Annotated in this window: 47 protein-coding genes (1 of these 47 running past the window's edge); 25 read left to right on the top strand and 22 right to left on the bottom strand. The window is 59.7% G+C overall.

The genetic code is table 11. The features are described from left to right. Nucleotides 1-905, bottom strand: a 905-nt coding sequence (gene entS, locus K2184_RS24065) for an enterobactin transporter EntS (protein WP_439237788.1), incomplete at its 3' end; no start/stop codon positions are given. Between the two features lie 112 nt (nt 906-1,017). On the opposite strand from entS, the gene fepD reads away from it, so the two are divergent. The 3 genes from fepD to fepC are packed head-to-tail and all read left to right on the top strand — an operon-like array spanning nt 1,018 to nt 3,805. Continuing rightward, entirely contained in the window at nt 1,018-2,025 is a 1,008-nt protein-coding gene (fepD, locus tag K2184_RS24060; RefSeq protein WP_004111269.1) for a Fe(3+)-siderophore ABC transporter permease, read from the top strand. Continuing rightward, nucleotides 2,022-3,014, top strand: coding sequence for an iron-enterobactin ABC transporter permease (fepG, locus tag K2184_RS24055; RefSeq protein ID WP_163525220.1), 993 nt, complete (start codon nt 2,022-2,024; stop codon nt 3,012-3,014). The genes fepD and fepG overlap by 4 nt, the downstream gene beginning before the upstream one ends. Continuing rightward, nucleotides 3,011-3,805, top strand: coding sequence for an iron-enterobactin ABC transporter ATP-binding protein (gene fepC, locus K2184_RS24050; RefSeq protein ID WP_004111265.1), 795 nt, complete (start codon nt 3,011-3,013; stop codon nt 3,803-3,805). The genes fepG and fepC overlap by 4 nt, the downstream gene beginning before the upstream one ends. A 98-nt stretch (nt 3,806-3,903) precedes the next feature. On the opposite strand, the gene entF is transcribed toward fepC, so the two are convergent. The 3 genes from entF to fes are packed head-to-tail and all read right to left on the bottom strand — an operon-like array spanning nt 3,904 to nt 9,226. After that, nucleotides 3,904-7,785 (bottom strand): enterobactin non-ribosomal peptide synthetase EntF, encoded by a 3,882-nt coding sequence (entF, locus tag K2184_RS24045; RefSeq protein ID WP_163525222.1) that lies wholly within the window; start codon nt 7,783-7,785, stop codon nt 3,904-3,906. A 10-nt stretch (nt 7,786-7,795) separates the two neighbouring features. Continuing rightward, the gene (locus tag K2184_RS24040) at nt 7,796-7,999 is read right to left on the bottom strand and encodes an MbtH family protein (protein WP_004100064.1); all 204 of its coding nucleotides are present in this window, start codon (nt 7,997-7,999) and stop codon (nt 7,796-7,798) included. Between the two features lie 27 nt (nt 8,000-8,026). After that, nucleotides 8,027-9,226: an enterochelin esterase gene (gene fes, locus K2184_RS24035; RefSeq protein WP_023329424.1), complete on the bottom strand. Its 1,200-nt coding sequence runs from the start codon at nt 9,224-9,226 to the stop codon at nt 8,027-8,029. A gap of 318 nt (nt 9,227-9,544) precedes the next feature. On the opposite strand from fes, the gene K2184_RS24030 reads away from it, so the two are divergent. Continuing rightward, complete coding sequence (locus K2184_RS24030; RefSeq protein ID WP_004100062.1) at nt 9,545-11,794, top strand: TonB-dependent siderophore receptor; 2,250 nt, start codon at nt 9,545-9,547, stop codon at nt 11,792-11,794. Between the two features lie 67 nt (nt 11,795-11,861). Continuing rightward, nucleotides 11,862-12,485 (top strand): enterobactin synthase subunit EntD, encoded by a 624-nt coding sequence (gene entD, locus K2184_RS24025; protein ID WP_017146386.1) that lies wholly within the window; start codon nt 11,862-11,864, stop codon nt 12,483-12,485. 53 nt (nt 12,486-12,538) lie between these two features. Here entD and K2184_RS24020 read toward each other — a convergent pair whose 3' ends face one another. Next, on the bottom strand, nt 12,539-13,474 hold the full coding sequence (locus K2184_RS24020; protein WP_004100059.1) for a transketolase family protein: 936 nt from the start codon (nt 13,472-13,474) through the stop codon (nt 12,539-12,541). Further along, nucleotides 13,467-14,297: a transketolase gene (locus K2184_RS24015; RefSeq protein WP_017146387.1), complete on the bottom strand. Its 831-nt coding sequence runs from the start codon at nt 14,295-14,297 to the stop codon at nt 13,467-13,469. Before K2184_RS24015 ends, K2184_RS24020 begins: the two co-directional genes overlap by 8 nt. A 364-nt stretch (nt 14,298-14,661) precedes the next feature. On the opposite strand from K2184_RS24015, the gene K2184_RS24010 reads away from it, so the two are divergent. The 9 genes from K2184_RS24010 (at nt 14,662) to yqaB (ending at nt 24,328) form a co-directional block, all read left to right on the top strand. Continuing rightward, the gene (locus K2184_RS24010; RefSeq protein ID WP_004100053.1) at nt 14,662-15,612 is read left to right on the top strand and encodes a sugar-binding transcriptional regulator; all 951 of its coding nucleotides are present in this window, start codon (nt 14,662-14,664) and stop codon (nt 15,610-15,612) included. A 364-nt stretch (nt 15,613-15,976) separates the two neighbouring features. After that, nucleotides 15,977-17,497, top strand: a complete 1,521-nt coding sequence (locus K2184_RS24005) for an FGGY family carbohydrate kinase (protein ID WP_004100052.1) — start codon at nt 15,977-15,979, stop codon at nt 17,495-17,497. A gap of 133 nt (nt 17,498-17,630) precedes the next feature. Continuing rightward, nucleotides 17,631-18,566, top strand: a complete 936-nt coding sequence (locus K2184_RS24000; protein ID WP_004100051.1) for a D-ribose ABC transporter substrate-binding protein — start codon at nt 17,631-17,633, stop codon at nt 18,564-18,566. 43 nt (nt 18,567-18,609) lie between these two features. After that, on the top strand, nt 18,610-19,230 hold the full coding sequence (locus tag K2184_RS23995) for a DUF2291 family protein (protein ID WP_017146389.1): 621 nt from the start codon (nt 18,610-18,612) through the stop codon (nt 19,228-19,230). 1 nt (nt 19,231) lies between these two features. Then, complete coding sequence (locus K2184_RS23990) at nt 19,232-20,776, top strand: sugar ABC transporter ATP-binding protein (RefSeq protein WP_196557060.1); 1,545 nt, start codon at nt 19,232-19,234, stop codon at nt 20,774-20,776. Nucleotides 20,777-20,793: 17 nt separating this feature from the next. Further along, nucleotides 20,794-21,849, top strand: coding sequence for an ABC transporter permease (locus K2184_RS23985; protein ID WP_004100048.1), 1,056 nt, complete (start codon nt 20,794-20,796; stop codon nt 21,847-21,849). 60 nt (nt 21,850-21,909) lie between these two features. After that, nucleotides 21,910-22,707 (top strand): SDR family oxidoreductase, encoded by a 798-nt coding sequence (locus tag K2184_RS23980; protein ID WP_004100047.1) that lies wholly within the window; start codon nt 21,910-21,912, stop codon nt 22,705-22,707. Nucleotides 22,708-22,886: 179 nt separating this feature from the next. Then, nucleotides 22,887-23,672 (top strand): SDR family oxidoreductase, encoded by a 786-nt coding sequence (locus K2184_RS23975; protein WP_004111223.1) that lies wholly within the window; start codon nt 22,887-22,889, stop codon nt 23,670-23,672. 74 nt (nt 23,673-23,746) lie between these two features. Continuing rightward, nucleotides 23,747-24,328, top strand: a complete 582-nt coding sequence (yqaB, locus tag K2184_RS23970; protein WP_024273891.1) for a fructose-1-phosphate/6-phosphogluconate phosphatase — start codon at nt 23,747-23,749, stop codon at nt 24,326-24,328. A gap of 145 nt (nt 24,329-24,473) precedes the next feature. Here the strand turns inward: yqaB and K2184_RS23965 are convergent, their stop codons facing one another. Both K2184_RS23965 and K2184_RS23960 read right to left on the bottom strand, forming a co-directional pair. Then, nucleotides 24,474-24,626 (bottom strand): Hok/Gef family protein, encoded by a 153-nt coding sequence (locus K2184_RS23965; RefSeq protein WP_004100044.1) that lies wholly within the window; start codon nt 24,624-24,626, stop codon nt 24,474-24,476. A 222-nt stretch (nt 24,627-24,848) separates the two neighbouring features. Further along, complete coding sequence (locus tag K2184_RS23960) at nt 24,849-26,882, bottom strand: choline transporter (protein WP_004111219.1); 2,034 nt, start codon at nt 26,880-26,882, stop codon at nt 24,849-24,851. Between the two features lie 128 nt (nt 26,883-27,010). Between K2184_RS23960 and betI the strand changes: the two genes are divergently transcribed. Genes betI through betA form a run of 3 tightly spaced genes read left to right on the top strand, consistent with a single transcriptional unit; the run spans nt 27,011 to nt 30,766 of the window. Then, nucleotides 27,011-27,604, top strand: coding sequence for a transcriptional regulator BetI (betI, locus tag K2184_RS23955; protein ID WP_004111216.1), 594 nt, complete (start codon nt 27,011-27,013; stop codon nt 27,602-27,604). A gap of 10 nt (nt 27,605-27,614) precedes the next feature. Beyond that, the gene (gene betB, locus K2184_RS23950) at nt 27,615-29,087 is read left to right on the top strand and encodes a betaine-aldehyde dehydrogenase (RefSeq protein ID WP_023320530.1); all 1,473 of its coding nucleotides are present in this window, start codon (nt 27,615-27,617) and stop codon (nt 29,085-29,087) included. 14 nt (nt 29,088-29,101) lie between these two features. Continuing rightward, entirely contained in the window at nt 29,102-30,766 is a 1,665-nt protein-coding gene (betA, locus tag K2184_RS23945) for a choline dehydrogenase (RefSeq protein ID WP_064345007.1), read from the top strand. A gap of 133 nt (nt 30,767-30,899) precedes the next feature. Here betA and K2184_RS23940 read toward each other — a convergent pair whose 3' ends face one another. After that, the gene (locus K2184_RS23940; protein ID WP_023320529.1) at nt 30,900-31,595 is read right to left on the bottom strand and encodes a GNAT family N-acetyltransferase; all 696 of its coding nucleotides are present in this window, start codon (nt 31,593-31,595) and stop codon (nt 30,900-30,902) included. 211 nt (nt 31,596-31,806) lie between these two features. Between K2184_RS23940 and K2184_RS23935 the strand changes: the two genes are divergently transcribed. From K2184_RS23935 to K2184_RS23915, 5 genes are all read left to right on the top strand, one after another. After that, nucleotides 31,807-33,375 carry an ABC transporter substrate-binding protein gene (locus K2184_RS23935; RefSeq protein ID WP_004111210.1) on the top strand — a complete coding sequence of 523 codons (1,569 nt, stop codon included), beginning with the start codon at nt 31,807-31,809 and terminating at the stop codon, nt 33,373-33,375. Nucleotides 33,376-33,539: 164 nt separating this feature from the next. Beyond that, nucleotides 33,540-34,589, top strand: a complete 1,050-nt coding sequence (locus tag K2184_RS23930) for an ABC transporter permease (RefSeq protein WP_004100034.1) — start codon at nt 33,540-33,542, stop codon at nt 34,587-34,589. After that, nucleotides 34,589-35,422 carry an ABC transporter permease gene (locus tag K2184_RS23925; RefSeq protein WP_108704091.1) on the top strand — a complete coding sequence of 278 codons (834 nt, stop codon included), beginning with the start codon at nt 34,589-34,591 and terminating at the stop codon, nt 35,420-35,422. The genes K2184_RS23930 and K2184_RS23925 overlap by 1 nt, the downstream gene beginning before the upstream one ends. Continuing rightward, entirely contained in the window at nt 35,415-36,251 is an 837-nt protein-coding gene (locus tag K2184_RS23920; RefSeq protein WP_023329419.1) for an ABC transporter ATP-binding protein, read from the top strand. Before K2184_RS23925 ends, K2184_RS23920 begins: the two co-directional genes overlap by 8 nt. Next, entirely contained in the window at nt 36,238-36,942 is a 705-nt protein-coding gene (locus K2184_RS23915; RefSeq protein ID WP_004100030.1) for an ABC transporter ATP-binding protein, read from the top strand. Before K2184_RS23920 ends, K2184_RS23915 begins: the two co-directional genes overlap by 14 nt. Nucleotides 36,943-37,037: 95 nt before the next feature. On the opposite strand, the gene K2184_RS23910 is transcribed toward K2184_RS23915, so the two are convergent. Then, nucleotides 37,038-38,375, bottom strand: a complete 1,338-nt coding sequence (locus tag K2184_RS23910; protein ID WP_163525226.1) for an aspartate aminotransferase family protein — start codon at nt 38,373-38,375, stop codon at nt 37,038-37,040. Between the two features lie 182 nt (nt 38,376-38,557). On the opposite strand from K2184_RS23910, the gene K2184_RS23905 reads away from it, so the two are divergent. Then, nucleotides 38,558-39,322 (top strand): SDR family NAD(P)-dependent oxidoreductase, encoded by a 765-nt coding sequence (locus K2184_RS23905; RefSeq protein WP_163525228.1) that lies wholly within the window; start codon nt 38,558-38,560, stop codon nt 39,320-39,322. Between the two features lie 619 nt (nt 39,323-39,941). On the opposite strand, the gene K2184_RS23900 is transcribed toward K2184_RS23905, so the two are convergent. The 4 genes from K2184_RS23900 to K2184_RS23885 are packed head-to-tail and all read right to left on the bottom strand — an operon-like array spanning nt 39,942 to nt 42,918. Next, nucleotides 39,942-40,703 (bottom strand): amino acid ABC transporter ATP-binding protein, encoded by a 762-nt coding sequence (locus K2184_RS23900; protein WP_004111204.1) that lies wholly within the window; start codon nt 40,701-40,703, stop codon nt 39,942-39,944. Continuing rightward, nucleotides 40,696-41,361: an amino acid ABC transporter permease gene (locus tag K2184_RS23895; RefSeq protein WP_004100026.1), complete on the bottom strand. Its 666-nt coding sequence runs from the start codon at nt 41,359-41,361 to the stop codon at nt 40,696-40,698. Before K2184_RS23895 ends, K2184_RS23900 begins: the two co-directional genes overlap by 8 nt. Nucleotides 41,362-41,375: 14 nt before the next feature. Further along, complete coding sequence (locus K2184_RS23890; RefSeq protein ID WP_004100025.1) at nt 41,376-42,017, bottom strand: amino acid ABC transporter permease; 642 nt, start codon at nt 42,015-42,017, stop codon at nt 41,376-41,378. Between the two features lie 49 nt (nt 42,018-42,066). Beyond that, nucleotides 42,067-42,918, bottom strand: coding sequence for a transporter substrate-binding domain-containing protein (locus tag K2184_RS23885; RefSeq protein ID WP_004100024.1), 852 nt, complete (start codon nt 42,916-42,918; stop codon nt 42,067-42,069). A 234-nt stretch (nt 42,919-43,152) separates the two neighbouring features. Here K2184_RS23885 and K2184_RS23880 point away from each other — a divergent pair, with 234 nt between their 5' ends. Then, nucleotides 43,153-44,619 carry a PLP-dependent aminotransferase family protein gene (locus K2184_RS23880; protein WP_163524699.1) on the top strand — a complete coding sequence of 489 codons (1,467 nt, stop codon included), beginning with the start codon at nt 43,153-43,155 and terminating at the stop codon, nt 44,617-44,619. On the opposite strand, the gene K2184_RS23875 is transcribed toward K2184_RS23880, so the two are convergent. After that, entirely contained in the window at nt 44,616-45,950 is a 1,335-nt protein-coding gene (locus K2184_RS23875) for a PLP-dependent aminotransferase family protein (RefSeq protein ID WP_023329416.1), read from the bottom strand. The two genes, K2184_RS23880 and K2184_RS23875, sit on opposite strands and share 4 nt — an antisense overlap. Nucleotides 45,951-46,058: 108 nt before the next feature. On the opposite strand from K2184_RS23875, the gene K2184_RS23870 reads away from it, so the two are divergent. After that, a complete protein-coding gene (locus K2184_RS23870) occupies nt 46,059-46,949 on the top strand; it encodes a DMT family transporter (RefSeq protein WP_163524697.1) in 891 nt (296 codons plus the stop codon). 457 nt (nt 46,950-47,406) lie between these two features. On the opposite strand, the gene K2184_RS23865 is transcribed toward K2184_RS23870, so the two are convergent. The 7 genes in view from K2184_RS23865 to K2184_RS23835 are tightly spaced (at most 18 nt apart) and all read right to left on the bottom strand, a layout consistent with a single transcriptional unit that may run on beyond the window. Continuing rightward, nucleotides 47,407-48,675, bottom strand: coding sequence for a Zn-dependent hydrolase (locus K2184_RS23865; RefSeq protein WP_004100018.1), 1,269 nt, complete (start codon nt 48,673-48,675; stop codon nt 47,407-47,409). Next, nucleotides 48,665-49,849, bottom strand: coding sequence for an amidase (locus tag K2184_RS23860; RefSeq protein WP_163524695.1), 1,185 nt, complete (start codon nt 49,847-49,849; stop codon nt 48,665-48,667). The genes K2184_RS23865 and K2184_RS23860 overlap by 11 nt, the downstream gene beginning before the upstream one ends. Nucleotides 49,850-49,867: 18 nt before the next feature. Continuing rightward, the gene (locus K2184_RS23855; protein WP_023329413.1) at nt 49,868-50,878 is read right to left on the bottom strand and encodes an ABC transporter ATP-binding protein; all 1,011 of its coding nucleotides are present in this window, start codon (nt 50,876-50,878) and stop codon (nt 49,868-49,870) included. Further along, complete coding sequence (locus K2184_RS23850) at nt 50,868-51,911, bottom strand: ABC transporter ATP-binding protein (RefSeq protein ID WP_004111184.1); 1,044 nt, start codon at nt 51,909-51,911, stop codon at nt 50,868-50,870. Before K2184_RS23850 ends, K2184_RS23855 begins: the two co-directional genes overlap by 11 nt. A gap of 3 nt (nt 51,912-51,914) precedes the next feature. Next, nucleotides 51,915-52,808, bottom strand: coding sequence for an ABC transporter permease (locus K2184_RS23845; RefSeq protein WP_016809132.1), 894 nt, complete (start codon nt 52,806-52,808; stop codon nt 51,915-51,917). 2 nt (nt 52,809-52,810) lie between these two features. Then, nucleotides 52,811-53,764, bottom strand: coding sequence for an ABC transporter permease (locus tag K2184_RS23840; protein ID WP_004111182.1), 954 nt, complete (start codon nt 53,762-53,764; stop codon nt 52,811-52,813). Between the two features lie 18 nt (nt 53,765-53,782). Beyond that, nucleotides 53,783-54,979 carry the 3' portion of an ABC transporter substrate-binding protein gene (locus K2184_RS23835; RefSeq protein ID WP_004111180.1) on the bottom strand. The gene runs 468 nt beyond the window's last position, so 1,197 of the gene's 1,665 nt are visible here — the last part of the coding sequence; the start codon falls outside the window, past its right edge; its stop codon occupies nt 53,783-53,785.

Below are 54,979 nucleotides of genomic sequence, written 5' to 3'. Positions count from 1 at the left end.
ATCGCCACAAACGAGCCGACGGTGGTCGCCAGCATCAGCACGCCGGGCTTCGCCGTCTGCGCCAGCTGTCCGCTGGTCAACGCGCCGAACGCCGCTCCCAAAGGGATCGCCGCGTACAGCAGGCCAATCTGCGACGCCGACATCTGCCAGCTTCCGGCCAGCGCCGGATAGAGCACGCGCACCGCGCTGGCCATCGTCAGCAGTCCGCCAAGCAGCGCAATGCCGCCGATAAGCGGGCTGTTAAACAGAAACTTCAATCCCGCGTTCAGCGATTTTAGCGGGTGCTCGCGCGGCTGCGGCGGCGGCGCCAGCCGTGGCAAACGCAGCAGGGTCAGCGTCGTTATAAAAGTACCTGCCGCCGCCAGCCCGTAGTTCCAGGCCACGCCGCCGGTTGCCAGCAGCAGACCGCCGATCATCGGTGAAATGACCGATCCCAGCCGCACCGTCAACATAGTGATCGCCCCGGCCTGCATCAGATTTTCCCGGCCAACCAGCGCTGGGGTCGCCGCCAGCAGCGCGGTCACGCCGATTGAGGCAAACAGGCCGTCCCAGATGCCCAGCAGATAGATTGCGATGAGCGACGGTTCCGGCAGCATAGCGTTGAGGCACAGGCCGACGAAGCCGATGCCGCAGGTGCCGCGCGCCAGCAGGATCAGTCGCTTACGCTCATAGCGGTCGGCAAGCACGCCGCCGATCATCAGACCGACAAACATCGAACCGCCGGTTAAGGTGACCGACAGCCCCACTTGCCAGGTCGAATGGGTCATCATCTGGATCTGTACCGGGATCGCCACGCCCAGCAGGCCAAGCGACAGAATTGAGATAAACCGGGCGATAAAGACGGCGCGAAAGGCCGGGTGGGTTTTCAGCAAGCTGAGATTCAGCAGCCAGGATTGTCGGTTCATGACAGCGCCTTGTTATTATTTTCCATACCATTTTTATGGGTGCACATGCTAACATAACTGGATAGAATCGATAACGATAATTACTATCATTATCATGTCAGGGATGTAAGCCATGTCGTCTTCAACGACCGCGGCGCGCGCCTTTGCCGTGCCGGGTCTTTTAATCGTCTTAATCATTGCGGTTGCGCTCAGCCTGCTGATCGGCGCCAAACCCCTACCGTTTAGCGTCGTCATCGATGCTTTCGCCGGCACCTGCCAGAGCGCCGATTGCACCATCGTCCTTGATGCCCGACTGCCGCGAACCCTTGCCGGGCTGCTGGCCGGCGCCGCGCTGGGCCTGGCCGGAGCGCTGATGCAAACGCTGACCCGTAACCCGCTGGCGGATCCGGGGATCCTCGGCGTCAACTCCGGCGCCAGCTTCGCTATCGTGCTGGGTGCGGCGCTGTTTGGTATCTCCTCACCGCAGGAGCAGCTGCTGATGGCCTTTTGCGGCGCGTTCGGCGCCTCGCTGCTGGTCGCCTTTACCGGCAGCCAGGGCGGCGGCCAGCTGAGCCCGGTTCGCCTGACCCTCGCGGGGGTCGCCCTGGCGGCGGTGCTGGAAGGCCTTTCCAGCGGTATCGCCCTGCTCAACCCCGACGTCTACGATCAGCTGCGCTTCTGGCAGGCGGGTTCGCTGGACGTGCGCACCCTGCAAACCCTTAAAATTGTCCTGATCCCGGTACTCATTGCCGGCCTGGTGACGCTATTGCTGAGCAGGGCCTTAAACAGCCTGAGCCTCGGTAACGATACGGCCACCGCGCTCGGCAGCCGGGTGGCACGTACCCAGCTTATCGGCCTGCTGGCGATTACCGTCCTGTGCGGCAGCGCCACAGCGGTGGTCGGGCCCATCGCCTTTATTGGCCTGATGATGCCGCATATGGCCCGCTGGCTGGTGGGCGCGGATCATCGCTGGTCGCTGCCGGTCACCCTGCTGGCCACCCCTGCCCTGCTGCTGTTTGCCGACGTGCTGGGCCGTCTGCTGGTCCCCGGTGAGCTGCGGGTTTCGGTAGTCAGCGCCTTTATCGGCGCGCCGGTGCTGATCTGGCTGGTCCGCCGCCAGCCGCGCGGAGGTGGAATGTGATGGCCCCGTCCCGCCGCCTGATGTTTAGCTGCCTGCTGCTGCTGATCGCCAGCGCCCTGGTCTCCCTGTGGGGGCTCGGCACCGGCCTGGTACCGTTAAGCGTTGAACAAGTTATCTCCGCGCTGCTCGGCGATGCGCCGCGCAATATCACCCTGGTGGTGACCGAGTGGCGCCTGCCCCGCGTGCTGATGGCGCTGCTGATCGGCGCCGCCCTCGGCGTCAGCGGCGCGATTTTCCAGTCGCTCACCCGCAACCCCTTGGGTAGTCCGGACGTGATGGGTTTTAACACCGGGGCGTGGAGCGGCGTGCTGGTCGCCATGGTCATGTTCGGCCAGAACCTGGCGGCCATCGCCGCGGCAGCCATGGCTGGCGGGATCCTCACCGCGCTGGTGGTCTGGATACTGGCGTGGCGCAACGGGATTGAAACCTTTCGCCTGATTATTATCGGCATCGGCGTCCGCGCCATGCTGGTAGCATTCAATACCTGGCTACTGCTGCGCGCTTCGCTGGAAACCGCCCTCTCCGCCGGGCTGTGGTATGCCGGCTCGCTTAACGGACTGACCTGGGGAAAAACCTGGCCCTCCGCGCCGCTGATTTTCTTGATGCTGGTTTGCGGGGCGCTGCTGGCGCGGCGCATGCGGCTGCTGGAGATGGGTGACGATACCGCCTGTGCGCTGGGCGTGCGGGTTGAGCGTTCGCGCCTGCTGATGATGCTGGTCGGGGTGGTACTGACCGCCGCCGCCACCGCGCTCGCCGGGCCGATTTCATTTATCGCCCTGGTGGCCCCGCATATCGCGCGCCGCCTCAGCGGTACCGCGCGCTGGGGGCTGACTCAGGCGGCGCTGTGCGGCGCCCTGCTGCTGGCCATCTCCGACTACGCCGCGCAGCGTCTGTTTATGCCCTATCAGTTACCGGTGGGCGTGGTGACCGTCAGCATTGGCGGCATCTACCTCATCGCGTTGTTAATTCAGGAGTCCCGCAAAAAATGACCGCTGTTACCTCCCGTTTGCGCGGCGATCGGCTGACCCTGGCGTACGGCAAAAAGACCATCGCCGAATCGCTGAACGTCACCATTCCCGATGGCCACTTTACCGCGATTATCGGTCCCAACGGCTGCGGTAAGTCGACCCTGCTGCGCACCCTGAGCCGCCTGATGACGCCTACCAGCGGCCATGTCTGGCTCGACGGCGAACAGATCCAGCATTACGCCAGTAAAGAGGTGGCAAAGCGCATCGGCCTGCTGGCGCAGAACGCCACCACGCCGGGGGATATAACGGTTCAGGAGCTGGTCGCCCGCGGCCGCTATCCGCACCAGCCGCTGTTTACCCGCTGGCGCAAAGAGGATGAAGAGGCGGTCACCAGGGCGATGAAGGCCACCGGCATTACCGACCTCGCGCAACAAAGCGTCGATACGCTCTCCGGCGGCCAGCGCCAGCGGGCGTGGATCGCCATGGTGCTGGCCCAGGAAACGGCAATTATGCTGCTGGATGAGCCCACCACCTGGCTGGATATCAGCCATCAAATCGATCTGCTGGAGCTGCTGAGCGAGCTGAATCGAGAAAAGGGCTATACGCTGGCGGCGGTGCTGCACGACCTGAATCAGGCCTGCCGCTACGCCACCCACTTGATTGCCCTGCGCGACGGTAAAATCGTCGCCGAGGGCGCGCCGAAGGAGATTGTCAACGCGGCGCTGATCGAGAAGATTTACGGCCTGCGCTGTACGATTATTGACGATCCGGTGGCGCATACACCGCTGGTAGTGCCGCTGGGTCGCAAGTAGAAATTCCCGGCTCGCGCTGCGCTTAGCCGGGCTACCCAATCTGGCACAAACGGTAGCCCGGGTAAGGCGTCAGCCGCAACCCGGGAGTTCATCGATCCCTAACCGAGTATCTCCCTGACCACCGGACCGATCGCTTCAAAAGCCTGCGGAGAGATAATATCCACGTGGGCGCAATCCTGGCTAAACACCTCCAGCTCGCCGATCCACGGCCCCCACACCACCTGCGGGTCCATCCCGGGTTGCCGGGTTTTCTCCGCCACGAACAGCGTCGCCTTACCGTCAAACTTCGCGCTGTGCGCGGTAGTCAGCAGGCGCACCGCATCGGCATAGTTGCCTTCAATCACGCTGAACAGCTCGCCGGAAGCCTGCCCCTGCTGGGCGGCCAGAAACGCCTCACGTTCGCGGGCAATTTCCGCCAGCACCTCAGGATCCAGACCGTTCGCCTCTTTCTCCGCCCAGTTCTGCGTCTCGGGCGGCCAGGTATCCAGCAGCCCGAGGAAGGCCACCGCTTCGCCGCGCTGGCGTAAACGGGCGGCAATTCCCTGCGCCAGGGTACCGCCGAGCGAATAGCCAAACAGATAGTACGGGCCGCGCGGCTGCTGCGAAAGCAGGGTTTGCAGATGATGTTCACATACCGCATCCAGATCCGCCACCGTCGCCATCGGCCCCTGCGGTCGCGGCGACTGAATGCCGACGATCGACCAGCGCGGGCTTAAATAACGCGCCAGCACGCTGAACTGCCAGGCAAAACCGGAAGCCGGATGGAAGCAAAACAGCGTCGGGCCGTCGCTCTCGCGCAGCGGCAGGATCGCGTCGAAGCCCAGCCGTTGCGCCTGCTCATCGCTCAGATCCGATGCCAGCAGCGCGCTCAGCTTGCCGACGGAAGAAGCGACCATTATCTGGCCAGGCGTCACCTGGCGTTCCAGTTCGCGGCTCAGCAGCGCCGCCAGGCGCATCGCCAGCAGCGAATGGCCGCCAAGGGCGAAGAAATCGGCGTCGATGTCGTTCACCTCACAGCCGAGCAGCTGGCTGAACGCTGCGGCAACGGCAGTTTCCACGCCCGGCTCCGGCGGACGTCCGCTGCGCTCACTGCTCAACGTGGGTAACGGCAGCGCTTTACGATCCAGCTTGCCATTGGCGCTTAGCGGCAGCGCCGGCAGCTGAATCAGCACCACTGGCACCATATGCGGCGGTAGCTGTTCGCCAAGCTGCGCTTTGAGCGCGGCGGTGTCCAGCGGCAGACCGGAAGCAGAAACCAGATAGCCCACCAGCTGACGGGCATCGCCGCCGGTCGCCGCCGCCTGGTTGAAGACGCAGGCGTGAGCCACCGCCTGCGCAACGTCCGGCAGCGCAGATAGCGCGCGGTCAATTTCGCCCAGCTCAATTCGCTGGCCGCGTATTTTTAGCTGGTCGTCGCTGCGTCCGAGATACTCGACCGCGCCGTTATCCAGCCAGCGGGCAACATCGCCGGTGCGGTACATCCGCTCGCCCGGCGCGTAGGGGTCGGCAATAAAGCGGCTGGCGGTCAAATCGGGACGCCCCAGATAGCCCTGCGCCAGCTGAATGCCGGTCAGGTAGAGATCCCCCGCCACGCCCGGCGGTACCGGGCGCATGGCGGCATCAAGGATGCGCAAGCCGGTATTCCACACCGGCCAGCCAATCGGTACGCTGGCGCCGGTGACTGCCGCCAGTTCGGGCCCGCAGGCCGGATACCAGCTGACGTCCACCGCGGCTTCCGTCGGGCCGTACAGGTTATGCAGCGGCGCGCCGGTGAGCTGCTCCCATTCACGGCATAGCGCCGTCGGCAGCGCCTCTCCGCTACAGAATACCCGGCGCAGGGTTTGACAACAATCGACGTTTTCCGCCTCCAGCGAGGCAACGAACGCCGCGAGCATCGACGGCACAAAGTGGGTCGTTGTCACGCCGTAGCGGGCAAAAAACTGCTGCATCGCCAGCGGGTCGCGGTGGGCTTCCGGCTCGGCCATCACCAGCTGCGCGCCGGCGATAAACGGCCACCAGAACTCCCATACCGAGACATCAAAGCTGCACGGCGTTTTCTGCGCCACCACATCCTCAGCACAGAGCGGATAGTGGTCCTGCATCCACAGCAGGCGGTTGACGATGGCGGTCTGCCCGACCATCACCCCTTTCGGCCGCCCGGTGGAGCCGGAGGTAAAGATGATATACGCGGTATGCTCCGGCTGCGAGAGCGCCAGCGGCGCGGACTCGCCCGCCGCCAGCGGCTGCTGGTAGCAGAGGCTTTCCAGGCCGGGAATATCGCTAAAGCGCGCCAGCTGATCCTCAGAGGTGATCAGCAGCGACGGACGGGCGTCTTCCAGCATCATCCGCAAGCGGTCGTCGGGATAGCCGGTATCCAGCGGCAGCCACGCGGCTCCGGCCTCAACAATGCCGTGCAGCGCCAGCGTCAGGAACACCGAACGCGGCAGCGCGACCGCCACGCTATCGCCCGGTTTGACGCCCCGTGCGCGCAGACGCTCGGCCAGCGCTACCACCTGCTGGCGCATCTCACGGTAGCTAAACTGCCAGCAGCCATCCGCCAGCGCCGGGGCATCCGGGGTTTTTGCCGCCTGCGCCGCCACCAGCGCGCTCAGGGTGGTGAGCGGCAGGTCGACAGCGGTCGCGTTCACCTGCGCCAGGCGTTGGTTTTCCGCCGCCGACAGCATATTCGCCTCGCCGCAGGGCAGAGTGGGATTATCGGCAAACTGAGTCAGCAAAGAAGATAGACGGGCGATATGCCCGCGCAGCGTCTGTTCATCATATCGCTGCTTGTTCGCCAGCACCTCCAGCGATAGACCGCCGGTTTCATCCGGGAAGAGCGCCAGCTCCAGGTCATTGACCGGGCCGGTGGCCAGGGTGTGGGTAATCGCCTGTACGCCGTCGATATCCAGCTGATAGTCGAAGACTTTAATATTGAGTACCGGGCCAAACAGCGGTTCATCGCCCGCCGCCCTGCCGCTGTCGCGGACAATCTGTTCGGCATCATAGCGCTGGTGGCGGCGCATTTTCTTGAGCTGTCCGGCAAGACGCATGGCCAGCTCCGCCAGCGTTTCCCGGGCGTCAATATTGACCGCCAGCGGCAGAACGTTGAGCACCGGGCCGGTAGCGGTTAATGCCGCAGAGCCCATGCGGCGCATGAAAATAAAGCCCGCGGCGTAATCCATTCGGCTGCACAGCCGTCCCAGCCACAGGGCGGTCAGCGCCAGCGCCAGATCCGCGCGCTGGCACTGCGGCGCGCCTGCCGCCAGCCGGCTAAATACGCCGGCGTCGACCTCCAGCTTCATGCGCCAGATATCGGTGCTGGTCGCCCTTCCCGCCAGCGGCGCGTCGGAAAGGGAGGCCGGAGCCGGCAGCGCCTGACGCTGCGCCTGCCAGAACTGTTTATCACGCTGCCAGGCGTCGCTGCCGTAGTAGCGCTGGTACTCTTCCACCACCTCGGCAAACGGCGTGAACGGCGAAGCTGGCGTCTCTTCGCCGCGCTGCCATGCGCGATAAATCGCGGCGATCTGGCGGGTAATGGCCGGGAAACTGAAGCCATCGACCAGCAAATGATGGTAACGCTGATACCAGTACCAGCACTTATCCCCCACCCGCAGCAGCTGATGGCAGACCAGCGGATTACCGCCGTCCACGCGCAGGTTTTGCCCGAGATCGGCCTGCATCAGCGCCAGCGCGGCAGCGTGCGGGTCGTGCGACGTGCGCAGATCCCGATAGTCCGGCTCGGCAAAATGACGATTTTCATCGACCCACTGCCAGGCTTCGCCGTTATCTTCACAAAAACGCATGCTGAGGGTGTCAGCCTGAGAGAGCCCGGTGACAATCGCCCGCCCGAGCAAGGTCGGGTCGATATCGCCGCGCAGCTCAACATAGTGGGCCACGCTCCAGGCGCCGGGCAGCGTCGAGAGGCGCTCCGCCATCCAGATCCCCGGCTGAGCCGCAACCAGCGGTAAACGTGTGGTCATTGTGAGCTCCTCAGGATGCATAGTGCGCGGGGGTAAGCGTTGACCAGTTCTCCGCCAGCCAGGCGTTGCACGCCTCTAACGACTGCGGCGGGCACTCTACCGTCCAGCCTTCCGGCAGGGCGCAGTGGTGCGGCCACAGGCTGAACTGCTGCTGGTCATTGCGCAGAATGTAAAACTGCCCTTGCGGATTGTCGAAGGGGTTACTGAATTGCATATCAAATTCCTCGTAAATCGCGCTTTGCTACTCTTCACGGCCTAATGGCTGCCACAGCTGGATGAGCCCGGCCGTCAGCCCGCCGCGCCAGCAAAGCGCATCATGTCCGCCGTCAACCTGACGCCAGAAAATCGTCTGCTGTTCCAGATGCGTCAGCAGCGCCTGGTTCGCGCGAAAAATGATCGGCTCGCGAACGCCGGCCTCCAGCCAGATGCGTAGCCCTTGCGGCTGTATTTCGCCGCGGCTGAGCCGCTCAATCAGCAGGCCCGTCTGCGCGCCGCCGCGATGCGGCCACCAGTAGGAGCCAGACTGGCTGAGCACGCAGCCAAAGCGCCGGGGCCAGTAGAGCGCGGCGAACATCGCGGCCAGGCCGCCAAAGCTCTGGCCTGCCACCACGGTTCGGTCGGCGCTATCGCTGAAAGGTGCTATCCGGTGAACCATCGGCAGCAGCTCTTCCTGAACCGCCAGCCAGAACGTTTCATTGCAGGGAAGCTCTTCGGCGCGATGCTGGTTATCGATAACGTCAATCAGCAGATAAACCGCCTGCGGTAACCGCTTCTCGCGGGTTAATCCTGCTAGCGGCGCCCATACCGGCATGCTTTCTGCCCAGAACTGACCATCAAGCAAAATCGCCAGCGGGCGCGCTTGCGGCTGCGCATCGCCGGTGGCGTAAATCCATATCCGCCGACGGTTGCCGAGTCGCTGGCTCTGCCATTCAATGCAGACCGGCGGCTGATAAGGTTCATCACGCAGCGCCCAGCCGGGCTGTTCGGGGGCGTCCGGCAGCTCCAGCGCAGAGACCGCGTGGCCGCGCCCGCCCTTCCAGCTTTGCGGATTAAGCGGGTCGGCAATCGCCCGCGGCAGCAGCTTGCGCCAGCCTTCGCGCAGCAACGCGCGGTCCGGGCTGTCGCCGTTAAAAAGCTGAGGGGAAAAGTCGTCGTCCCGCGCGGAAGGAATAAAGCAGTAGCTGCCGCGCCAGGCGGCAGAGAGAGTGGTTTGCCAGCACCAGGCATCGGTACCGGGAATGCGCTGCAGCGTTTGCGGTACGGCGTTTTTATGATGGTCAGTCACGCCGGTAATATAAATCCATACCCGCCGGGTTGGCGAAGAGGCTTCGTTGCCCGCCGGATCGCGCCACCAAAAGGTCACCCGATACGCGTCGTCCACGACCTCAATTTGCGGACCGGAGATATGGCGCCACCAGTCGTCGCATCCTATCTTATGCATTCCTTTCAACCCTATGTTTATCGTGACATTTATCAACAAACGCATTAATAAACGCAATATTTATTGATAATATTATTGATAACTATTTTCATTTGCAATAGCGTATTAGCGCGCTGTGGGAAGCGCGTCTTTTAAAAAATAAACATGTCAGAGAGAGCTTATGCAGCGCCGGGACTTTCGGGGAAACAATTTAGCCCGAAAGCCGGGTTCTGGTCAGCGACGGAGTGCCTGTGCTCTCTACCGGCAACATTGATACCGCCTCCCCTCCCGACGGGAAGGGGCCTTTGGGGAAGGCGGCGACAAAAAGCAGGATTTACAATGAATAACAGGATCAAATCCCTGGCCTTGCTGGTCAATCTGGGAATCTACGGGGCTGCTTTTCCGCTAAGCGCGGCGGAAACGGTCTCCGATAGCAAAACCGCAACCGCTGATGAAACCATGGTTGTCACCGCCGCCGAGCAGAACCTGCAGGCGCCTGGCGTATCAACCATCACCGCAGATGAAATTCGTAAACGTCCGCCTGCGCGCGACGTATCTGAAATTATCCGTACCATGCCGGGCGTAAACCTGACCGGCAACTCCACCAGCGGCCAGCGCGGCAACAATCGCCAGATTGATATTCGCGGCATGGGCCCGGAAAACACCCTGATCCTGATTGACGGCAAGCCCGTGACCAGCCGCAACTCCGTACGTCTGGGCTGGCGCGGCGAGCGCGATACCCGCGGCGATACCTCATGGGTACCGCCGGAGCTGATCGAACGTATTGAAGTCATTCGCGGCCCGGCGGCCGCGCGCTACGGCAACGGCGCGGCGGGCGGCGTGGTCAATATCATCACCAAGAAGAGCGACGGCGAATGGCACGGTTCATGGAATACCTACATGAACGCCCCGGAGCATAAAGACGAAGGTTCGACTAAACGCACCAACTTTAGCCTCAGCGGCCCGCTGGGGGGCGATTTCAGCTTCCGCCTGCTGGGCAACCTCGACAAAACCCAGGCCGATGCCTGGGATATCAACGACGGACATCAATCCGAGCGTACCGGCGCCTATGCCAATACCATGCCTGCCGGGCGTGAAGGGGTGAAAAATAAGAATATTAACGGCGTCGTGCGCTGGGATTTCGCGCCGATGCAGTCGCTGGAGTTTGAATCCGGTTACAGCCGTCAGGGCAACCTCTACGCGGGCGATACGCAGAACACCAATACTAACGATCTGGTGAAAGAGAACTACGGGAAAGAGACGAACCGCCTCTATCGCCAGACTTATTCCGTCACCTGGAACGGCGGCTGGGATAACGGCGTGACCACCAGCAACTGGGCCCAGTACGAACGTACCCGTAACTCGCGTAAAGGCGAAGGTCTGGCAGGCGGCACGGAAGGTATCTTCAACAGCAACCAGTTCAGCGATATCGACCTCGCCGACGTGATGCTGCACAGCGAAGTCAACATCCCTCTGGATCTGGTGTTTAACCAGAACCTGACGCTGGGCTCCGAGTGGAATCAGCAGCGGATGAAGGATTTGGCGTCAAATACCCAGACCTTTATGGGCGGCGATATCGACGGCTATGACAGCACCGGCCGTAGCCCATACTCGAAGGCCGAGATCTTCTCCCTGTTTGCCGAAGACAACGTGGAGCTGACCGACACCACCATGCTGACGCCGGCGCTGCGTTTCGATCATCACACGATCGTCGGCAACAACTGGAGCCCGTCGCTTAACTTGTCTCAGGGTCTGTGGGATGACTTCACGTTAAAAATGGGCATCGCCCGCGCCTATAAAGCGCCGAGCCTGTACCAAACCAACCCGAACTATATTCTCTATAGTAAAGGCCAGGGCTGCTATGCCAGCGGCAACGGTACCGGTTGCTACATGATGGGTAACGATGACCTGAAAGCCGAAACCAGCATCAACAAAGAGATTGGCCTTGAGTTTAAACGCGACGGCTGGCTGGCGGGTGTGACATGGTTCCGTAACGACTACCGCGATAAAATCGAAGCGGGCTACGCGCCGATTTCACAGACGACGAACGGTAAAGTGAAAACCGATATCTATCAGTGGGAAAACGTGCCTAAAGCGGTGGTTGAAGGTCTCGAAGGCACCCTGAACGTGCCGGTCAGCGAAACGGTGAACTGGACCAATAACATCACTTATATGCTGCAAAGTAAAAACAAGAAAACCGGCGATCGTCTGTCGATTATTCCGGAATATACCCTGAACTCCACTCTGAGCTGGCAGATTCAGGAGGATATTTCGGTGCAGTCGACCTTCACCTGGTACGGCAAGCAGCAGCCGAAGAAATATAACTACAAAGGTGAGCCGGCGGTGGGTTCTGAAACGGATGAAGTCAGCCCTTACAGCATCGTTGGCCTGAGCGCCACCTGGGATGTGACGAAAAACGTCAGCCTGACCGGCGGCGTGGATAACGTCTTCGACAAGCGCCACTGGCGCGCGGGTAATGCGCAAACCACCGGTAGCCTGACGGATGTTTCTTATATGGCTGGCGCTGGCGCCAATACCTATAACGAATCAGGCCGCACCTGGTATCTGGGCGTCAATACCCACTTCTGATTGTCCGGCCGTTCCCCCCGCCCTCTTCCCATAGAGGGCGGAGGGGAGAATCTGTTAACATCCCCCTATGCAAACCCAACGTTCTATCATTCAGCTTGCCGATCGCTCGCTGCAGCGTGTCGATTTCGACCCATTGACCTTTCGGCCTGAAGATCTCCTCTGGCTGCCGCACCATGCCCGGCTAACCGGCTGCGCCCGCAAGCGGCAGAGCGAACATCTTGCCGGGCGTATCGCTGCGGTTTATGCGCTGCGGGAAGTCGGTGAGACAGAAGTCCCTGCCATTGGCGACCAACGCCAGCCCCTATGGCCGCACCCGTGGTACGGCAGCATAAGCCACTGTGAACGCAGCGCGCTGGCAGTCGTCTCTGTCCGGCCGATCGGCGTTGATATTGAGCGCATCTTGACTCCTGACCTGGCGGCTGAGCTGGAAAGCTGCATCATCAACAGCGCGGAAAAAAGTCTGCTGGACGCCAGCGGCCTGGGCCCCGAGCTGGCGCTCACGCTGGCATTTTCGGCGAAAGAGAGCGCGTTTAAGGCCAGCCATCCCGACGTACAGGCGGGCGTCGGTTTTAGCGATTTTACGCTGGCGTATATAAAGGAGGGAAATCTGCTTCTTCGGCTCTCCGCCGGGGAGTATCGGCTGCAATGGATTAAGGCCGGTGACTACGTCATTACGCTCTGCGCGGCGTAAAAGCAAAACCCGCGCGGCAGCCGCACGGGTTATCGGTTTAAGCCGGCGTAAAGTCAGCGCATTTTCTGCGCCAGCCCGGCGACGGAAGCGGCATCGAAACCGTGGTGTTTACGCAGCCAGCCGCGATCTGCCGCCGCCGCATACTCACCATCCGGGATCCCCAGGCGTTTGAGCGGAATTGCCGCCCCGGCCTCAGCCAGCACTTCCGCCACCAGGCTACCCAACCCGCCGTTGACGTTATGCTCCTCCACCGTTATCACCGCCTTGCACGGTTTCAGCGCAGCCAGCAGCGCGGCGGTATCGCAAGGGCGAATGGACGGCACGCTCACCACTTTAGCCTGAATCCCCGCGTCGGCCAGCATCTGCGCGGCATCGACGATCTCATGCACCGTCGATCCGGTAGCGACCAGAGCGATATCCTCGCCTTCCCGCAGCGTAACGACCGCTCCCGGCACGAAGCGATAGCTTTCATCATGCAGTTCCGGCAGCGCCTTGCCGTCAAGACGAATATAGACCGGCCCCTGATAGCCGATGGCGTAATCGATAATCTGCCGGCATTCACGCGGCGAAGACGGGGCGAAAATCTGGATATTGCCGAAGCCGCGCATCACCGCCAGGTCATCAATCGCATGATGGGTGCTGGCCAGCGGGCCGTAGCTGGCGCCGGCGTTAAGGCCAAATAGCTTAACGTTGGTGTTGTTATAGCAAACGTCGACTTTAATCTGCTCATTGGCGCGGGAAATCAGGAACGGCGCGGCGTTACAGGTGACCGCCACTTTCCCCCCCAGGGCCAGGCCCGCCGCCGTCCCGACCATGCTCTGCTCGGCGATGCCCACGTTCACCAGACGCCCGGGGAACTGTTTAATAAACGGCGCGATTTTGGCCGTTGACGTGGAGTCAGCCACCACCGGCACCAGATCGACACCGCTGTCGACTGCATCAATAAAGGCCTGAACCATCACGCTCGCCAGGTGTTCTGCATTACTCATCTTTCAGTTCCTCCAGTGCCAGTGTAATTTCTTCGCCTTTCGGTACCCGGTGGTGCCACTCCGGGCGCCCCTGGATAAAGGAAATACCGGCACCTTTCGTGGTGTTGGCGATAATAACGTTGGGTTTACCTTCCTGCTTCAGCCCTTCCAGGGTCGCCACCACCGACGCCATGTCGTTACCCTGGCATTCGGTAACCGTCATTCCGAAGGCCTTCCATTTATCGGCCAGCGGATCGGTATTCATAATTTCCCGCGTCGGCCCCGCCAGCTGGAGATTGTTTTTGTCATTAATAATGACGAGGTTATCAAGGCCGTAGTGCGCCGCAGCCAGCGCCGCTTCCCAGTTGCTGCCTTCCGCCAGTTCGCCATCGCCGGTAATTAAAAAGATGCGGCGGGTGCTGTTGCTTTTTTTCGCAGCCAGCGCCAGCCCCACCGCAACAGGCAAACCGTGGCCCAGCGCGCCGGTGTTGAGTTCAATCCCCGGCGTTTTCTGACGAACCGGGTGACCAGGAAGATGAGAATTCGCATGCTGATAGGTTTCCAGCCAGTCAACCGGGAAGAAGCCCGCTTCGGCCAGCACGCAGTAGTAGCAGCCCACCGCATGGCCTTTCGACTGGATGTAGATATCGCGCTGGTCATCATCCACGCGGTCCGGCGCGACGTTCATAATGCGAAAATAGAGCGCAGTGAGCAGTTCAACCTGCGACAGGTCGGCGCCGGTGTGCCCGCCAGCAGGGCTATTGGCATTCAATCTGACGATATGGCGACGTACGGCGCGGGCTTTACGCTCAAGTGCCTGGACATCATAGCTATAGGGATTCATTTAATACCTCTGAATTTATTTTCAACTTGGAATATTTATTCCGTCAGGGACTAAAAAAACCAGATATCCCCAGGCAACGCATCGTAGGGCTCACGCCGCTGCATCATACTCAGGAACATTCTGCCTCCTTACCACCGGGTATCACTTCACCCGGGCACTTTTCAGTTGACCTGAAATCGCCATGAATATATATTCAGTAACGATTCTTTATTCAATTATGCGGCTACTGTTCTGTTTTTGTCCATAGCTGATTTTGAGGATTGGCGAAAGTTAGATATTCATCACACTTAAATGTCTTTTCTTTTCGCGTATGATAATGAGCTCTAAGATAATGGCTGCACGTAAATGATTTTCGGGGAAATATATGGCTAAGCAGGATGAACAACGGCTATTAGTTAAGATTGCCACGCTCTACTATCTCGAAGGACGCAAGCAGTCCGACATTGCTCAACTTCTCTCGCTTTCTCAGTCATTTATCTCCCGAGCGATCACCCGCTGCCAGAAAGAGGGCGTGGTGAAAATTAGCGTTGTTCAGCCATCAAATATTTTTCTTAACCTTGAAAAAGGTCTTGAGGATCGTTACGGAATTAAGCAAGCCATCGTGGTGGATACCGAAGAGGATGCTAGCGATCACACCATCAAGCGCGCTATCGGTTCCGCCGCTGCCCACTACCTCGAAACGCGATTACGGCCAAAGGATCTGATTGGCGTCTCTTCGTGGAGTTCCACCATCCGCGCGATGGTGGATGAAGTACACGCCCAAAACCTGAAAGCCAGCGGCGTCATCCAGTTGCTCGGCGGCGTAGGGCCGAACGGCAACGTGCAGGCCACTATTCTCACCCAGACCCTGGCGCAGCATCTGAACTGTGAAGCCTGGCTGCTCCCTTCACAGAGCATTGAAGGATCCACCGAGGAGAAGAATCGTCTTGTTGCCAGTAAAGATGTCGCCGACGTTATTGCCCGCTTTGATGAAGTCGATATCGCGATTGTCGGGATCGGTATTCTTGAACCTTCGCAGCTGCTGAAAACATCCGGCAACTACTATCACGAAGATATGCTGCAGGTGCTGGCGGAACGCGGTGCCGTGGGTGACATTTGCCTGCACTATTACGATAAAAACGGCAGAGCAGTGTTACGCGATGATGAAGATCCTGTTATCGGTATGGCGCTGGAGAAGGTGAAGAAGTGCCCTAACGTGGTGGCCCTGGCCGGCGGCAGCGAGAAGGTCGCAGCTATCAAAGGTGCGCTTTCGGGCGGTTATATCGATGTTCTGATCACCGATTACCCAACGGCCAGACTGCTTATTGCCGGTTAATTTCCTCACTCAAACACTTTCCCACAGCCTTTACGCTTTGCCAGAAGCGTAAAGGTTACGCAAATAAGTCATTATATTTCAATGACATAAAACTCTCAAATCACCTCCTTTCCCACCCATAGCTGAACGCTTCGCCGATCGGATAAGTGTGATTGCCAGCACAATTGATAACTTTTCCAGTAGCCCGACGGGAAGTTTCTGGCTAAGGTATCAAATAAATAATCACTATCGAATATATATTCAGTGATTAAAAAAGTGAAAACGAATTGTCACATCATGCCCTGCCAGGAAGCAATGCGAACAAGAGGAATGCTCACCTTTTGCCCTCCGCACCAGGACGAAGTGTGACTCAGGAGACTACCTAATGCAGGCAACACCTAAAGAGTTCATCATTGCACTGGACGAAGGCACCACGAATGCCAAAGCCGTCGTGCTCGATAGCCGCGGCCAGGTCGTGGTGAAATTCTCCCAGCCGCTGGCGATTCAAACACCGCGTGAGGGCTGGGTTGAGCAGTCGGGAGAAGTGCTGGTAGAGGCGTCACTGGACGTTATTGCGCAAGCGGTTGAACACGTTGGCGCGGAAAACATCGCTGCCTTAGCCATCAGCAATCAGCGCGAGACGGCGATCGGCTGGTATCGCCAGAGCGGTAAGCCGATCAACGCGGCTATCACCTGGCAATGTACCCGCAGCGCTGCGTTTTGCGATGAACTACGCCGCGACGGTACTGAGCAACAAATTAAGGCCGCTACCGGCCTGCCGATTGCCCCCCTGTTCTCTGCTTCAAAAATGCGCTGGCTGCTGGAATCCATTCCTGAGGGTCGCATGCTGGCAGAGCGGGGAGAAATCTGCCTCGGCACTATCGACAGCTGGCTGCTGTGGAACTTAACCCAGGGCGAAGCGTTTCATTGCGATTATTCCAATGCCGCGCGCACGCAGCTACTGAACCTGCAAACCGGCCAGTGGGACGACGAAATGCTGGCGCTGTTCCAGATCCCACGCGCCGCGCTGCCGGAGATTAAACCGTCCAGCGGATTATTTGGCTATACCCGCGGGCTGAATAATATTCCTGACGGTATTCCGGTGATGGCGATGGTCGGGGATTCCCACGCCGCGTTGTTTGGCCACGCACTGGGCGAACTCGGCTGTGTTAAAGCCACCTACGGTACGGGGTCATCGGTGATGGCGCCGGTAAAATCCGCACAGTGCGATATCGACGCGCTGGCCACCACCATCGCCTGGCACGACGGCGACAGCATCACCTACGGGCTCGAAGGTAATATTCCCCATACCGGCGACGCCGTGGCGTGGATGGCCGACAGCACCGGGTTAAGCGAGCTTTCGGATGCCGAACTGGCTCACGAGCTTAACACCCTTCCCGGCTCCGTGGACTCCACTCTTGGCGTCTATTTTGTACCAGCCTTAACCGGCCTCGGCGCACCGTGGTGGGACGACAGCGCCCGCGGCGTGATTTGCGGTCTGAGCCGCGGCGTCAAGCGCGCCCATCTGATTCGCGCCGCGCTGGAATCCATTACCTATCAAATCGCCGATGTCGTCGTCGCCATGCGCCAGCAGGATGACTTCCATTTAGCGGCGCTGATGGTCGACGGCGGCCCGACCAAAAACGACTGGTTAATGCAGTATCAGGCTGACCTGCTCGGCTGCCCGGTGATGCGCAGCGACGTTGCCGAACTGTCGGCGATTGGCGCAGCCCTCCTTGCGCGCAAGGCCCTGAATCCGGGAACGGTCACCGACCTGAAAGCCTTTTTAACCGAACATAGCGAATTTATTCCCGATATGGCCCGCCACCAGCGCCTGCAGAAGAGATGGCAGGAGTGGCGCCATGCGGTGAACAGAACATTATGGAAACCGGCAACGTCCGCCTGACGCCCACCAGGGAATCGCACGCGTGACGCACCTTACTCATCAACAAAAGGAGACCCCCGGCCCATAAACTCGATTTACAGGCCTTACGTTGTTTCACCGTACCCGACAATAACAACCAAGAGAGAAAATTGTCATGAAATTACGTTTAACGCTTTTAACTGCTGCTACCCTGACCGCCTTTTCTTTTGCCGCTCAGGCCGCAGAAAAAGGCACCATTATGATCATGGTTAACTCGCTGGATAACCCGTATTACGCCTCTGAAGCCAAGGGCGCCAGCGAGAAAGCCAAAGAGCTGGGATATCAAACTACCATTCTGTCCCATGGCGAAGATGTCAAAAAACAGAACGAGCTGATCGATACCGCCATCGGTAAAAAAGTTCAGGGCATTATTCTGGATAACGCCGACTCCACCGCCAGCGTCGCCGCCATTGAAAAAGCGAAGAAAGCGGGTATTCCGGTGGTTTTAATCAACCGTGAAATTCCTGTCGATGATATTGCGCTGGAGCAAATTACCCATAATAACTTCCAGGCCGGTTCTGAAGTCGCCAACGTATTTGTCGAGAAAATGGCGGAGAAAGGCAAATACGCCGAGCTGACCTGTAACCTGGCGGATAATAATTGCGTAACGCGTTCAAAATCTTTCCACCAGGTTATCGACCAGTACCCGGATATGGTCAGCGTCGCTAAGCAGGACGCAAAGGGCACGTTAATCGACGGCAAACGCATTATGGACAGCATCCTGCAGGCGCACCCCGACGTGAAAGGCGTGATTTGCGGCAACGGTCCTGTCGCGCTTGGCGCCATTGCCGCGCTGAAAGCCGCTAATCGCAACGACGTGGTGGTGGTCGGTATCGATGGCAGCAACGATGAGCGCGACGCGGTAAAAGCCGGCACCCTGCAGGCCACCGTGATGCTTCAGGCGCAGGCCATCGCCGCTCAGGGAGTGACCGACCTCGATAACTACCTGCAAAAAGGCGAAAAACCGGCCAGGCAGCGCGTGATGTTCCGCGGCATTCTGATCACCCAGGACAATGCAGACAAAGTTCAGGACTTCAATATCAAATCCTGATTCCAGGTTGTTGCGCCCCTTCCGGGGCGCACAGGAGAGTATTATGTATAAAAAAATCTCGCTGATGCTGGTCGTTGTTGCCCTCGGAGGCTGCCGAATTGTTTCTCAGCAGGAGCTGGCCGACCTGAAATCCCCGCCTAATCCGCATATGGCGGATATCGATCGGACATGGCAAGAGCAGGTCGTTCCTCAGGTTGTGGCCAGGGCTCGCCCCGTTGCCGAGTTAATGACTGCCCTGCGCACGGCGAAAGACATTGATAGCGCCTGCAATGCGTTAGGTTATCGCGCTCAGGATGAGAACCCGTGCGTGTTCTACGTCAAAGTGGAAGGCAATATCAGCAAAATTGATTCCGCTTCCCGCAGCGGAAAAATGACGATCCAGGATACCAGCGGCGGCAACGTGGTGGTGCAGATTGGCCCGACGCTGCGCGGCACGCTTTTACGCGACGGCTACCAGGGCGCCAGCTATCAGGACTTCAACGATCAGGTGCTGTTTGGTGAATATAGCCGGGCGATTAACGAACATGCGGTCAAAATGATCCAGACGGCACAGGTTAAAACCGGTGAAGCGGTGCAGGTATATGGCGTGTTCTCGGCCTGGGATATTCCGCAGACCGTTCCTGATATTACGCCGGCAAAAATTGTTCGTTTGGGAGGACAATAAAATGCAGCGGCAAGAACTCGTCAATTCCCAACCAGTCGAATCTGAAGTTATTATCGAAACCCGTGAATTATCGCGCGTTTATCCCGGCGTCGTTGCCTTAGATAACGTCAATTACCGGGTCTATCGAAATAAAGTAAACGTTCTGATCGGTGAAAATGGTGCGGGTAAATCCACCATGATGAAAATGCTTGCTGGCGTTGAAACACCCTCCTCCGGTCAAATTATTCTTGATGGCGTTCCGGTTACCCTGAGCTCGACTCACCAGGCCGAAAAGCAGGGAATCAGCATCATTTTCCAGGAATTAAATTTATTTCCGAATATGAACGTCATGGATAATATTTTCATGGCTAACGAGTTCTTTCAAAAAGGAAAGATCAACGAAAAATATCAATACGAGTTAGCCAAAAAATTACTCGAGAGGCTGGAGCTCAACGTCGACCCTTATACCCAGCTCGGCGAGCTCGGTATTGGCCATCAGCAGCTGGTCGAAATTGCGCGCGCGCTTTCAAAAGACACCCGGGTATTAATTATGGATGAGCCCACCTCTGCGCTCAGCCAGTCGGAAGTCAAAATCCTGTTTAACGTTATTGAACAGCTTAAACGTCGCGGCGTCACCATTATCTATATTTCCCACCGCCTCGAAGAACTGATGGAAATTGGCGACCACATCACCATTTTCCGCGACGGACGCTTTATCAGTGAACGCGAGGTCAGCGACGCCAGTATCCCGTGGATTATCGAACAGATGGTCGGCGATAAGAAAAAACATTTCGACTACCGGCCCGCGCCGAAAGGCAAAGCGGTCCTTGCCGTTGAAGGTTTAACGGCGCTGCACCCGAGCGGCGGCTATAAGCTCAACGACGTGACCTTCACCTTAAGTAAGGGAGAGGTGATCGGCATCTATGGCCTGCTCGGCGCCGGACGCACGGAGCTGTTTAAAGGCCTGGTCGGATTAATGCCTTGCCAAAGCGGTAACGTCCATCTCAACGGCGAAAATATCGAAAAGTCCCCGTTCCAGGCGCGGCTGAAAAAAGGGCTGGCGCTGGTTCCCGAAGACCGCCAGGGAGAAGGCGTGGTGCAGATGATGTCGATTCAATCGAATATGACCCTCTCTGATTTCAGCCTTCAGGGCTTTCGTCGGGCGTGGAAATGGCTGAATCCGCAGAAAGAAATCACCTGCGTCAAAGAGATGATCCGCGAACTGGCGATCAAGGTCAGCGACCCCGATCTGCCCATCACCTCGCTCAGCGGCGGCAATCAACAAAAAGTGGTGCTCGGCAAGGCGTTGATGACCAGGCCCGAAGTGGTGTTTCTCGATGAGCCCACTCGCGGTATCGACGTCGGCGCGAAAACTGACGTGTATCACCTGATCGGCAAAATGGCCCAACAGGGTCTGGCGGTGATGTTCTCTTCATCGGAGCTGGATGAAGTTATGGCGCTGGCAGATCGCATTCTGGTGATGGCCGATGGCCGGATTACCGCCGATTTACCGCGCCATGCGGTTACCCGCGAAAAATTGATCGCGGCTTCAACACCTCAAGATTAATCAGGCTGGAACCTATCATGAACCAGAAATATATGATTTATATGTACCTGCTGAAGGCCAGAACGTTTATCGCTCTGCTGCTGGTTATCGCATTCTTCAGCGTGATGGTACCGAATTTCCTGACCACATCTAACCTGCTGATTATGACCCAGCACGTGGCCATCACCGGCCTGCTGGCCATCGGCATGACGCTGGTTATCCTGACCGGCGGTATCGACCTTTCCGTCGGCGCCGTCGCCGGGATCTGCGGTATGGTTGCCGGGGCGCTCTTAACCAACGGTCTGCCCTTATGGAACGGCAGCGTTATCTTTTTCAACGTGCCGGAGGTGATCCTCTGCGTGGCGCTCTTCGGCGTGCTGGTTGGCTTTGTTAACGGCGCGGTAATCACCCGCTTCGGCGTGGCGCCCTTTATCTGCACCCTGGGCATGATGTATGTCGCCAGAGGCTCGGCGCTGCTGTTCAACGACGGCAGCACCTATCCGAACCTCAACGGCATGGAAGCGCTGGGCAATACCGGCTTCTCCACTCTCGGCTCCGGGACGCTGATGGGCATCTATCTGCCTATCTGGCTGATGATCGGCTTCCTGCTGCTGGGCTACTGGCTGACCACCAAAACCCCGCTGGGCCGCTATATCTATGCAATCGGCGGTAATGAATCCGCCGCTCGCCTGGCCGGCGTGCCTATCGTCAAAGCAAAAATCTTCGTTTACGCCTTCTCCGGCCTGTGCTCCGCATTCGTTGGCCTCATCGTCGCGTCACAGCTGCAAACCGCGCACCCGATGACCGGCAATATGTTCGAAATGGACGCCATCGGCGCTACCGTGCTCGGCGGAACCGCGCTGGCAGGCGGTCGCGGCCGGGTTACCGGGTCAATCATCGGCGCATTCGTCATCGTCTTCCTCGCCGACGGCATGGTGATGATGGGGGTCAGCGATTTCTGGCAAATGGTCATTAAAGGCGTCGTTATCGTCACCGCCGTCGTCGTCGACCAGTTCCAGCAGAAACTGCAGAACAAAGTCATCCTGATGCGCCGCCATGAGGAGAAGCTGGCTGCGGCAGGAGCCACCAGTTAATCACCTATTTATTACCCCGCCGGACGCACTGCCGTCCGGCTTCAATAAGGGATGAAAAACATGCAAAGAAATTTCCAGAACAAAACGGTTGTGATCACCGGCGCCTGCCGCGGAATTGGTGCAGGTATCGCCGAGCGCTTTGCGCGCGATGGTGCGAATCTGGTGATGGTCTCTAACGCCGAGCGCGTCCATGAAACGGCGGAAACCTTACGCCAGCGCTATCAGGCCGATATCCTGTCGTTACAGGTTGATGTGACCGACGAAGCGCAGGTGCAGTCGCTGTACGAGCAGGCTGCAGCGCGTTTTGGCACCATCGATGTCTCTATCCAGAACGCAGGCGTGATCACCATCGACTATTACGATCGCATGCCGAAAGCCGACTTTGAAAAAGTGCTCGCCGTTAACACCACCGGCGTCTGGCTGTGCTGCCGCGAAGCCGCCAAATACATGGTTAAGCAGAACCACGGCAGCCTGATCAATACCTCTTCCGGCCAGGGTCGACAGGGTTTTATCTACACCCCGCACTATGCCGCCAGCAAAATGGGCGTCATCGGCATCACCCAAAGCCTGGCGCACGAGCTGGCGCCGTGGAATATCACCGTTAACGCCTTCTGTCCGGGCATTATTGAAAGCGAAATGTGGGATTACAACGACCGCGTCTGGGGCGAGATCCTCAGCACCGAGCAGAAGCGCTACGGTAAGGGCGAGCTAATGGCGGAGTGGGTCGAAGGCATTCCAATGAAGCGCGCCGGCAAACCGGAAGACGTTGCCGGGCTGGTGGCGTTTCTCGCCTCCGACGACGCGCGCTACCTCACCGGGCAGACCATCAATATCGATGGCGGCTTGATTATGTCGTAATGCCGCCAGCCTGGCATTTTTCAGGTCAGGCTACACAAATCATCTCCCGGAGGCGGTGCTGCGCACCTGTCCGGGCTACCCGACGGCACAAGCCCCGTAGCCCGGACAGGCGCAACTCGCCGCCTCCGGGAACGCCAACACCGGGCATGCTAAAGAATATTTTTTAGAGAGAAATAACTATGATCGCAAAAGATTTTGCCCAACAGCTATTTAATCTGCAGGACCGCGTAGCCTTTGTCACCGGCGCGGGCAGCGGCATCGGCCAGATGATTGCTTACGGACTCGCCAGCGCGGGGGCCCGGGTCGTTTGCTTCGATCTACGTGAAGACGGCGGTCTTGCTGAAACCGTCAAAAATATTGAGGCGATCGGCGGCGGAGCCTGTTTTTACACCGGCGATGTTCGTCAGCTTAGCGACCTACGCGCCGGCGTCGCGCTGGCGAAAAGCCGCTTTGGCCGCCTTGATGTCGCCGTAAACGCCGCCGGGATTGCTAATGCCAATCCGGCGCTGGAAATGGAAACCGAGCAGTGGCAGCGGGTTATCGATATTAACCTTACCGGCGTGTGGAACTCCTGTAAGGCGGAAGCTGAACTGATGCAGGAATCCGGCGGCGGCTCGATTATTAATATCGCTTCCATGTCCGGCATTATTGTTAACCGCGGCCTCGATCAGGCGCACTACAACTGCTCGAAAGCGGGCGTGATCCACCTGTCGAAAAGCCTCGCGATGGAGTGGATCGGCAAAGGGATCCGCGTTAACTCCATCAGCCCAGGCTACACCGCCACGCCGATGAACACCCGCCCTGAGATGGTTCATCAGACCCGCGAGTTCGAAAGCCAGACGCCGATCCAGCGCATGGCGAAGGTTGAAGAGATGGCCGGTCCGGCGCTGTTCCTTGCCAGCGACGCGGCATCATTCTGTACCGGGGTTGATCTGGTTGTCGATGGCGGCTTTGTCTGCTGGTAAGACGGTATAACAATGCGGGGAGCTTTCCCCGCATTTCCCTCCCTGACGATGATCACAGCACACAGGCAATCATTATGTATCGCCACTATCAGGCCCTGATTTTTGATATGGATGGCACGCTTTTTGACACCGAACCTTTGCACCGCAAAGCGTGGCTGAGCGTATTCGCTGCCGACAATATCACCATTTCTGAAGAGGAGCTGATTCCGTTCAATGGTTCAGCGCCCTGGCAGGTGGCCAGCCAGCTTGTGGCCTTAAAAGGATTACGAGCCGATCCGTTCTCCCTGGCCGAGCGTAAAAAACAGGCGATCGAGAACTTGCTGCAGACGGTCGATATTCAGCTTTTACCGGCCATGAAGATTTTACAGCAGTGGCAGGGCAAAATTCCCCTGGCGCTGGGAACCGGAAGCGAACGTAGCACCGTGGATATACTGCTTGCACGCTTTCAATTAACTCAGCATTTCGCCGCTATCGTCTCCGCTGACCGGGTTAAAAATCATAAACCCGCCGCCGACACTTTTTTATTATGTGCCAGCGAGCTTAAGGTTCAGCCTGAACGCTGCCTGGTTTTTGAAGACTCACGATTTGGTATTGAAGCCGCAAAAAATGCAGGTATGGACGTGGTCGACGTCAATACTCTGACGCCTGCCAGATAAGCATTATGCAGGGTGGCGGCGCTTTTGCTTTTAACCGGTCTCTGTTCTCTCGCCGTCCATCCTGCTCCCGGATCAGCAGAAAAAAGGTGCCTTAAGGTTCCTTACCCAGCCTGCGGATAAGCGGGGATAGCTCCCCGCATACCGGCTACTTCTTCGTTTCGTAAGCGAGAACGGCCTTGAACTCCATACTACGTTCTTTGATGCTCAGCTCGCACAGCGAGTCGTGCACCATTAACGTCAATCCCAGCGCTGTCAGACACAGCACGATGATTGCCACCAGGGCGTATTTTGTCAGCATCTCGTTGCCTCCATGCGAAGAAGAGGCTACTATCCAACGTGCTAGGGTTGGATCGTGAGCCTCAGGTTGATGGGAACATCTCCTGGGGCTTCGTCTTTCTGAATCCTCACCTAAGCCTGAACGCAGAAAGCCTCAGGCACCCGCCGCCATCATACGCTTCCCTGCGCTTTTCACTGTATATTTAACCAGCTGCAATCCTTTTTCAGAAAACGTTTAGATAGCCTACATTCCGGGGAAGGTCACGCTGTTGCCCGGCGCTTCGCGATGCAGGTGGATAAAGTTCAAATGACGCTCGTACTGGTCAAGAATATCGGTAATGACCTGCTCTTTGCTGTAGTCCATCAGGTCGTTGCCCTGACTCCCTTCCAGCAGGAAGGTCTCCAGACGATAGTAGGTCGACTTCCCGCTGCGCGCCCGGTAGGTAAAGCCGGGAATGGAGTACTGCTGCGGCCAGATCTGATAAACAAAGTTCTGCTCGTCGCCCATATGCACCAGCAGGTCGAGATGGCCCAGGTTGTCCCCCTCTTCCGGCGGCAGGCTTTTCAGCTCGACGTAGGCGCCGCGCAGCTTCAGCTCCTGCGCCACCTCTTCCATCGCCGGGAAGCACACCGTCTCCATCATCTGGCGGGTATAGCGCGTGCCGGGATAGTTCATCAGCCGCGACAGGCGCTTCTTCCAGCTCAGGCGATCCTGCACGCCCAGCGGTCGCGGGGCGGTGTCGCGGTTGGCGCTCTCGCGGCGATAATCCTCAACCTTCAGCGACTTATATAACCCCGCCATCACGAAGAAGATCACGAAGCTAAACGGCAGCCCCATAATCACCGTCGCGTTCTGCAGGGCGGAAATGCCGTTAGTCATCAGCATCCCCAGGGTCAGCAGGCCGATAACCACCGACCAGAAGATCCGCAGCCAGTTTGGCGCATCGCTGTTGATATCCTTCAGCTTCGAGGTGAAGTTACCCAGCACCAGCGCCCCGGAATCCGCGGAGGTCACGTAAAACAGCAGGCCGGTAATCGTCGCCACCGAAGCGCTAAAGGTAAACGCCGGATACTGCGCCAGCAGGTTATAGAAGCCGCGCTCCGGGTGGGCGACCGCCTCGGCGGCGAAGGCCTCATTGCCGTGGATGATTTCATACAGCGCGCTATTGCCGAACACCGACAGCCACAGCAGCGTAAAGGTGAACGGGATAATCAGCGTTCCCACCACAAACTGACGAATGGTGCGCCCGCGTGAAATACGCGCCAGGAACAGGCCGACAAACGGCGACCACGCCACCCACCACGCCCAGAAGAACAGGGTCCAGTTGTTCATCCACTCGACCGGACGATCGAAGGCGAAGCTGTTGAGGGTCATGCCCATAAAACGATTCACATAGTCGCCAACATTGAGCACCAGCGCGTTGAGCAGAAACTCGGTGTCGCCCATAAACAGGATAAACAGGATCAGCCCGAGGGCCAGCACCACGTTAAGCTCGGAAAGGATACGAATGCCTTTATCCACCCCGGAGGTCACGGAGATGGTGGCGATAATGACCGATAGCACGATCAGCGCCGCTTTCGCGCCCAGCGAATCCGGAATATCAAACAGCACGCTGAGGCCGTAGTTTAGCTGCACCACGCCAATCCCGAGGGTGGTGGCGATACCAAAAATGGTGCCGATAACGGCGGCGATATCCACGCTGTGGCCGATTGGGCCATTAATCTTTTTGCCGAAGATCGGATAGAGCGCGGAGCGGATGGTCAGGGGTAAATTATAACGATAGCTAAAGTATCCCAGCGCCATCCCCATCAGGGCATACATCGACCAGCCGGTCAGCCCGTAGTGAAACAACGTCCATACCATCGCCTGGCGCGCCGCCTCCATGGTCTGCCCCGCCCCTTCCGGCGGCTGCATATACTGGGTCACCGGTTCGGCGACGGAGAAAAACATCAGGTCGATACCGATACCGGCGGCGAACAGCATTGCCGCCCAGCTCATGACGCTAAACTCCGGCTTCGAGTGCTCCGGCCCGAGCTTCACCGAACCGAAACGCGAGCAGGCGATGCACACCACAAACACGATATACAGCGTTGCCGCCAGCAAATAGTACCAGCCGAAGGTCTTTGAAACCCAGTTCAGGGTACGGCCAATCCAGGCCGCGGAAAAATCGCTGAAGAAGAGAGTCATCAGGGAAAACAACAAAATCAGTCCGGCGGAGGTATAAAAAACCACCGGATTGATTTTGTCCTTTTCTCTGCTCGGCGAAAGGTCTGTCATCCATTCTCCTTACTTTTTTTGCAACTATTAAAACCAAAATCGGCAACAATTAAGACACATTTTATATTGAACGTCCAATCAAAAACCGCTTTAATAGATAAACAAAGCTGATGAATGGAGTCTGAGAAATGCCCAAACTGGGGATGCAACCGATACGGCAGCGGCAGCTGATTGACGCGACCCTGGCCGCCATCAATGAAGTGGGAATGCACGATGCCACCGTCGCGCAGATCGCCCGACGTGCTGGCGTATCGACCGGCATCATCAGCCACTATTTCAAAGATAAGAACGGCCTGCTGGAGGCGACGATGCGCGATATCACCGGCCAGCTGCGCCAGGCGGTGTTGAGCCGCCTGCACGCCCTGCCCGGGGCCGGCCCGCGGGAACGCCTGCGCGCCATCGTGGCCGGCAACTTCGACGAGAGTCAGATAAGCAGCGCGGCAATGAAGGCCTGGCTCGCCTTTTGGGCCAGCAGCATGCATCAGCCGATGCTCTATCGCCTGCAGCAGGTCAGCAGCCGACGACTGCTGTCGAATATCGTCTATGAGTTTCAGCGCGCCCTGCCGCGCGAAGAGGCGCAGGAGGCCGGGTACGGTCTCGCCGCGCTGATCGACGGGCTGTGGCTACGCGCGGCGCTGAGCGGTAAACCGCTCGATAAAGCCCGCGCCGAAACGCTCGCCGAGCACTTCATCAGCAAATATCTGCCACCGACTTCTCAATAATGGAGGACCCATGTCCCGAATGGCCGAACAGCAGCTTTACATCGACGGTGGTTATGTTTCCGCCACCAGCGGTAAAACCTTCGAGACGATTAACCCCGCCAACGGGGAAGTGCTGGCGACCGTCCAGGCCGCCGGCCGCGAAGACGTCGACCGGGCGGTAAAGAGCGCCCAAAAAGGGCAAAAAATCTGGGCGGCGATGAGCGCCATGGAACGTTCGCGCATTTTGCGTAAAGCGGTCGACATTCTGCGCGAGCGCAACGACGAACTGGCGCGTCTGGAAACTCTCGATACCGGCAAACCGCTGAGCGAAACCGCCGCCGTCGATATCGTCACCGGCGCTGATGTCCTGGAGTACTACGCGGGCCTGATCCCGGCGCTGGAAGGGAGCCAGATCCCGCTACGCGAAAGTTCATTCGTCTATACCCGCCGGGAACCGCTGGGCGTCGTCGCCGGGATCGGTGCCTGGAACTACCCGATCCAGATCGCCTTATGGAAATCAGCCCCGGCGCTGGCGGCCGGGAACGCGATGATCTTTAAGCCGAGTGAAGTCACCCCGCTCACCGCCCTGAAGCTGGCGGAAATTTACCGCGAAGCGGGACTCCCGGCGGGCGTATTTAACGTGCTGCCGGGCACCGGCGCCGAAACCGGCCAGTATCTCACCGAGCACCCGGACATCGCCAAAATCTCCTTTACTGGCGGCGTCGCCAGCGGCAAAAAAGTGATGGCCAACTCCGCCGCCTCCTCACTGAAGGAAGTGACTATGGAGCTGGGCGGAAAATCACCGCTGATCGTCTGCGAAGACGCCAACCTCGACCTCGCCGCCGACATCGCGATGATGGCTAATTTCTACAGTTCAGGCCAGGTCTGCACCAACGGCACCCGGGTATTCGTTCCGGCGCGCCTGAAAGCGGCATTTGAAGAGAAAGTCCTCGCCCGCGTGGCGCGTATCCACCCCGGCGATCTGTTTGCTGAAAGCACCAACTTCGGACCGCTGGTGAGCTTCCCGCACCGCGAGAACGTGCTGCGCTACATCGAGACGGGTAAACAAGAAGGCGCGCGCCTGCTCTGCGGCGGCGAAGTGCTGAAAGGAGAAGGCTTCGACCACGGCGCGTGGGTCGCCCCGACGGTATTTACCGACTGCGATGACCAGATGACCATCGTCCGCGAAGAGATCTTCGGCCCGGTGATGTCGATTCTGAGCTACGACGATGAGGAAGAAGCGGTTCGCCGCGCCAATGCCACCGAATACGGCCTCGCCGCTGGCGTCGTCACGCCGGATTTAAACCGCGCCCATCGTCTGATTCATCGGCTGGAGGCCGGGATCTGCTGGATCAACACCTGGGGCGAATCCCCTGCGGAGATGCCGGTCGGCGGCTACAAGCACTCCGGGATTGGCCGCGAAAACGGCGTACAGACGCTGCACAGCTACACCCAGATAAAATCCATCCAGGTTGAGATGGGTCAGTTTCAATCCATATTTTAACCAGGAGGTCATTTTTGCAGTTTGACTACATTATTATTGGTGCCGGTTCCGCCGGCAACGTACTGGCTACACGACTGACGGAAGATCCTGACACCACCGTCCTGCTGCTGGAAGCGGGCGGCCCGGATTACCGTTTCGACTTCCGCACCCAGATGCCCGCCGCGCTGGCGTTTCCTCTACAGGGGCGTCGCTATAACTGGGCCTACGAGACCGAGCCTGAACCGCATATGAACCATCGCCGCATGGAGTGCGGACGCGGTAAGGGACTCGGCGGATCCTCGTTAATCAACGGCATGTGCTATATCCGCGGCAACGCTATGGATCTTGATAACTGGGCCTCGGCGCCGGGGCTTGAGCACTGGAGCTACCTGGACTGCCTGCCCTATTACCGCAAAGCAGAATCCCGCGATATCGGCGCCAACGATTACCACGGCGGCGACGGCCCGGTCAGCGTCACCACGCCAAAGCAGGGCAATAATCCGCTGTTCCACGCGATGATTGAAGCCGGCGTACAGGCTGGCTATCCGCGCACCGACGATCTTAACGGCTACCAGCAGGAGGGGTTTGGCCCGATGGATCGTACCGTAACGCCGCAGGGACGCCGCGCCAGTACCGCGCGCGGCTATCTCGACCAGGCGCGCGCGCGTCCCAATCTGACTATTCGCACCCATGCGCTGACCGATCATATTATTTTTGCCGGCAAGCGCGCCGTCGGCGTCGAGTGGCTGGAGGGCGACAGCACCGCGCCGTCGAAAGCGACCGCCAATAAAGAAGTGCTGCTCTGCGCGGGGGCTATCGCTTCGCCGCAAATTCTGCAGCGATCCGGCGTCGGCAGCCCGGAACTGTTGCGCCAGTTCGATATTCCGCTGGTACACGCCCTGCCGGGCGTCGGGGAAAACTTGCAGGATCATCTGGAGATGTATCTGCAGTACGAATGCAAAGAGCCGGTGTCGCTTTACCCGGCGCTGCAGTGGTGGAACCAGCCGAAAATCGGCGCCGAATGGCTGTTCGGCGGAACCGGCATCGGCGCCAGCAACCAGTTTGAAGCGGGCGGATTTATTCGCAGCCGGGAAGCCTTTACATGGCCGAATATTCAGTATCACTTCCTGCCGGTCGCGATTAACTACAACGGCTCAAACGCGGTGAAAGAGCACGGCTTCCAGTGCCACGTTGGCTCTATGCGCTCCCCGAGTCGCGGCCACGTGCGGCTGAAATCGCGCGATCCGCACGAACATCCGGCGATTCTGTTTAACTATATGTCCAGCGAACAGGACTGGCAGGAGTTTCGCGATGCGATTCGGATTACCCGCGAAATCATGCATCAGCCGGCGCTGGATAACTATCGCGGCCGGGAGATCAGCCCGGGTGCGGAGTGCCAGAGCGATGCCGAGCTGGATGAGTTCGTGCGCAATCATGCGGAAACCGCCTTCCATCCGTGCGGCACCTGTAAAATGGGCTATGACGAGATGGCGGTGGTCGATGGCGAAGGTCGGGTTCACGGACTGGAAAGCCTGCGCGTGGTCGACGCCTCGATCATGCCGCAGATTATTACCGGCAACCTTAACGCGACCACAATTATGATTGGCGAAAAAATGGCTGATGCCATTCGCGGCCGTCAGCCGCTGCCGAAGAGCACGGCGGCGTATTACGTGGCGAACGGCGCGCCGGTTCGCCGGTAAGAGGCGGTTCCCGTCACCCCGCCCTCTCCCCAACGGGGCGAGGGCGAAAACCGCATCAGTAGCCCCCTCAAGCCCTGTGCCGGGAGGCAACGTTTGCGCCGAACGGCTCCCTCTCCCTCCGGGAGAGGGAAAACTAGCGAAAATCTTCCAGCCGCTTTATCTGCCGTCCATTAGCATCAAAATTCTCCGGCGCCAGCCAGGCCCGCAGCGCCGCATCGCGCGCGGGCCATTCGCTGTCAATAATCGACAGCATATCGCTATCGCGGGTTCGTCCTTTACGCACCATCCTCTGGCGAAGGCGTCCTTCCCAGGTGAATCCCAGTCGGTCAGCGGCGCGGCGGGAAGCAATATTCATTGAGTCACACTTCCACTCCAGTCGACGATAGCCATGGGCAAAACCATTTTGCAGCAGCAGCCAGACCGCCTCGGTGCCGAGCGGCGTATTTTTCATCGCCCGCGACCAGGTGACGTGGCCAATCTCCACCGTGCCCATCGCCCGCTCAATCGCCATATAGCTGACCAGCCCGACGGCTCGCTCGCAGCGCAGATCGACAACCGCGTAGGGCACCAGTCCGTCATCCATAACCTTGCCGGTGATCCAGTTCGCCGTTGACTCAACGCTCTGCGGACGCGTGCTCGCCAGCCACGTCCAGTCACTGTCGTCGCCGAGAGCATAGGCAGCAAACAGATCCGCCGCGTGCCGGTCGGTATCCAGCGGCTCCAGTCGGCAATAGCGGCCATTTAACGCCGTGCGGCGCAGAAGTCCCGCCCCCCGCCACCCGGGCACGCGATCGTTGACCTGCTGACCAAATTCATTAATTTCCGGCACGCTTATCTCTCCCGTATTGTTATCAAATTGTTATAGCAAGAAAGCCGAACGGCCGAAGGAGATGCCCGGTACGATCGATCGTCATAACCCATTGGTGTTGCTTATGCTTTTTAAGCATAAACTTAGCCGATCTTTGACTTTACGCCCGTAATTAAGCGGCCTAACGTAGCGAAACATCAATAATCACAATAACTTTTTTCAGGGATCGCATATGACTAAAAAACTGCTGCCGCTGCTGGCGCTCGCCGCGTTATCCGCCGCCGTTCACGCCGCCACGCCGCCGGGGACTCTGGTGGTCGCCCAGGGCCTCGACGATATCGTCAGCCTCGACCCGGCGGAAGCCAACGAGCTCTCCAGCATCCAGACGGTACCGAGCCTTTATCAGCGTCTGGTGCAGCCGGACCGCGATAACCCTGAAAAAATCACCCCGATCCTGGCCGAAAGCTGGCAGGCCGATCCGGCGGCGAAAACGCTGACCATCAAGCTAAAGCCCGACGCCAAATTCGCCTCCGGTAACCCGCTACGCCCGGAAGATGTCATTTACTCATACACCCGCGCGGTCACCCTGAACAAATCGCCGGCATTTATTCTTAACGTCCTCGGCTGGCAGCCGGATAACATCGCCAGCCAGTTGAAGAAGGTAGACGACCATACCCTCACGCTACGCTGGACTGCCGACGTCAGCCCGGCGGTGGCGCTGAATATTCTCTCCACGCCGATTGCCTCTATCGTCGATGAGAAACAGGTCGCCCCGAACGCCAAAGATAACGACTTCGGCAACGGCTGGCTGAAAATGCACTCGGCGGGCAGCGGCGCGTATAAAATGCGGGTCTATCAGCCGCATCAGGCCATCGTGCTGGAGGCCAACAGCAGCGCACCCGGCGGCGCGCCGAAGCTGAAAAGCATCATCATTAAAAACGTTCCGGACCCGGCCTCACGTCGTCTTCTCATCCAGCAGGGTGATGCTGACGTGGCGCGCGATCTCGGCGCCGACCAGATTGCGGCTCTGCAGGGTAAAGCGGGCGTCAAGGTTCTCAGCATCCCCTCCGCTGAGCAGAACTATCTGGTCTTTAATACCGGCAACAGCGCTAACCCGCTGCTGAAAAACCCGGCCTTCTGGGAAGCGGCGCGCTGGCTGGTGGATTACAACGGCATCACGAAAGATTTGCTGAAAGGGCAATATTTCGTCCATCAGAGCTTCCTGCCGGTCGGCCTGCCGGGCGCGCTGGAGAATAACCCGTTTACATTCAACCCGCAAAAAGCCAAAGACATCCTCGCTAAAGCGGGCATTAAAGAGGCGCATTTCACCCTCGACGTCGAAAACAAGCCGCCGTTTATCACCATTGCTCAGTCGATGCAGGCGAGCTTCGCCCAGGGCGGCGTGAAGGTGGATTTGCTGCCGGCCGCGGGTAGCCAGGTCTATGCTCGCGTGCGCGCCAAACAGCATCAGGCGGCGATTCGGCTGTGGATCCCTGACTATTTCGACGCCCACTCTAACGCCAGCGCCTTTGCCTACAACGACGGTAAATCCAGTACCGTCGCCGGGCTAAACGGCTGGCAGATCCCGGAGCTGAATAAAGCGACCCTGGCGGCAGTCGCCGAGCCGGACGCAGCGAAGCGCCAGGATCTGTATAAAAACATGCAGGAGGAACTGCAGCGCAATTCGCCTTACGTGTTTATCGATCAGGGTAAAACCCAGATTGTGGTTCGCGATAACGTGAAGGGTTATCAGCAGGGTCTCAATGCCGATATGGTGTGGTATGACCGGGTAACCAAATAACGCCTGGGGCAGGTACGATCAGGTAGCCCGGACAGGCGCAACGCGCCGCCTCCGGGAACGCAGGCCCCGATACCTTATGTTTTCCCGTTGGCGCTGCGCTGACCGGGCTACAACAACAGATCGCACCAGCTGATAACACTGTACTTTTTACCAACGGAATAACCATGTCTGCTGTTTTACCTCCCCGAGCAGAGCGGCGCGCAAAACGCCCCCTGCTCGCGCTGTTTCAGGGACTGCTGACGCTGGCCCTGACGCTGCTCGGCCTGCTGCTGGTGACCTTTGCGCTCTCTGCGCTGTCGCCGGTTGATCGGGTGCTGCAAATCGTCGGCGACCACGCCAGTCAGTCCACCTATGATCAGGTGCGCCACCAGCTCGGCCTCGACCAGCCGTTGCCGCTGCAGTTCTGGCACTATCTGCTGAATCTCGCCCACGGCGATCTTGGAATCGCCAGCTCAACCGGCCAGCCGGTGCTGCACGACCTGCTCGCCGCTTTCCCGGCAACCCTCGAACTGGCCACGCTGGCGTTGATTATCGGCGCGCTGTCGGGCGTTATCGCAGGCGTTCTCTGCGCCCGCTACGTCGGCTCGCCGTGGGATCTGGCGATGCGCACCTTTACGCTGCTCGGCAACTCGGTGCCGATCTTCTGGCTCGGCCTGCTGATGCTGGCGCTGTTTTACGCCAAACTGCAGTGGACGCCGGGGCCGGGGCGGCTGGACGATATTTATCAGTACACCGTCGAACCGCGCACCGGCTTTGCGCTCATTGATACCTGGCTCTCGGGTGATAAAGAGGCGGTTAAAAACGCCGCCGGGCACCTGCTGCTGCCGGTGCTGCTGCTGGCCTATTACTCTCTGGCGAGCATCACCCGCCTGACCCGTTCCGCCTGCCTGAGCGAAATGAACAAAGAGTACATCCTGCTGGCGCGCGCCAAAGGGGCCGGTGAGATGACGATTCTGCTGCGTCACGTCCTGCCCAATATCCGCGGCACCCTGCTGACGGTGACCGCCCTCGCCTGGACCTCCATGCTGGAAGGGGCGGTGTTGACCGAAACCGTCTTCTCCTGGCCGGGAATTGGCCGCTATCTGACCACCGCGCTCTTTGCCGGCGATACCACGGCGATTATGGGCGGTACGCTGCTGATCGGCGCGAGCTTTGTGCTGATTAATAACCTCACCGACCTGCTGGTGCGGCTGACCGATCCGAGGATACGCTGATGCCTGGCTACCTTTTTTTACGCCACCTGCGCCGTTCTCCCGCCGCCTTTTGCGGTCTGATCATCATTACGTTACTCCTGCTGATTGCGCTCTTTGCCCCCTGGCTGGCTCCGCTCGACCCGAACTGGCAGGACGCCGCCGCGCGGCTGCAGGGTCCGGGCGCGCGGCACTGGCTCGGCACCGACAGCTACGGTCGCGATCTTCTCTCAAGGCTGATTTTCGGCACCCGTCCGGCGCTGGGGCTGGTTGCGCTGGTGACGGCGATTACGCTCCCCGCCGGTCTGCTGGTGGGGATCCTGTCCGGCTATTACGGCGGCTGGCTGGAGCGCGTGCTGATGCGTTTTACCGACGTGGTAATGTCGATGCCGCGGCTGATTCTGGCCTTCGCGTTTGTCGCGATGCTCGGCCCGGGCCTGGTGAACGGCGCCCTGGCGCTGGCGCTAACGACCTGGCCCGCTTACGCCCGTCAGGCGCGCAGCGAAATTCAGCGCCTGCGCCACAGCGACTATCTGGCGGCGGCGGAGATGATGGGCATTCGCGGCTGGCGTCTGCTGATTGGCCATATTCTGCCGCTCTGTCTGCCCTCGGCGATCGTCCGGCTGGCGCTGGATCTAGCCGGGATTATTCTCGCCGCTGCCGGTCTCGGCTTCCTTGGCCTCGGCGCCCGCCCGCCAATGGCGGAATGGGGCGCGATGATCGCTGACGGCATGCAGGTCATTTTTGACCAGTGGTGGATCGCCGCCGCCCCTGGCGCCGTCATCCTGATCGCCAGCCTGGCGTTTAACCTGCTGGGCGATGGCCTGCGCGACGTTCTGGAGCCGCAACATGACTGATACTCGTCTGATCGTTCAGGGACTGACCATCGACTATCCCACCGCCAGAGTGGTGGACCATTTAAGCTTCACGCTCGGCAACGAGCGGCTGGCGCTGGTCGGCGAATCCGGCTCCGGTAAATCCATGACCGCACGCGCCCTGATGGGGCTGGTCCGCCGGCCCGGCGTCGTCAGCGCCGATGCGCTCAACGTGCTGGGGCGCGACGCATTAACCCTTCGCGAGCGCGGCTGGCGCGAGCTACGCGGCAACGATATTGCGATGGTGCTGCAGGACCCGCGCTACGCGCTCAATCCGGTAAAAAGCATTCAGGCGCAGCTGGAAGAGGCATTAACTCTGCATCAGCGCCTTAGCCGCCGCGCACGGCTGGAGGCGGTCAAAGCCGCCGTTGCCGCCGTCGGTCTGGATTTACCGGTGCTCAACCGCTATCCTGGCGAACTCTCCGGCGGGATGGGCCAGCGGGTGATGATTGCCCTTGCGCTGCTCAATAATCCGCAGGTGCTGATCGCCGATGAGCCCACTTCAGCCCTCGATGCCCGACTGCGCAATCAGATCCTTGAACTGCTGGTAGAGCAGTGCGAACAGCGGCGGATGGCGATGCTATTGATTAGCCACGACCTGCCGCTGGTGGCCGAGCACTGCCAGCGGGTGCTGGTCCTGTATCAAGGGAAAAAGGTCGATGAGATGGCGGCGCGAGATCTGCCGACGGCGACGCATCCCTACACCCGTACGCTCTGGACCTGTCGCCCGGCCGCGCAAACTTACGGTCAGATGCTGCCGACCCTCGACCGAACCCTGAACTTGACGGAGGCGGCGCATGGCAATCGTTAATCTCAACAATCTACAGGTGAATTTTGCTGAAAAAACCGCGGTGTCCGCCGCCAGCTTTGCCGTTGATGCAGGGGAAACGTTCAGCCTGATCGGCGCATCCGGCTGCGGAAAATCAACGATTCTCCGGGTATTAGCCGGGCTGCAGCGGGACTGGCGCGGCCGAGTTGAACTGTTCGATAAGGCCATTACGCCGGGCGCGCGTTTTCAGGGCGAGCTGCGGCGCAACGTACAGATGGTGTTTCAGGACCCGTACGCCTCGCTGCATCCCAATCATACGCTATGGCGTACGCTGGCGGAGCCGCTGAAAATTCACGCTATCGGCGAGATCGAGCAGCGGGTGTCCACCGCCCTGGAAGAGGTGGGGCTGCCTGCCGACGCCGCGCGCCGCTATCCGCACCAGCTTTCCGGCGGCCAGCGCCAGCGGGTGGCGATTGCTCGCGCGCTGCTGCTGCGGCCAAAGATTCTGCTGCTGGATGAGCCAACGTCGGCGCTGGATATGTCGGTGCAGGCGGAAATACTGAATCTGCTCAATCGGCTAAAGCAGGAGCACGGAATGACCTATCTGCTGGTCAGCCACGATGCCGATGTGATTGCCCATATGTCGGACCGGGCAGCGTTTATGGCGGAAGGCGTGATTCAGCGCTTCTTTGACCGCGAAGCGCTGGCGAACGGCGAACATCGGTTAGACTAAAACCCGCCCCCGCTTGCGGGGCTACGGGTTCGCCGCCATCTGCGAGAAGGTCGCCCGGGTAAGGCGTTTACGCCGCAACCCGGGAAATCATCCCCTTACTGAGCCAGGTTCGCGAAGCGGGCGAATACCGCATCAAAAATCGCCAGGCCTTTTGCCACCTGCCCGGCGCTGATGGTGCACGGCGGCACCACATGAATGCGGTTCTCCACCACAAACGCCAGCAGGCCGGCCTCGGTTAACGCGCTTTTAATGGCCGCCATATCGGCAGCGCCCAGCGGCGTTTTATGTTCGCGGCTGTTGACCAGCTCCAGCGCCTGGAACAGACCGCGGCCGCGCACGTTGCCGATAATCGCGTGCTTCTCCGCCAGCGCCTCCAGCCCCGGACGCAGCACCTCGTTGCCGATGGTCGCCGCGTTCTCCACCACCTTCTCTTCCTTCATCGCGTCAATGGTGGCGACAATCGCCGCCATCGCCAGCGGATGGCCGGAATAGGTCAGCCCCCCGGCAAAGAAATGGTCATCAAAGTAGCGGGCGATAGGCTCGCTAATCAGCACGCCGCCGGCCGGGACGTAGCCCGCATTGACCCCTTTGGCGAAAGTCACCAGATCCGGCACCACGCCATCCTGCTCGAAGGCAAACCAGCTCCCGGTACGACCAAAACCGGCCATCACTTCATCAAGGATCAGCACAATACCGAACTCATCGGCCAGCGCCCGCACCCCCTGCATATAGCCCTCGGGCGGGACAAGAATCCCGGCGGTGCCCGGAATCGACTCCAGCAGAATCGCGGCTATCGCGTTCGGGCCTTCGCATTCAATCATCCGCCGCAGATGGGCCAGCGCGCGCTGGCACTCCTCCTCTTCCGTCGCGGCGTTAAATTCGCTGCGATAGAGGTAGGGATTGAAAAAGTGTACGTGGCCGCGGGAATACTCGTTCGGCACCCGGCGCCAGTCGCCGGTGGCGGCAATCGCGCTGCCGGTGTTGCCGTGATAGGAGCGATAGGCGGAGAGCACTTTATCGCGCCCGGTATAGAGCCGCGCCATGCGGATGGCGTTCTCGTTGGCGTCAGCGCCGGCGTTGGTGAAGAACACTTTGCTAAAGCCTTCCGGCGCCAGCTCGACGATGCGCTTCGCCGCTTCGCCGCGGGCGAGGTTGGCGGTGGCGGGCGCGATGGTCACCAGCTCTTCCAGTTGGGCTTTCATCGCCGCCAGCACGCGCGGATGTTGATAGCCAATGTTGACGTTGACCAGCTGGCTGCTGAAATCCAGGTAAGTATTGCCTTCGTAATCCCACAGCTCGCAGCCTTTAGCCCCGGCGATCACCAGCGGATTTAAATTGCCCTGCATCGACCATGAATGAAACACATAAGCGCGATCCAGCTGCCGAACTTCATCATTGCTTATCGCTACCTCGTTCTGTAGTGCCAGCTTCATACCCTGCCCTCTCTCATGTCGTTGTTGTTGGCCTCATCATTGGTCGTTCAGGGCAGAAACGGATAGAGCCAGTCAGGCGAAAATGATGTGACACCGTGTCACATCGCCGCGCGCCGACTGGCTCTGTGCCCGCGCGCGCGGGGTTTTTATAGTGGGAGCGACAACCTGCACAGGAGAATGAAATGGCAACGAGCAAAGTGGTGTTTATTACCGGGACGACCTCGGGTTTTGGGGAAGCAGCGGCGCAGGTCTTCGCCGATGCGGGCTGGTCGCTGGTGCTGAGCGGACGCCGTTTTGAGCGGCTGAAGGCGCTACAGGATAAGCTCGCCTCGCAGGTGCCGGTGCACATTATCGAACTCGACGTCCGCGATAGCGATGCGGTCGCCGGGGCCGTGGCGGCGCTGCCCGCTGAATTCGCCGATATCACGACGCTGATTAACAACGCCGGGCTGGCGCTGTCGCCGCAGCCCGCGCAGAAAGTGGATCTGGACGACTGGAAAACGATGATCGACACCAATGTCACCGGGCTGGTCAACGTGACCCATGCCCTGCTACCGACGCTGATTCGTCACGGCGCGGGGGCGAGCATCATCAATATTGGCTCTATCGCCGGGCAGTGGCCCTATCCCGGCAGCCACGTCTACGGTGCCAGTAAGGCTTTCGTGAAGCAGTTCAGCTATAACCTGCGCTGCGATCTGCTCGGGACCGGGGTGCGCGTGACCGATCTCGCGCCGGGTATTGCCGAAACGGAATTTACCCTGGTGCGCACCAAAGGCGACCAGGCGGCGTCGGACAACCTGTATCGAGGCACCACGCCGCTGAGCGCGCGGGATATTGCCGAACAGATGTTTTATATCGCCACCCTGCCGGACCATATGAACATTAACCGGGTCGAGGTAATGCCGGTACGTCAAGCCTGGCAGCCGTTCGCGATCGATCGGGATTAAGGTTTGGTAGGGCGGAGAGGCGCGTAAGCGCCGCCTCCGGGAGAGTTTCATGCAGCTACGGATATGTCTTTGAAACAACGTGTTATGCAGCGATGCCCTGGCCCCCGCTGAAATCGGCGAACCGGAGGGCCGAAGACAAGGGCTGGCCGCCAGGGATGGCGGACAGAGGCGAATCGAGACACGACAAAATTGCCTGGAGCAATTTTGAACAGCGCTTGCGCTGGCCCCGTAGGGGCGAGTCCCAGGGATGGGACGAGTAAGGTCGAGTTGAGCCGACCGCAGGCTGAGGTCCGGGAGGTGAGCGCAGTGCGTAGCACCGATTTCTTTGCGGGACCGCGGAGATTGTAAAGGGGGAGACGGTTTTCTCCCCCTTTACCCGTTCACCTACCGCGGTGAGACATTTTCTGCGGAATAATAGTGAACGGAACTCCTCCCACCCCGTCCCGGGGGCGGCGCTTGACGCGCCTGCCCGGGCTACCCAATCTGCCACCCTCCAACACCGAGCCCGGAAATCCCGGGTCGCGGCGTAAACGCCTTACCCGGGCTACCGCCCCGCAGACGGCTGGAAACCCGTAGCCCCGGTAAGCGCAGCGCGACCGGGGAGATTGGCCGCTGGAGATTACCGGCTGCTCTGCAGAAACTGCCTGACGCGCTCGGAGTCCGGGTTGCTGAAAAACTTCTCCGGCGGCGCTTTCTCAATCAACAATCCCTTCTCAAGAAACACCACCTCATCCGATACCTGGCGCGCAAAGTCCATCTCGTGGGTCACCACCACCATCGTGTAGCCCTCGGCGGCCAGCGCCTTCATCACCCCCAGCACCTCGTTGACCAGCTCGGGGTCCAGCGCCGATGTCGGCTCATCAAACAGAATCACCTCCGGCGACATCGCCAGCGAACGGGCAATAGCCACCCTCTGCTTCTGTCCGCCGGAGAGCGTGATCGGGTAAACGTCGGCTTTATGCGCCATCCCCACTTTCTCCAGCTGCTGCATGGCGATAGCCTTCGCTTCATCACGCTTCATCCCCTTGACGTGCAGCAGCGCTTCGCTGACGTTCTGCTGTACCGTCAGGTGCGGCCACAGGTTAAAGCTCTGAAACACCATCCCTACCCGCTCGCGGATTTTCGACAGCTGACGATGGGACATCGCCCGACCATTTTGCTCATCAATCCCCAGCCGCTGGCCGCTGATGCGGATCTCGCCGCGATCCGGCTGTTCCAGCCAGTTCATGCAGCGCAGCAGCGTTGATTTACCTGACCCCGACGAGCCGAGTATGCTCACCACGGTCCCTTTCTCTACCGTCAGATTGATATCACGAAGAACTTCAACATTATCAAACTGTTTTGAGACGTTTTTGACGCTTACAGCAGTCGTATCAGGCATGACTCATTCCTCTTCTCGCTCCCCAGGCGCTCAGACGCTTAATCAACAGCTCCAGCAGGATGCTGATCGCCCAGTAGAGCCCAATGGCGACAATAAAGGCGTTAAACGGGATAAAATAGGTGGCCTGCACGCTGTTAGCCGCGGCGGTTATCTCCTGGACGGTGATAATGCTGAGGAAAGCGGTATCTTTCAGGCAGATAATCAGCTGATTGCCCATCAGCGGTAGTGCCGATGACAAAATATTGGGCAGAATAATGCGGCGGAATATTTTGTAGCGCGAGAACCCCTGCGCTACCGCCGCCTCGATATAGCCTCCGGAAAAGACCCGACGCTGGCTGCGCAAAATCTCAAAGAAATAGGCGCCGTGGTAGATAATCAGGGCGATTAATCCGGCGGTCCAGGGCTCCAGACTAATACCCACTTGCGGCAGTCCGTAATAGAGCAAATAGGCGAGGATCAAAAAGGGAATCGCCCGCATTAAGCTGACAAAGCCAATAATAAGCCGGTTAAGAGTTTTCTTTTGATACTCGGTTAAATAGCACAGGGCCACGCCAATAATTAAGCCGGCTATTGCCGCAGTAATAAAAAGCTCAAGGGTGGCGAGTAAACCGGCAATAAAGCTGTCGCGCACCGACCAGATAACGGCCCACTGATTCATAGCACCTCCTCTCTTTATCGTGCCAGACGCTTCGCTTTACGCTCGGCCATCCCCTGCAGTTTCAGCAGCAGGCCAATAATCACCACGTACAGCAGACCCGCCGCCAGAATCGGCGAAAGCGGCTCATAGGTGACCGAAGAAATTCGGTTGGTCACGCGCGTCAAATCCACCACGCCAATCACCGCAATGGCGGGACTACCCTTAATCAGGAACGACATCTCATTAACCAGCGCGGGCAGGCTTTCAATCCACATTTGCGGCAGCATGATGTAGCGGAAGTAAGCCCAGCGGCGCATCCCTACCGACTCCGCCGCTTCCCGCTGTTCGCGGGGGAAAGTGCGAAAGGCATTGCGCCAGATTTCGGCGTTGAAGGCCGAGGTGTTGAGCGTCAGCGCCACAATCGCCGCGACGTTTTTATCGAGATTAATCCCGACGGTCGGCAGAGAAAGAAACAGGAACAGCACCAGCGTAACCAGCGGCGTCGCGCGGGCAAGGCTGATATAGACCACCAGCAGCTGATCGATTACCGGGATACGCAGCATGCGCACCAGCGCGATCAGCAGACCAATCACCACCCCAAAGGCAATGGCGATGGCCGAAATCCAGAGGGTCGTCCATGCGCCTTCAATCAGTAACTGCCAGGAAATTGCATCCATGAAGCCCTCCTTCACCTGAACAGGCGGCGGTTTCCCGCCGCAGAACTCATTACAGCCCGGCTAATTTATGGAACTGTTCCGGGCTGGTAATCGCTTCGGTCGGCAGGTCGTCATAGGTTTCGCCAAACCACTTTTTCTGGAGTTCCGCAAGCTTGCCGGTCTCCTTCATGTGGTTCATAAATTTGGTCATATAGGCCAGCAGCTGCGGCGAGTTTTTCGGGATCGGCCACGCCATATAGCCCGGGCCGGATACCGCCAGACCTTTGGCAAACACCTTCGGCTTAGCCTTCGCCAGGTCGTTGACCGAGATAACCACGTTAATCACGTAGTCCAGGCGTTTGTTGGCGAGGTCGGCGTAGGCTTCAGGATAGGAGGGATACTCCACCACCGGCCCCAGCTTACCGCCGGTTTTCTCCAGCATTGCTTTCAGTTCTGGCAGCCTTGCCAGCAGCGCGCTGCCCGCCTGAACGCCCACTTTTTTTCCGCTCAATTCGGCAATGGTATTCAGGGAATTATCGCCCGCGCGTTTGACAAAATAGTGCTGCGCTGACGCCCACGGCGGCGTGAAATCAAAGACCTTGAGACGGTCATCGGTAATCACCGCGCCGGTTAACGCCATGTCGTATTGCCCGGTGGAGACCGCCGCCAATAATCCGGTCCACGGCAGAATGCTCTGGTCGACGTTGAATTTCGCGTATTTACGTAATTCATCGAGCATATCTTTGTTGAAGCCATCCGCCTGGCCGTTATTCATAAAGTTAAAAGGCGCGTAATCATCTTCGGTCGCGACTTTCAGGGTGCCGGATTTTTCTATTTCCGGAAGATCTGCGGCGGCTGCGTGATAAGAAAAGGCCATCGCCATGATGGCGCCCAGACAAATTGAACCTAATGATTTGTTCATTAATTCACCCCTAATTAATTCGCCAGACGTGTTCATTCCAGAACATGAAAAGGTTTTGCAAAATATGTGCCGACGGAAGTTCCGGTCCGCGACTGATGAATACGTTTTTACTGTAGGGAGCGTTTTAAATTTCCGGATAGAGCCAGATTCATCGTGCGGATGTGTCAGTCATTCTCAGGGTGGTATGGAATTTGCTCCGGTTCCTGTACAGAGCGTTTGAGTAAGGAGCCAGCCATGATCCGACACCGGTTACACGTTGATTTCGACCCGCGCCGCGGTTTGCAGGAGCAGGTGCGCGAAACGCTGATTAACGCCATTCTGGGCGGCATTTTTTCCGCCGACACGCCGCTCCCCTCCTGCCGCCAGCTGGCCAGCCAGCTGCGGGTATCGCGCAACACCACGGCGCTGGTGTTTGAGGGGCTGGTTAACGAGGGATATCTGGTGAGCCGCCCGCGCAGCGGTTATTACCTGCATGCGGATTATCAGCACGCAGCTCCCTCCACGGTAACGGAAGCTGCACCGCAGGACGCGGGTTCTGCACCACGCTGGGGCACGCGGCTGCAAATTACCCCCAGTCAGCAGGAGTCGATTCTCAAACCGGCCGGCTGGATGAACTACCGCTATCCGTTTATCTACGGTCAGCCCGATACCCGCCAGTTCCCGCTGACGACCTGGCGCTCGGCGGCGAACTGGCTGCACGGCGGCGTAAGGGACCCGGAGTGGGTGGTGGATCATATCGATCGGGACGTGCCGATGCTGATTGAGCAGATCCGCACCCGGGTGCTGCCCAAACGCGGAATTGTCGCCTCGGCGGACGAGATTCTGATAACCCTCGGTTCGCAAAACGCGCTGTACCTGCTGACCCGCCTGCTGATGTCCCCCGGCACGCGCGTTGGCGTGGAGAATCCCTGTTTTCGCGAGGCTATTAACACTTTTCTGCTTGCCGATACCGATATCGTGCCGCATCCGGTGGATGAACAGGGGATCGTCCTTAATGACGCCCCCTGCGATTACTACTATGTGACTCCCGGGCATCAGGTGCCAACCGGGGTGGCGATGAGCAAAGCGCGCCGCAGCCAGCTGCTGGAGCATGCCGCCCGCCATGATGCGGTGATTATTGAGGACGATTACGACTCTGAAAGTAACTTTATGCTCAACCCGCTGCCGGCGCTGAAGGCCAGCGATCGCTGTGGACGAGTGATCTACGTGAGCAGCCTGTCAAAGGCGCTCTCGCCTGGCCTGCGGCTGGGCTTTATGGTCGCTGACCCGGATCTGATTGACGAAGCCCGGGCGCTGCGGCGGCTGGTGTATCGTCATCCGCCAACCAACATTCAGTATCAGATGGCCCATTTTCTCGCCCAGGGTCATTATGAAACCCACCTGCGGCGCTACCATTACGACTCTGCCCAGCGCTGGGAGCGCCTCAATTACGCGCTGCGGCAGCACCTGCCAGAGTGCCAAATCATCCCCGGCAGCGAACACGCCAATGCCTTCTGGCTGGCCACCCCGGAGCAAATCAACACCCAGCAGCTGACCTGGCGCGCCGCCCACGCCGGGGTGCTGATCGAGCCCGGCGCCCGGCATTTTCTCAGCGACGCGCCGCCGGATAACTTTTTCCGAATGGGCTTTCACGCCATTAACCCTGACGCCATCGAACAAGGCGTGGAGGTGCTGCGCGGCCAGCTGGCGCAGATGGGCTAGCGGTATTGTTCAAATGCCACGGCCTGGCGAACCTCGACCAGCGCCGCGCGCAGGGTATCAAGCGGAACAGAACCGAGGGCGATGCGCAGCGCCTGCGGAACAGTTGCGGCAACGCAGAAGGGTTCGGCGGTCGACACGGAAATATGGCGCGCCATCAGCGTTTTCGCCAGCCGATCGGCCCGACTCTCTTCGCCCAGAGGTAGCCAGAGAAAGTACGAATCCTCATGGCTCACGAAGGGCAGCCCGTCGAGCGCCTCACGGGCAAGCCGCTGCCGCTGCCGCGCATCCTGGCGCTTCTCATTTTCAAAGCGTGCAACCGTGCCATCTTCAATCCAGGCGCAGATCAGCGAGCTCATCAATGACGGCGTATTCCACGTCGTCGCTCGTATGGCGCGCTCAATCTCAGTCCGATAGCGAGGTGGGCAGATGACCGTCCCTACGCGCAGACCGGTAGCGACGTTTTTCGAGAAGCCGGTGACATATACCGTTCTTTCCGGTGCATAGCTCACCAGCTGCGGCGGCGGATTGCGCACCAGGCTGGCATAGGCGGCATCTTCAACGATCAGCAGGTCGTGCTGGCGGGCGAGTTCCGCCAGCGTCTGCCGTTGGCGAGGGCTGAGCACCCAGCCCAGCGGATTGTGCAGCGTCGGCATGGTATACACCGCCCGGACGCGCCGCTGCTGGCATAGTCGGTGGAGCGCATGCAGATCCGGTCCGTCCGCGCGGCAGGGGATCGCCGCCAGTTCCAGATGATACAGCGCCGCCAGAACCTTAAAGCCCGAGTAGGTGAGCGCATCGACCGCCACCACGTCCCCCGGGCGCAGAAGCCCCATCACGGTCACCGCCAGCCCGTGCTGGGCGCCGTTGACGATCAGCACATTTTCCGCGTCAGGGGCAAAGCGGCTGCTGGTCAGATAGCGAGCGATAATTTCACGTTCCGGGAGCCGTCCGGCATGTGGCTGGTAGCGCAGATGAGCCTCGATATCCCCTGCCCCCGCCAGTTGCCTGAGCGCCTCGCGCAGCGCATCCCCCTGCGTCGGCAGCGAAGGATAGTTGAAGTTGAGATCCACAACATCGGCTGCTACCGCCTGCTGATCGACACCGTGTCCCGGCGGTAGCGCGATGTCCCGCACGAAGGTGCCGCGACCGGTTTCGCCGCTGACCAGCCCCATCGCTTCCAGTTCATGATAAACGCGCGTGGCCGTGGCCAGCGAGATCCCTTCGTCGGCGGCAAGCGTACGATGCGTCGGCAGGCGGGTTCCGGCCGGCAGCTGTCCGCTCTGAATCGCCTGCGCGTATCTGTCAACTACCGCTTTGTATCGGGCTTTCATCGGTGAATGTATCTATGACAATAATTTGATTGTATTGGATTGTCCACATTACCATCGGCGCAGTCATGGCTCAAGCGAGCACAGCCCACCCCACTAAGCGAGGTTAGCGTGGTAGATTCAGCGGTTCATAAAACGGTTCCCGGGCCGTGGTCCGGATGGCTTAATGGTTTACTGGGCGTCATTATTTTTAGCGGTTCGCTGCCCGCAACGCGCCTGGCGGTGCTGGATATGGACCCGTTCCTGCTAACCTTTCTGCGCGCCTCCATCGCCGGGCTCCTCGCTATCGCGCTGGTAGTCGGCTTGCGCCAGAAACGGCCGCGCGCATCGCAGCTTGTCCCCCTGGCCATCGTCTCGTCAGGGGTGGTGATCGGCTTTCCGCTCCTCACGGCGCTGGCTTTGCGCCACGTCACTTCAGCGCATTCGATCGTTTTCATCGGGCTATTGCCGTTGATGACGGCCATTTTTGGCGTACTGCGCGGCGGAGAACGTCCGCGCCGCGCTTTCTGGATCTTTTCCGTTATTGGCAGCCTGCTGGTGGTGGGTTTCGCCCTGACGCAACAAGCTGCGGCGTCGCTGAGCGGCGATCTGCTGATGCTGGCGGCGGTGGTCGCCTGCGGCCTCGGCTATGCGGAGGGTGCTAAGCTGACCCGGGAGCTTGGCGGCTGGCAGGTGATTAGCTGGGCGCTGATTATGGCGCTGCCTTTTATGCTGATCGCCTCGTTACTCACCCGGCCAGCGTCATGGAGCGCCATCTCGGTTTCCGCCTGGATTGCGCTCGGCTATGTGTCGCTCTTTAGCATGCTTATCGGTTTTATTTTCTGGTACAAAGGGCTGGCCGCTGGCGGTATCGCCGCCGTCGGCCAGCTTCAGCTATTACAGCCGTTCTTCGGGCTTGGCCTGTCAGCCGCGCTGCTGCACGAAACCGTCAGCCCACTGATGCTGACCGTAACCCTGGGCGTGATTCTGTGCGTTATCGGTTCGCGCAAATTTGGCCGCTGAGGTCGTTCCTGAAAGGGGGGCGCTAATATTGCCCTGGTAGCCCGGACAGGCGCGTAAGCGCCGCCTCCGGGAAAGCCTGCAGGGGTTCCGTTCACTATTATCCCGCAGAAAATGTCTCACCGTGGTACGTAAACGGGTAAAGGGGGAGAAAACCGTCTCCCCCTTTACAATCCCCGCGGTCCCGCAAAGAAATCGGTGCTGCGCACTGCGCTCACCTCCCGGTCCTCAGCCCGCGGTCGGCTCAACTCGACGTCTTGTCTCGATTCGCCTCTGGCCGCCATCCCTGGCGGCCAGCCCTTGTCTTCGGTCCTCCGGTTCGCCGATTTCAGCGGGCACCAGGGCATCGCTGCATAACACGTTGTTTCAGAGGCATATCCGCTGCTGCATGAAAATTTCCCACAGACGGCTGGTAACCCGTAGCCCCGGTAAGCGCAGCGCGACCGGGGAGGACAACCGGTTACACTACCCGCGCGTACTGCAGCATCACCTGCAGCAGCACGTTCGCGCCGGCTTCCACGTGCTCCGGCGACGCATATTCAATTTCGTTGTGGCTGATCCCGTCCTTACAGGGGATAAAAATCATCCCGGTCGGCGCCAGATAGCTCATATACACCGCGTCGTGTCCGGCGCCGGAGACAATCTCCCGCGCGGGATACCCCAGCCGCTGCGCGGCGTCGGCGATCGCCGCCTGGCACTCCGGGTGGAACGGTGCCGCCGGATAGTGGCTCACCTCTTTTAACGCCACCTTCAGGCCGCTCTCCCGCTCGACCCCGGCGATAAACGCCCGCAGCTGGCGGTCCATCTCATCCACCAGCGCATCGCTGATATTGCGCATATCAATCGAAAAAGTGACCTCTCCCGGCACTACGTTACGGCTATTCGGATAGACCTGCACTCTTCCAACCGTACCGCGCCCTTCCTCGCTGCGCCCGGCAATCGCCACCACTTCCTGCATAATGCGGGTCGCTATCTGTAACGCATCCTGACGCAGGCGCATCGGCGTCGGCCCGGCGTGGGACTCCTGGCCGGTCACCACGCAGTCATACCAGCGGATCCCCAGCACGCCCTGCACAATGCCGATAATTTTCTCTTCATCTTCAAGAATCGGCCCCTGTTCAATATGCGCTTCAAAGTAGGCGCCAACCGGATGGTCGCCCGGCGTCTGGCTGCCGATATAGCCGATACGCGCCAGCTCCGCGCCCACGGTTTTACCGTCCGCATCCTGCGCGGCGTAGATGGTCTCCAGCGGGAATACCCCGGCAAACACGCCGGAGCCCATCATCACCGGTACAAAGCGCGACCCCTCTTCATTGGTCCAGAACACCACTTCAATCGGCGCTTCGGTTTCAATCTCCCGATCGTTCAGGGTACGTACCACCTCCAGCGCCGCCAGCACGCCGTAATTACCGTCAAATTTGCCGCCGGTCGGCTGGGTGTCAATATGGCTGCCGGAGACAATCGGCGGCAGCGCCGGATTACGCCCTTCCCGGCGCATAAATACGTTGCCGATTTTATCGACGGTGACGCTCATCCCGGCCGCCTGCGCCCAGCTAATCACCAAATCCCGTCCCTGGCGGTCAAGATCGGTCAGCGTCAGACGGCAGCAGCCGCCCTTCGGCGTGGCGCCAATTTCCGCCAGCGTCATCAGCGAATCCCACAGGCGCGCGCCATTGACCCGGCAGGCGGTGGTTTCGGTTATCGGGGTAAAAAGGACATCACTGCTCATTTCGGTCTCCTTGCATAAACGCGGCGGCCAGCTCAACCAGCAGACGATCGCTGCCGCGCGGGCCCAAAAATGAAATTCCCAGCGGCAGGCCGCCCGTCCGGGCAACCGGCAGCGTCACCTGCGGACGTTGGGTCATGACGGAAATTAACAGCAGATCGTGAGACAGGCGGCGGACCGCCTCTATCTCTTCGGCCTGCGCCGTCAGCAGCGGCGCGCCGTCGGGAACGGTCGGCATCACCAGGACCGCATCGCCCAACTGCGCGTCCCACCAGGCGGTAAAACGCTCGCGCTGCTGGCAGGCGGCGTCAAACTGCGCGCGGGTGACCGCTTTGCCCCAGAAAAAACGCTCGCGGACGTCCGGCCCCAGCTGCAGGCCGTAGCGCTCAATGGTTTCCCCCTGCGCCTGCCAGGCTTCGTAGCCCTGAATCTGGCGGAAGGCGAGATAGATATCATCCACGTCCGGCAGCGGCGCGCCGAGCGGCGTTACCGGGCCGAATAAGCGCGCCAGCGCCTGGCGGACCGGCAGCAGCGCCTGCTGGCTGCGCAGCGGCAGGCGGGAAAACAGCCCTTCATGGCTGGCCAGCCGCACGCCGGTGATATCCGCTCGCCCATCGTCGAACAGACAGGCGGCGACAGTGGAAAAGACCTCCGGCGAGCGGGCAAAGAAGCCACAGGTATCCATGGTGGCGCATAGCGGCTGGCAGCCGTCGAGGGAGAGTCGGCCATGGGTCGGGCGCAGGCCAAACAGTCCGCAGTAGCTTGCCGGCGTGCGTACCGAGCCGCCGGTATCGCTGCCGAGGGCAAAGTCGCACGCCTCGTTCGATACCGCCGACGCCGAGCCGGACGACGATCCGCCGGGGATATGATTCGGCGCGGCGCCGTTGCGCGGAGTGCCGTAATGCACGTTGTGCCCGCTCATCGAATACGCCAGCTCGCTGGTATGGGTTTTACCGATAAAGCGCGCGCCGTTATCTAATAATTTTTGCACCACCGGCGCGGTGCGGGTTTTCACCCCGGACAGCGCCAGCAGATGCGGATTGCCGCCGCCGGTGGGGTAGCCCGCTACGTCAAACAGATCTTTGACCGCAAAAGTTAACCCGCTCAGCGGCCCGCTTAGCGCATGCGCCACCGGATGCGGCGGATAGGGCATAAAAGCGCGAATATCATCCTGCATACTGCTTTCCTCATGGCTTCAGGCGTACAGCGCCTGGTTTTCAACGGACGCACTCAGCTCACGCCAGCGATGGCAGCTCACCACGTGACGCGGCCCGGCCGGTTCGGTAGCCGGCTGGCTCTGCGCACAGGCGGGGCGCGCGTGCGGACAGCGATCGGCGAACGAGCAGCCGGGCGGCAGACGCGAGAGATCCGGCGGCGAGCCGGGGATACAGTGCAGCGCGTCGCCCTTTTTCAGCCCCTCTTTCGGCCGGCTGCCCAGCAGCACCTGGGTATAGGGATGGCGCGGACGATACAGAATCTCCTCAATCGACGCCTCTTCCACGATGCGTCCGGCGTACATTACCGCCACCCGGTCGGCGATCTCCACCGCCGCGCCGATATCGTGGGTCACAAAAATGATCGACAGATCGCGCTGCTTTTGCTGCTCGCGCAGCAGGATCAGGATCTGTATTTGCACCGTGGCATCGAGCGCGGTGGTTGGCTCATCCGCCAGCAGCAGCTGCGGGTTGCAGGAGAGCGCGAGGGCGATCATCGCCCGCTGGCGCATTCCGCCGGACATCTCGTGCGGGTAAGCATCCAGCCGCCGCTCGGGGCTCGGAATGCGTACCTGGCGCAGCGCCTCCAGCGCCCTTTCCCGCGCCGCCTGTCGCGACAGGCCTTCGTGGCGACGCAGCCCTTCGACAATCTGCTGGCCCACGGTATAGACCGGGTCGAAGGCCAGCAGCGGCTCCTGGAAAATCATCGCGCAGCGCGCGCCGCGGTAGCGCCGCAGCTGCCCGGCGCTCATCTTCAACACCTCCTCTTCCCCGACCCTCAGCGTGCCGGAAAGCACGCTGCTTTTTGGCGGATGCAGGCGCATCAGGGCGCGCAGGGTGACGCTTTTACCGGAGCCAGATTCGCCGATCAGCGCCATCACCTCGCCTTTTTGTACATCAAAGGAGACGCCGTTGACCGCGTTGACCGTCTGACCGTCGCGGCGAAACTCAACCCGCAGGTCGCGAATATGGACGTAAGCTTCATGCGACATGGCTCACCTCCTGAATGGCGATTTTTTGCTGCCAGGGCGACGCGGGCTGCGCCATAAGGCAGGCGCTCAGGTGCCCCTCGCCGACGCTTTCGAGCGTCGGTTTCACCTCCGCGCACACCGCTCTGGCATGCGGGCAGCGGGTATGAAAGCGGCAGCCGGAGGGCGGAGAAATCGGACTGGGCGGATCGCCGCTCAGCGGCGAGGTTAAGGTGCGATTATGCGGGTCCATCGACGGCATCGAGCTTAACAGCGCCCGGGTATAGGGGTGGGCCGAGGCGGTAAACAGCTGCTCCGCCGGGCCAATCTCCACCACCTCGCCGAGATACATGACCAGGATGCGGTCCGACAGCCAGCGCACCACGTGCAGATCGTGGCTGATAAATACATAGGTCAGCGCCAGCGTCCGCTTCAGCTCCTGCAACAGCTGCAGGACCTGAGCCTCTACCGATTTGTCCAGCGCTGAGACCGCCTCGTCGAGGATCACCAGCCTGGGCTTCATCGCCAGCGCGCGGGCGATATTCACGCGCTGGCGCTGACCGCCGGAGAGCGCGTGCGGATAGCGGTGCGCAAAACGTCCCGGCTCAAGGCCAACGTGCGCCAGCAGATAGCGGGCGTACTCGCTGGCCTCTTTGGCGCTGACGCCGTGTACCCGCTGACCGAAGGCAATGCTCTCTTCCATGGTCATGCGCGGGTTGAGTGAGGCGTAGCTATCCTGGAAAACCATCTGTACCTGGCGGCGATACGCTTTCATCGGCAGGCGCGATGAGCCCACTTCCAGGCCGTCAAAGATCAGCTCCCCGCTGTCCTGCTTAAGCAACTGCATCAGCAGCCGGGCGGTGGTCGATTTACCGCAGCCCGACTCCCCCACGACGCCGAGGGTTTCGCCTTTGATCACCGAAAAACTGACGTCATCCACCGCCTGTACCACTTCGCGCGCTTTGCCGCCGCCGGCGGGAAAATGCTTCAGCAGATTGTTAACCTTGAGCAGCGGCTGCGCCGGCCCGCCGAGGTCGATATTCGTAAAGGGTTGCATCGCTTACTCCTTAATCGCCATTGCCGCACGCAGGCGGTCCGCGAGGATATTGAACGAAATGGAGGTGATAAAAATCATCAGACCGGGCAGCGCCGCCACCCACGGCTGGGTATAAATCGCCGTGCGCAGGGTGTTCAGCATCAACCCCCACTCCGGCTCCGGTGGGCGAACCCCGAGGCCGAGAAATGAGAGCCCGGAGGCGAGGATCATGCACACCGAAATCAGGCCGGTGGAGAAGACGAAAATCGGCCCCAGCACGTTGCCCAGCACCTGGACGCGAATAATGGTGAACGCGCTGGCCCCGGTGGCCCGGGCGGCGTCGATGTAGTCCATATGCCGCACCTGCGCGGTGACGCTTTCGGCAATACGCGCCACCTGCGGCACGAACACCAGGGTCAGCGATAGCAGCGCGTTACCGATACCCGCGCCCAGCGCGCCGGAAAGCGCGATCGCCAGCAGCACCGAGGGGAAAGCATAAAATACGTCCACGGTGCGCATGATCAGGGTGTTGGTTTTGCCGCCCGCATAGCCGGCGATAATGCCGATGGCCCCGCCGATAAAAAAGGCCAACACCACCGGGACAATCCCCATAAACAGCGATAGCCTTGTGCCGAGAATCAGCCTTGATAGCATATCGCGCCCGAGCTCATCGGAGCCCAGCGGAAAGCCGTCAGTGCCGATCGGCTTGAGGCGTAAAAACATCGACGTTTGATACGGATCTTTAACGATCAGCCAGGGGCCGAACAGCGCCAGCGCCAGCAGAACGAGAATGATCGCGCCGACGAATACCCCGCCCGGGTCGCGCAGCAGGCGGCCAAACACGCCGCGCCAGTAGCCTTGCCTGGCAACCGTCCTGGCAGGGACGGCAATGCCTTTGGTCGTCACGGTATCCACCATCGTCAGCTCCTCTTAATTCGCGGGTCGAGACTGGTTTGCAGCATATCCACCAGCAGATTGAGCAGAACAAAGAACAGCGCCAGTACCCAGATGGTGCCCTGCAATAGCGGCAGGTCGCGCTGGAAAATGGCGGTGTTCAGCAGCAGGCCGGTGCCGGGCCAGGAGAAAACCGTCTCCACCAGAATCGAGCCGCCCATCAGATAGCCGACCTGCAGCCCCATCACCGCCAGCGCGGTCGGAGCGGCATTCTTCACCACGTGCAGAAAGATCCGCGATTCGTTGAGCCCCCGGGCGCGCAGGCCGACGATAAACTCCTGGCTGAGAATGTCCGCCACCTGTGAACGAACGGTGCGGGCGATGATGCCGGTCGGGATCACCGACAGCGTGAAGGCCGGCAGCAGCATGAACTGCAGGTGTTCCCAGTCCCACTGCCAGCCCACCTCGCCGATTGGCCCGCCGCCGGTTGCCGGTAGCAGCGCGAATTTGACGCTAAAAACGATAACCAGCAGCATCCCCAGCCAGTAGTGCGGCACGCTGACGCCGAATACCGACAGCACCGAGGCCAGGCGGTCAATAATGCTGTTACGAAAATAGCCGGCGACAAAACCAAACAGGCTACCCAGCACAAATCCGATCGCCGTCGCCAGCAGCGCCAGACGCAGAGAGTAGGTCACCGCCGTCATGACCTCGTCGATGACCGGACGGCCGGTGGCGACCGACATGCCCAAATCGCCGTGCAGCGCCCGCCATAGCCAGTGCACAAACTGCAGCGGCAGCGGTTTATCAAAGCCGTAGGCCTGCATTAAGGTCTGACGCAGCGATTCCGAGGCGTCCGGCGGCATCACCGACACCAGCGGGTCGCCCGGAGCTATCTGCACCAGCATAAAACAGATCACCGCGACCCCGAGCATGGTGGGGACGGCCAGCAGGATGCGATATAGCAGGGTATTGATCATCTCTTGCTCCCGAATCAATTACTCTTTTTTGCTCACCAGGCTAAGGTCGATAAACCAGCTTTGCGGCTGCACCACTCCGGTGACGGCAGGCGAAATCGCCCTTGGCCCGACATCGTGAGCGACGAACAGGAACGGCACCTGATCGACCAGCGCGGCGTGCAGTTCGCCCGCGGCTTTATCCATTTCAGCCGGGGTAAACGCGTGCTTTACCGCCGCCGCCAGCTTTTCGGTTTCCGGCGTCGAGAAATAGCCCCAGTTGGTCGCTACCGGCGGGAAGGCCTTCGCGGTGGAGAAGCGGATCATGCCGAAATAGGGATCGTTAACTGCGGCACTAACGTTGATCGCGTCGATCCCTTTCGCCGATGGATCTTTCGCCCCGAGACGCCAGTTGGTAAACAGGGTGTTCCATTCATTAACTTTAATGTCGACGTTAAAGAAGCAGCTTTTCAGGCTCTGCTGGATGTACTCGTTCATCGGCAGCGGCTGCATCTGCCCGGAACCGGAGGCCGAGGTGGCAACCGTGACGTGCAGCGGTTTACCGGCGCTATAGCCAGCTTCGGTCATCAGCTTGCGGGCGGTTTCAGGGTCATATTTGATCTGGAAAGTGGGCTTGCCGTGCCACGGGCTGTCGGCCTCGTAGACGCCGGTCGCTTCGGTCATATAGCCGCCGAGATAGCTTTTAAGCTCGGCGCGATTCAGGCACAGGTTGGCGGCTTTACGCACGCGAATATCTTTCCACGGCGATCCCTCTTCAAAGGAGAACTGCCACGGCCACAGGTGCGGCTGGGTGTTGGCATAGATTTTAAAACCCTGCGCTTTTATCTGATCGACCGCGTCCGGAGCCGGAGCTTCAATCCAGTCCACCTGCTTCGAGAGCAGCGCCGCGGTGCGGGCGTTAGCTTCCGGCAGCGGGATCAGCACCACTTTATCCACCCGTGGAATTCGTTCTTTGTTCCAGTAGTCGGGGTTCTTATCGAGGATCAGCTGCTGGCGGGGAACCAGTTTTTCCATTTTGAACGGGCCGCTGCCCACCGCATGGGCGGCGAACTCGGTCCATGCCTGTTTGCTGCGCGCCGCGGTATCGCCAGCGCTTGCCGGCACCGCGTCATACAGCTTTTGCCACGCGGTGGGCGAAACGATAAACAGATTGGTGATGTTGTAGGGCAGCAGCGCGTCAGGTTCGGCGGTGGTCAGCGCCACGGTATGGTCATCAAT

It is taken from the genome of Klebsiella sp. K5-306, assembly GCF_051835185.1.
GTDB lineage: Bacteria > Pseudomonadota > Gammaproteobacteria > Enterobacterales > Enterobacteriaceae > Klebsiella > Klebsiella oxytoca.
Note: the sequence above shows the minus strand (reverse complement) of the source record. Positions and strands in the feature narration are given on the sequence as shown.

Bases quoted from the DNA above. Each gene is read 5' to 3' on its own strand.
- fepD (WP_004111269.1), top strand. From the start codon at position 1,018: ATGTCGTCTTCAACGACCGCGGCGCGCGCCTTTGCCGTGCCGGGTCTT.
- fepC (WP_004111265.1), top strand. From the start codon at position 3,011: ATGACCGCTGTTACCTCCCGTTTGCGCGGCGATCGGCTGACCCTGGCG.
- entF (WP_163525222.1), bottom strand. From the start codon at position 7,785: ATGACCACACGTTTACCGCTGGTTGCGGCTCAGCCGGGGATCTGGATG.
- K2184_RS24040 (WP_004100064.1), bottom strand. From the start codon at position 7,999: ATGCAATTCAGTAACCCCTTCGACAATCCGCAAGGGCAGTTTTACATT.
- fes (WP_023329424.1), bottom strand. From the start codon at position 9,226: ATGCATAAGATAGGATGCGACGACTGGTGGCGCCATATCTCCGGTCCG.
- K2184_RS24030 (WP_004100062.1), top strand. From the start codon at position 9,545: ATGAATAACAGGATCAAATCCCTGGCCTTGCTGGTCAATCTGGGAATC.
- entD (WP_017146386.1), top strand. From the start codon at position 11,862: ATGCAAACCCAACGTTCTATCATTCAGCTTGCCGATCGCTCGCTGCAG.
- K2184_RS24020 (WP_004100059.1), bottom strand. From the start codon at position 13,474: ATGAGTAATGCAGAACACCTGGCGAGCGTGATGGTTCAGGCCTTTATT.
- K2184_RS24015 (WP_017146387.1), bottom strand. From the start codon at position 14,297: ATGAATCCCTATAGCTATGATGTCCAGGCACTTGAGCGTAAAGCCCGC.
- K2184_RS24010 (WP_004100053.1), top strand. From the start codon at position 14,662: ATGGCTAAGCAGGATGAACAACGGCTATTAGTTAAGATTGCCACGCTC.
- K2184_RS24005 (WP_004100052.1), top strand. From the start codon at position 15,977: ATGCAGGCAACACCTAAAGAGTTCATCATTGCACTGGACGAAGGCACC.
- K2184_RS24000 (WP_004100051.1), top strand. From the start codon at position 17,631: ATGAAATTACGTTTAACGCTTTTAACTGCTGCTACCCTGACCGCCTTT.
- K2184_RS23995 (WP_017146389.1), top strand. From the start codon at position 18,610: ATGTATAAAAAAATCTCGCTGATGCTGGTCGTTGTTGCCCTCGGAGGC.
- K2184_RS23990 (WP_196557060.1), top strand. From the start codon at position 19,232: ATGCAGCGGCAAGAACTCGTCAATTCCCAACCAGTCGAATCTGAAGTT.
- K2184_RS23985 (WP_004100048.1), top strand. From the start codon at position 20,794: ATGAACCAGAAATATATGATTTATATGTACCTGCTGAAGGCCAGAACG.
- K2184_RS23980 (WP_004100047.1), top strand. From the start codon at position 21,910: ATGCAAAGAAATTTCCAGAACAAAACGGTTGTGATCACCGGCGCCTGC.
- K2184_RS23975 (WP_004111223.1), top strand. From the start codon at position 22,887: ATGATCGCAAAAGATTTTGCCCAACAGCTATTTAATCTGCAGGACCGC.
- yqaB (WP_024273891.1), top strand. From the start codon at position 23,747: ATGTATCGCCACTATCAGGCCCTGATTTTTGATATGGATGGCACGCTT.
- K2184_RS23965 (WP_004100044.1), bottom strand. From the start codon at position 24,626: ATGCTGACAAAATACGCCCTGGTGGCAATCATCGTGCTGTGTCTGACA.
- K2184_RS23960 (WP_004111219.1), bottom strand. From the start codon at position 26,882: ATGACAGACCTTTCGCCGAGCAGAGAAAAGGACAAAATCAATCCGGTG.
- betI (WP_004111216.1), top strand. From the start codon at position 27,011: ATGCCCAAACTGGGGATGCAACCGATACGGCAGCGGCAGCTGATTGAC.
- betB (WP_023320530.1), top strand. From the start codon at position 27,615: ATGTCCCGAATGGCCGAACAGCAGCTTTACATCGACGGTGGTTATGTT.
- K2184_RS23935 (WP_004111210.1), top strand. From the start codon at position 31,807: ATGACTAAAAAACTGCTGCCGCTGCTGGCGCTCGCCGCGTTATCCGCC.
- K2184_RS23930 (WP_004100034.1), top strand. From the start codon at position 33,540: ATGTCTGCTGTTTTACCTCCCCGAGCAGAGCGGCGCGCAAAACGCCCC.
- K2184_RS23925 (WP_108704091.1), top strand. From the start codon at position 34,589: ATGCCTGGCTACCTTTTTTTACGCCACCTGCGCCGTTCTCCCGCCGCC.
- K2184_RS23920 (WP_023329419.1), top strand. From the start codon at position 35,415: ATGACTGATACTCGTCTGATCGTTCAGGGACTGACCATCGACTATCCC.
- K2184_RS23915 (WP_004100030.1), top strand. From the start codon at position 36,238: ATGGCAATCGTTAATCTCAACAATCTACAGGTGAATTTTGCTGAAAAA.
- K2184_RS23910 (WP_163525226.1), bottom strand. From the start codon at position 38,375: ATGAAGCTGGCACTACAGAACGAGGTAGCGATAAGCAATGATGAAGTT.
- K2184_RS23905 (WP_163525228.1), top strand. From the start codon at position 38,558: ATGGCAACGAGCAAAGTGGTGTTTATTACCGGGACGACCTCGGGTTTT.
- K2184_RS23900 (WP_004111204.1), bottom strand. From the start codon at position 40,703: ATGCCTGATACGACTGCTGTAAGCGTCAAAAACGTCTCAAAACAGTTT.
- K2184_RS23895 (WP_004100026.1), bottom strand. From the start codon at position 41,361: ATGAATCAGTGGGCCGTTATCTGGTCGGTGCGCGACAGCTTTATTGCC.
- K2184_RS23890 (WP_004100025.1), bottom strand. From the start codon at position 42,017: ATGGATGCAATTTCCTGGCAGTTACTGATTGAAGGCGCATGGACGACC.
- K2184_RS23885 (WP_004100024.1), bottom strand. From the start codon at position 42,918: ATGAACAAATCATTAGGTTCAATTTGTCTGGGCGCCATCATGGCGATG.
- K2184_RS23880 (WP_163524699.1), top strand. From the start codon at position 43,153: ATGATCCGACACCGGTTACACGTTGATTTCGACCCGCGCCGCGGTTTG.
- K2184_RS23875 (WP_023329416.1), bottom strand. From the start codon at position 45,950: ATGAAAGCCCGATACAAAGCGGTAGTTGACAGATACGCGCAGGCGATT.
- K2184_RS23865 (WP_004100018.1), bottom strand. From the start codon at position 48,675: ATGAGCAGTGATGTCCTTTTTACCCCGATAACCGAAACCACCGCCTGC.
- K2184_RS23860 (WP_163524695.1), bottom strand. From the start codon at position 49,849: ATGCAGGATGATATTCGCGCTTTTATGCCCTATCCGCCGCATCCGGTG.
- K2184_RS23855 (WP_023329413.1), bottom strand. From the start codon at position 50,878: ATGTCGCATGAAGCTTACGTCCATATTCGCGACCTGCGGGTTGAGTTT.
- K2184_RS23850 (WP_004111184.1), bottom strand. From the start codon at position 51,911: ATGCAACCCTTTACGAATATCGACCTCGGCGGGCCGGCGCAGCCGCTG.
- K2184_RS23845 (WP_016809132.1), bottom strand. From the start codon at position 52,808: ATGGTGGATACCGTGACGACCAAAGGCATTGCCGTCCCTGCCAGGACG.
- K2184_RS23840 (WP_004111182.1), bottom strand. From the start codon at position 53,764: ATGATCAATACCCTGCTATATCGCATCCTGCTGGCCGTCCCCACCATG.